We start from the raw sequence: 57,671 nt of genomic DNA, 5'->3' as shown, positions 1-57,671 counted from the left end.
ACTGATTACAGGTGCCACTGATGGCATTGGTCTAGAGACGGTAAAGATGTTGGGCAAAGAAGGGCACAACGTAATTCTACACGGTAGAAATAACTCAAAACTTGAGAATATCAAAAGTGCGCTAGAGGCTCAATTTCCAGGAAGTAAGTTTGATACTGTTCAAGCCGACTTAGCTTCGTTCGATGATGTAAGGAAACTCGCATTTGCAGTGAAAGCCAAAAACAAGCATCTAGATGTATTAATAAACAATGCCGGTGTATTTACAATGGACAACCCCGTCACACACGCAGGCCTAGATGCAAGGTTTATGGTGAATACCATCGCACCTTATATGCTCACTCTAGGGTTAATCGATGTAATGGATGCACAAAGTAGAGTGATAAATGTGTCATCGGCAGCACAGGCGCCTGTTAATTGGAGCGCGTTACGTGGTGAAATTCAGCTGTCAGATGGTGCTGCTTACGCGCAAAGCAAGCTAGCGATCACCATGTGGACCATGAACTTGGGCAGTAAATACAAAAATAATGGCCCTAAAATGGTATCGGTAAATCCGAAGTCGCTTTTGGGTAGCAAAATGGTGAAAAGCGCGTACGGTATTGCTGGGGGCGACCTAAAGCTTGGCGCAAAAATTTTTATGGATGCCGCTTTCTCTGACCGTTTTGCCGATGTAGCAGGAGATTATTTTGATAATGATCACAATACCTTTGCAGCGCCACATTCGTTTGCTAATGAACCTTCTCATATTAAGATGCTAATTACCGAATTAGATGCCATCATCGCTGCGCATTAACTTTTTGATGCGCTGAAAAATTAGCTTCTCTATTTCACGCTCTGATTAAATAGGCAAAAACCTCAAACATCTTGTTGGTGAAAAGTAGGCCTACAAATTGCTTTAATACTTGTAAGTAATCCCTCACAATGTGTGAGGGATTATAAAATGTTGAGATACGTTAGATGAATGATGTAGTTCTTAACATGGAAATAAAGTGAGGAAAGCATGCAGTACGATAGCCACAACAAATTTGCTACGACAACCGTATTTTTACACTGGCTGGTGGGACTAACCATTATCGGGTTACTCGCTACCGGCATTTACATGTCAGAAAATGGCGTTTATGCGCTTTATCCATGGCACAAGGCCATTGGCTTTATTATCTTATTTGTCGCGTTAGCCCGTGTAATATGGCGTATGAAGAACGGCTGGCCCATCGCAGCTGCTAACTACAAACCGATAGAACACAAGCTCGCATCTATCGTTCACTGGGTTTTGATCATCGCAACATTAATGATGCCTATATCAGGTCTGATGGCCTCGGTACTCGGGGGGCATGGCTTATCTGTTTTTGGATTAGAAGTTTTTGCGCCTAACTATAGTGTTGATGACCCTGAAAAAACGCTGCCTATCAATTACGAGCTGTCTAAGCTAGGTGGAGCGATTCACTTCTATTTAGGGTACACCGTAATTGTCGCTTTATCGCTACACATTGCTGGCGCACTTAAGCACCATATTATCGATAAAGACGGTACGTTAAAGCGTATGTTGGGTAAAACAATTAGTGAATAATGTGTGACGCACTTAGATACACCGTACTATTGAGCGACTAATAGCGCGAAGATGAAAAAGAAAGCCGAGTTATCTGATAACTCGGCTTTTGTATATTAGAAAGGCGCAAAACTATCCTTTGCTACGTGGGGTACTGTCCACCTAGCTTTAGCATCAGCTTTTGACGTTGGTAAAACGCCCCGTGGAATTTGCATGCTATCGCCATAAAGCCATAGCACCATGTTAGTTCTGCTGCCACCAGTAATAGGCTGCGCAGCGTGAGGTACACTGCCTCTGTGCAGCATAGCAACACCAGGTGCAAATACTGTACGTGTTACCTTGCCCGTTTCCTGATTAAAGAAGTCAACTTCCGACCCTTTAAAGGTTTTCCCTGGCACATTGAGGTTGATATTCATTGTCGCAGCAGACGCGTCAGTGTGCGGTCTAAGTGATGTGTCCATGCCTTCCTGATATTGAATTGAAAACCCGAATGTCTGGCTATCGAACCCCATTACTTCAGGAAATAGCAAACGTGAAATAGGCCGCATGTACTTGTCCATGATTAGGTTATAAAACGTTTGGAACGTAGGTGCGGCCAAGTACCCTTCAGAACGTGCATCCAACATACCGCCGTTGCGATTTAGCGCAATACCGTAGGGTGGGCGAAGGGGAATGCCGGCATCGGCTACACCGTCTAAATAAGCGCGCAGTAGATGAAGTTTTTCAACATCAAATAGCTGTGCTTGATACACACCAGGCAGAACCTCTTCCCATAAATTTGCTACAGCTTGTTCTTTAGCTGGGTCTTCCCACGCTAGGGTAACTGCATTACGAAGCGGTTCGCTTATCAAGTTTTCTGTTACCCATTCAGCTAATTGCTCGTTTTGCTCATCCCATTCGTACCACGCGTTCTCTAGTAATAAGCGGTTGCTGTCCCAAAAGCGTTGAACAGATGGTGCTCGTTTTAACATTTCATCGCGACTAGGAAGGACTAACGATCGAGCTTGTTGCAAGGCTCCGTTTGTTGCGTCAACGTTATCTATAGTTGCTGTTTGCGTTTTTGAAAGGGTCATAAATATTCTCCGTTTAACTGCACTGTATCGGCGCAGGTTACTCGTTTGCATTGATGACAGTGCGTCGATGGCAAAAGAATATTGCACTTTTTAAAATTTAAAAATGCGTTATTTATAGAGTCAGAATATAGATTTTGTTGAAAATTGAAGTGTGCCAATAAATTATCAATAAAAACTAAATACTGCTTCAGTACTACAGGGGTTTTTCATTCTAATTGCTGTAGGTATAGTTCTCGACCTATTAAACGCTTCGTCTTAAAAAACGAATAGTGTGCAACTTTTTAATGGGGGTAGATAAGATGAATGCTTCAGTTAATTACCACATAAGAAAGCCTTTTACACAGGCATTTGAGTTTGATGTAGATGGAATTGATGGCAACTTGATATCACCTGAACTTCTAACGACCAATGTTAATGTCTTCGACATACGAAATAGCGACGTGAATATTGGTTTCAAAACCCATGGAATTACTTTTTTAGAAGGGCTTAAGGCGGTTCCTTTCCCATTCAATGAAGATGAAGAAGCACTATATAATCGTAAAATAGTGGAAATGATTGAAACACAAATCGGTGCGAAAGAAGTTTTGGTATTTGATCATACTGTACGTATAGATGATGAAAATGCGTCGCGCAGACCTGCGAGAAACGTGCACAATGATTACAGTGAAAAAGGCATTCGAAAGCGTCTTATTGATTTAGTTGGAGAAGAAAAAGCGGCTGAATATCACAAAGGGCACTTTGGTTTTGTAAACCTGTGGAGACCCGTTGAAAACACCATCATGTCTTCTCCCTTAGGTTTTATCTGCCCTGACTCTATGGATGTCGAAGACTGGATAAACATTGAGCTTTGGTATCCAGACCGCAAAGGGGAGATTTTAGGTGTAGCACCTAACCCTCAACATCGCTGGTTCTATAAATCTAAAATGCGCGTGGATGAAGGTATCATTTTTAATATTTACGATAACAGTGGGATCCCCCACTTAGCGCACAGTGCATTAGACTTGAGCGAAGAAGGCGCTAAAAGTACAACGCGTAAGAGTATTGAAAGTAGGATGCTGGTAAAATATTAGGGTGGCGTGAAGAGCGCTAACTCATATCTTCATCATCTAGCCGGCATTGGTTAGCAAAGATAAGATAGTCGTCAGGTGAGGCTATCTTATTTTGTTTTGCTTTATACATGGCGATATCAGCTAGCTTTATCAGGGCATGCAAATTGCTACTTGTTTGAGGATAAAAAGCCACGCCGACACTCATTGAAACCACAGTAGGTTTACTATCGTCATTAAAATAAAAAGGCTGTTTAACGCCAGCATTCACTTTTTCTATAACCCTTTTAACAGACTCTTCATCATCCGCCTGCAGTAACAACATAAATTCATCGCCGCCCCAACGTATCGCGACATCGTTTTTGCGTATTTTTTCTTTCAATTGCTCAGCAACAAAAATGAGAACCTCGTCACCCGCATCGTGACCGTAAATATCATTTACCGCTTTAAAACCGTTCAGGTCGATCAGTGCCAACGCAAACTGGTGTTCCTTTCTCATAAGTTTGGCTATGAGCTTTTCACCGCCATTTCGATTGTAGATTCCCGTTAAAGTGTCAAAATCTGCTTGTAGCGCAAGCTTTTGTAACTCTTGTCTACGACTCGAAATGTCATTTAACGTAAGCTGGTAGTAACGTTCACCTTCTTCTGTCAATAATGGACTAGCAATAAGTTGAACCCAAATGGCATTGTCATTTGCGCTACTTTTTAGCTTGTACTCTCCCGTCGCAAACTCGTTTCGCGCAAAGGCTTCTTTAAGTGCAGCTTTCATTGCTTCTGGTGTTTCGAATAGTTCGTCTAACAGTTCGCCATAGCCTTGCTTTATTCCAAGCTCCGTCTTCTCTACCAAATCATTAAATGCGTCGTTTCGAAGCGCTATAGCACCATTCTCGGCCATTAATACTGTGGCAGTTTTGGCATTCTCGAACAGCATTCTAAATCGCTTTTCGAGAAACTCTATTTCTTCTCTTAACTGTCGCTCTTGTGTGAACTGTTCTTCAACCTTGGACAACAATTGATTGGTGTCATAAACAAGTTTACCTATTTCACTGCGTGAGTGATATTTCGGGATAGGGATCCTTTGCGATGTTCCAGGCGTGATTTGGTGTAAAGAGTGGCCTACTCGTAACATAGGGGAAATAATAATGTAGTAGGTGATTATCAACGCCACTATGCCAACTACCAAGGCTTCAGCGTACAGTGAGTAGCTGTTGTCGGTACTGGTTTTTTCTGCTTGGTTAATGATGTATTCGAAATTAGGGTAGACATTAACCTCAGCAAGTGATTCTTCTGGCATAAAAGGGTGCCTAACCACAAACACCCGCGGTTCCGTACTTTTATTAATAGCTTCAGTTACATTCGTTTGGTAGTAAAGGGCCTCGCTTTTTATAGAGGCTGCTAGAATTTTGTCAGTTTTAACTAAACCATTAATGGCTTCTTTGGCTAAGTCCTCATCTTCTAAAAAAGCCGCGATCGATGCGGTTGAACCTACGGTTTGATAAAGCTCTTCGATATCCCTGTTAGCTTCTTTTATCTCGTTTTCGTAAGTCACGCGATAAAAGAATTCAGCGGTAGTAAACACTACCAACATTGCAGCTGCGACTAAAAATAGCGAGAAACGAAAACCTAGACCTTGTATGTTAATCAAAACGATACACTACCTTCATACTGTCGGTCACAGTCGACTCATATACATAAGCTAGCGCCGACTCGTCTTCCTCAAGCCTTAGCTTGATATCGTCAAGAGTTTGCTCTATCGCAGGAGGTTTTACGCGGCCGGAGAATTTAAGTCGCGACCAGTAGGCATTGACCCTTGCTAAGGGAAGTCCTACCAAAGCTTTATAAAATTGACTTTTCAGTTCGAAATCTAATTCTACATCAATCGGCGTGGCTTTTTTTCCATTTGGGAACGCCGAGTATTTACCCATAAATAAATCGATTAAACCTTTTTTATCCAATACCTGTACATCGTTATTAAAGTTAGTGACAACGACAATTTTTTCTTGAGCTTGCGTCATAAATGCAATGCTTTGCGTTAGAAATGCTAAGGCAATAATTACGGGGAAGCGTTTAAACAGTTTCATGTTCCTCCCCCTAAAAGCTAAAGCTTAACGCGAGAAAAAGAGTGTGTGCGACACCGTCTTCATCGTCAACAATCAATCCATCACGTGCACGAAGCCCAGTACCTCTTGCTTTAACGTCAGTGCGTTCAACTTGTGCTTTAAAGGCTAAGTTTTCTCGTAAATCCCATCGCCAGCCCAATGAGAATGATTGTTGATGATGAGCCAGCGAACTAGCCACTTCTTCTACAAAAAGAACTATCTCCGCAGTATTCTGGTTGATGGGGAAACCGGGTTGTTCTTCATTTAGAAAGTAAGTGTCAGTATTAGCAAAGGAGTAGAGTGCATAGAATGTGTGAGGCCCATAAAGGTAGCTTAAGTTCAAAAAACCATTAGTTGAATGTCTTAGCGCAATCGAGTCTGAATTTATATGGGATAGCTCGCCTGATAGTTCCCAATCGCCCAAGAAGCGATTAAAATACACAGAAGTATAATGAATGGAAGCATCCCGAAGGCTTACTTCATCTGAAAATTTAAGTGCGCCCGCCCAAAAAGGTTGTAACTGAGCGACTGCCGCTGCCACTACCGCAACGTCATCGTTGTCGTTTTTAGCTTCGGTTCGAGTGTGCTTTAGCGCTACGCTCCAGTCAAAAGCAACAAATTCAATGCCTAGTGAGCGTAAATCGTTAAATGTTATTGGGTTATAGTCGTTACTAGTAAAGTCACTTTTGCCGCTACCCCAAAAGCCCTTCACTGATAAATTGAAGTCACTAAAGGGTGTGGTGTAACTTATGTCGGCCCCATCGAAACTCCTAGCGGGTACAATACCGTAAACTTCAGTAGGCACTTTTACCCAAGGATAAGCGATAGAAACATCCCGGGTATCGCTAAAGTGGAAAATGTCCGCAGCTAATCTGCCCGCTCTTACTTGCCAAACCGGCGAGATGTCGTACCGCAAAAAGGCCATTTGAGTGATGGAATCGAGATTCTGCCTATCTTGTTCTCGATAAACAAACTGCCCTACAAAGTCGAGGTTGCCTGATAGCGTGTAATCAAGTTGTACGCCAATCAAGCTCAAAGGCTTAAACGCAAAGCCGTCTTTCTTCGCAAACTCGGCTTGCGATCTATCGGTACGAAATTGATATTTGTTGGTATCAGCGGTGGCAGTGGCAAGCGTACCAAAGCCGCTAACTTCTAATTTATTTTGTTCTGCTGAGGTGTTGTTAGCCAGAAGCAAGCTGAAGATGGCCGTGAAGAACAAGTACGGCTTTTTCATCATTTTTTACCCAATTTAAAGTCTGTGATAAATGTTGCCTAAAACGATGTGTAATGACTATTTTACTTTAGTACAAGCATAGTAGAGAAACTAAGAAGTGAATGAAAAATTGTGTTTTTTATTAAATAATAAACACGAAGATAAGGCCTGTTTAATTAATACCGCTTTAGACTACAACATTGCTTAGTTTTTCATCCCAATAAGGTGCGCCGCTAAAGCGGTCGGCTAAGAAATCAATAAACGCGCGAACCTTAGGGGCTAATAAACGGTTACTAGGATACACTGCCCATAGTGCACAGTCGGTAGCAAGAGGATAATCCTGCAGTATTTGAACTAACTCGCCACTTTTTAAATAAGGATAGCTGCACCATGTAGCAGTAAGGGTAATACCACAGCCTTGAATACAGACGTCTCGTACCGCTTCACCATTGTCCATACGCAGGTAATTAGGCGTTTTAATTGAGGTGATACTTTGGCCGGCTTTAAAGTCCCACACTTCTAAGCCAGTAAGATTGACTATTTTGTGATTTTTGAGATCTGCTGGCGTTTCTGGCTTACCGTATTTTTCAATATAGTTTTTTGACGCCACAATTATGCGTTTATCATCAGCTAGCTTTTTGGCATGTAAATTAGAGTCTTTTAATTCCGCATCGCGAATGGCGACATCAAAGCCACCTTCTACCACATCTAAAATACTGTCGCTGAACCGGAAGTCGATATTTAGCTTTGGGTATTGCTCTAAAAACTCAGGGATTGCAGGAATTAAATGCATTCGCCCAAATGAAGCTGGAGCGGTCACTCGTAATGTGCCCTGCGGCGTTTGCGCACCGCTGCCAACAGCAGCTTGTGCCGTTTCGATGCTGTCCAATACTTCTTGAGCATGGGGAAGGAAAAGTTTTCCATCATCGGTAAGCGATACTTTTCTGGTAGTTCTGTGAATTAAGCGAACACCAAGTGTCTCTTCAAGTTTTCCTATATGTGCGCTGGCAACGGCGGGTGAGATGTTGAGTTCACGCCCAGCTAAGCTGATGTTCGCTGTGCTCGCAATTCGCACAAAAAGCTTTAGGTGTTCTATGTTCATTTGGATTATCAATAAAATCTAAAAACTGTTTGCCTTTATACACTAATTATCATCGGGAGTTCTAGTGCTTATGATTAGTTCCGTACCCAAACAACAGGCTTTAAAGGAGCTTAATCATGAAAGCGATGGTAATAAACGAATTTGGCGGTTCTGAACAATTTACACAAAACGATATTGCAGAGCCAATTGTAAAGGCTGGGCATGTAGTTGTGCGTATTGCAGGAAGCAGCGTTAACACAATCGACATGATGATTCGTCAGTCGGGTGCGGATTTACCATTTGCTCCACAATTGCCTGGCGTTTTAGGTATGGACTTTGCTGGCACCATTGAAGCTGTTGGTGAGGGCGTAACAGAATATAAAGTTGGCGATGAGGTATACGGCTGTGCGGGTGGGCTTGGCGATTTACAAGGTTCACTTGCAGAAAAAATGCTGGCCGATGTTCGCCTTATCGCTCACAAACCATCGTCTCTTTCTATGAACGAAGCGGCAGCCATTCCTCTTGTGGGTATTACAGCGTTTGAAGGGTTAACTCGTGCATTAACCAGTGAAGGTCAAAGCGTATTAATTCACGGCGGCGCCGGTGGAGTAGGGCATATAGCAGTACAACTTGCCAAACATATGAAGGCAAACGTATTCGCCACAGGTGGCTCTGATGAGCAAAAAGACATTATCGAGTCTTTAGGTGCAACTTACATCGATTATCGTAGTGAATCAGTTGAAGATTACGTAAATAAATACACAGATGGTAATGGCTTTGATGTGATTTTCGATACCGTAGGTGGTAATAATCTTCAAAACTCATTCGCAGCGGCCAAGCTTAATGGGCAGGTGTCTACCACGTTATCTTTATTAGAGACCGATTTGTCACCCGTCCACTTTAGCGGTTTAAGCTTAAACGTTGTGTTTATGTTACTTCCTATGATCCACAATGTGGGTCGAGAAGCGCATGGTGAAATACTCAAACAGCTGGCGAGAATTGTAGATGCTGGCGCGCTCAAACCTATTATAGATGCAGAAAATTTCACTCTTGAGCAGATAGCACAGGCACATGACCGTCTGGCAAGTGGTAACGCTGTGGGTAAAGTCGTCGTTACTGTAGAATAGCTTTAACCTCTGGAGTTTAGGTAAACAAACTTCCCGTAGTGTTTCCCTTAGCACACCCTTCGCCGCAGTAATCTTTACTGCGGCTTTTTTGTTTTTTGTTCTGTTTTTTTAACAAAAGAGGTGCCAGAGAAATGCGAGTCCTATCCACTACGTTCAAATGCTTTATAATTCTTCCCTCAAAGGAGAAATAAACGTGAATGAATATGCTCGGTATTTTAACGGCTACCCTTCAACTATTGTGGAGCAAGCCTTACAGCTCATTTCCAGCAATCGGCTACAGCGTTATTTACTAAAAAAATACCCAGAGGCCCATGATATAACCACCGACAAATTGCTGTATCAGTACGCGACGGAATTAAAAAAGCGATACTTAAAAAATGCGCCACCGTTTGGGCGCGCCGCGTTTAAAAAGCAAGGTGATATGATAACTAACGCGCTAGGTACGCATACTTACCGTATGCAGGGTAAAACGCGCAAACACGACTTGGCCATTAACAATGATTTACTCTATGCCCCAGAGGCCTTGTTAAAAGCCCTTGTAGTGCATGAACTGGCGCACTTTAAAGAAAAGGATCACAACAAAGCCTTCTATAAACTTTGCTGCTATATAGAGCCAGATTATCATCAGCTAGAGCTGGATTTACGCTTGTTCTGTGTGGCCGTATCAATGGGAGAAAACCCGTACACGTAACATGTGAACGCCTAATTAGGTGTCGCTATGTTTAAACCCATGTTGAGTGCAATTGTCGTGTGCTTGCTATAACTAAATTAAAGCCGAAGCGCTGAAATTAACGAGGAGTATTAATGAGCATTGCTAAAATTATGTCTACGCGGGTGGTTAGCGTGCACATGGATGACAGTTTACAGTCATTGCGCGAGCTCTTTGCTGCTACGGGGTTTCATCATTTGGTCGTGGTGCATGACAATAAGCTGCAGGGGATTATATCTGACAGAGACTTGATGAAATCGATTAGTCCTTTTGTAGATACCCTAAGCGAACGAAAGCTTGACCGCGCTACATTGGATAAAAAAGCGCACCAAATCATGACTCGTGAAGTCATTACACTTAACCCAAGTGACTCTGTTTATTCGGCTATTGAGCTTTTTAATACCCATAAAATTTCCTGCATTCCTATTATCGACACGAAAAGGCATCCAGTAGGAATGGTGTCGTGGCGCGATGTGATGAAGTTTATGCAAAGTAGGGTAGAGGCAAAGCGTTAGGTCGGTACTCGTATGTTATTAATAGTGAACATCGCTTGAAAGGGGAGTGGTCTCTCTACCTGCGTTTATAAATTGCGGTAAAGAGACCCCTAGTATTGAAGCGTTAGCTATTGCGGTAGCTGACTTTAAACAGCAAACTGTAGAGTACGGGCACAGCGATAAGTGTAAGTACCGTCGCAAAGGCCAGGCCACCCATAATGGTCACTGCCATATCGGCAAAGAAGGCGTCGAACAGCAGTGGCGCCATACCTAAAATGGTCGTTACCGCCGCCAGTGAAACAGGGCGTACACGGCTGATCGTAGCGTCAACAATAGCTTGGCGAATGGCTAAGCCTTCTTCTATCTGAAGGTCAATTTCTTCAATAAGTACAATAGCGTTCTTAATAAGCATGCCAAACAAGCTTAAGAAGCCGAGTAGCGACATAAAGCCAAACGGCATATCGGTACCTAATAGACCAGAGACTACACCAACAATAGCCATAGGTACTACAAGCCAGATAATCAGCGGCTGACGAGCATGACCGAATAGCAATACTGAGATAATAAACATGACTAGGAAGCCAGCAGGCAAGCCAGCGCCCAGCGCTTTTTGTGCATCGCTAGAGCTTTCAAATTCGCCGCCCCATTCTAATGAATATCCAGCTGGAAGTTCTATGTCTTCAATAAGTGGGCGGATTCTCGCTAACGCTTTGGCTGCAGTTTCATCGTCACCCGGCTCAGCTTCTACCGTAATGGTGCGAACGCGGTCGCGACGGTGAATACGCATTTCTTCGGTCATTAACTCCAAGCCCTGAGATACCTGTGTGAAAGGCACATATTGGCGCTGTTGCGTAGACCATACTTGTGATTCACGTATTGATTGAAGCTCGGTATCTTCAGCCTTACCCATCTTTGCAATAATGTTGTAAGCATAATCACCGTCTTGCACCGTGCCTAGCTGAACGCCGCTACTTGCATACTGTATGGTCTGGCTAAAGTCACTATGCGAAACGCCAGCAATCCCTGCGTTGTAGTTGTCAAACTGCGTATTAATGGCAAAGCCTTTTTCACGCCAGTTATGTCGAACGTCTTTCACCTGTCCGTCAGCAAAAAGCAGTGCTTTGGCTTCATCCGCCAGTTCTCGAAGTACTTCAGTATCTGGGCCTGAAAAACGGGCCTCAAGTTTTGCACCAGAGCCAGGGCCAAACTGCATGCGTTCCATATAAAAGCTAGCGTCGAAGTCCAGGTCGGTAAGCTTACTCGCAAGCGCGCTTTGAATAGCCGGAATATTATCAAGTTCATTCGCGCGAACCATGAAAAAGGCATAGTTTTCGTTAGCACTTTTAGGCGCATAAGTGAGGGTGAAACGATCGGCACCTTGCCCTATAAAGGTGGTTACAGCCGTGACGTTTTCCATTCCCAAAATACGAGCTTCCGCTTCTTTTGCTATCACTTCGGTGGCACGAATGTCCCTGTCTTGCGGTCCCCAATAATGTACAAAGAATAGCGGCGCATTTGATGGTGGGAAGAAGCCTTGTTTTACCATGCCAAAACTTCCATAAGCCACGATAGTAATAACAAACAGTGCACCAATGGTTACCCAGCGAAGTTTAAGTGCGCCTAAAAGTGCACCCTTAAACCAGCGCTGCGATGCAGAGAGTTCGTTACCTGTGGTTTGCCCAATACCTTTGCGGTAAAAATATGCGCCAAGCACGGGCACCAAGGTTACCGCTAATACCCAACTTATCATGAGGGAAACCAACACTACGGCAAACAATGAATATAGAAACTCGCCTGTAGCATCGTTTGAAAGGCCTATGCCTGAAAAAGCCGCAATACCGATAACGGTTGCGCCAAGTAAAGGCCACTGCGTACGCTTAACAATAAAGCTGGCTGATTCTTTGGCTGTAGAGCCGGTGGCCATGCGCAGCATCATCCCCTCAGCAACTACGATAGCGTTATCTACCAGCATACCCATGGCGATAACCATGGCACCAAGTGATATCCTTTGAAGTTGAATATCCATAAGCCACATGATTAGAATAGTACCTAGTACGGTGACAAGTAGCACAGAGCCAACTACCACGCCTGAGCGCCATCCCATGAACAAGCATAGCGTTAAGGTAACAACCGCCACCGACATAACGAGGTTATTAATAAAGCCAGTAACCGATTCGTCGACGACTGAGGCCTGATCGTAAATAGGCGTAAGCGTAATACCGACAGGCAGTTCTTGAAGCAGCTTTTCTACTTTAGCGTTAACGCGCTCGCCCACATCAACAATGTTAACGTCGGTCAACGCTGATACTGAAAGCGTGAGTGCTTCTTCGCCGTTGTAGCGTACATGAACGGGCTGTATGTCGGCAGGCTCTAACTTTAGCGTGGCAATATCAGCAACCCGAAGGGAACGGTTTGTGCCAGGCACTACCACTGACAGATTAGATATTTCTTCTAGTCTGTCTGGTGCGCGCTCTACAATTAGGCGCACATTTTTTTCGTCAACTTTAATACGGCCGCCGTTGAACGGGCGCAGGTTGTCTTCGAAAAGAGAGGCGAGATCAGGAAATGAAATGCCTAAGCCCGCGAGTTGATAAGGGTTGATATAGGCCACTATCTGTTCTTTTTGAACGCCAGTTACATTTACCTTGGCAACGCCTTCTGTAGTAAGCAGGTCACGTCGAATAATTCGGGCGAATTCTCGAAGCTCCCGAGTATCGAAATCAGGTGCACTTAACGCGTAATAAAGCCCGTAAACGTCACCGAAATCATCAAATACCACTGGGTTTTGTGCCCCCGTTGGCAACGAGCTTGCGGTGTCGCGAAGTCGCTTTCTCAACTCATCCCAAATCTGTGGCAAGAGGTTACTGTCGTAGGTACTCTTAACTTCAACGGTAATTTCGGAAAGGCCCGGCGATGAAACTGACGTCACTTCCTTTAACTGCGGCATTTGCTGAATGGCAATTTCCAAGCGTTCAGTGACTTCACGTTCTACCTTTTCGGCACTGGCTCCAGGATAGTTGGTGTATACCTTTACCTGTTTGATGGTAAACGCAGGATCTTCTAAGCGACCAATTTTGCTCATAGCCAAAATGCCGCCTAAAAGCAGGATGACTACCATTAGCCAAATGTTGACGGGCTTATCAATTGAATAGCGTGCGATATCCATAAATTACTTCTCTCCTTGGTAAGGAAGCACTTTCATGTCTGCACGCATTTGTGTTGCTCCAGCAGCAACCACTTGCTGGCCAAGGGTGATTTCGCCTTGGCTCTTAGCCTCAATAATCGCTAGCTCATTTTCAATATGCTTAACGTTTACAGCTTGCTTGGCCACTGAACTTGTTTCATCGTTATATACCCACACTGCAAAGCCTGAGTCCTTGTCACCTACAAGTGCTCTTACTGGCACAACAAAGCCTTCTGGATAAAGGCTACCTTGTAGGCTGACTTTTACCACTGCGCGCGCGCCCGGTGTTAGGGGGAGTTCTTCGCGAGGCTCCATGGCAAACACCACTTCATAAGTTTGCGATACAGGATCAGGTTGAGTAGAGTGCTCTACATAGTTCACCGGATACCACTGACTGCGATTGGTGGCTAATGTGGCACTGGCTTGTTTTATCCCACGGCCAATATTGGCAGTAAGTAAGCGCTCAGGAACATTAATGTTGAAGTATATTTTAGACACATCTTGCAGGCGAGCAATCGGCGTACCTGCGGCAACAAAACTGTTATTTTCAACAAGTCGTTGAGATACCTTTGCATCAAAAGGAGCATATAGCTGTGTGTAGCTCAAATCTTGCTCTGCATTTTTTAAGTCGATAACCGCTAGTTCGTAAGATGTTTTTGCAGTATCCAGAGAGCTCCGTGCAACTAGTTTTTGAGCGAACATTTTCTCAATTCTATCAAGCTCTCGTTTAGCCTGATCAAGTCGTGTCGTAGACTCGTCCACGCGTCTTTCGAATGGTTTACGATCAATAGTGGCCAGTAACTTGCCTTTATTGATATCACTGCCTGTCACCAAGTCGGTCTGGATAAGGCGGCCTGAAACTTCAAAGCTTAAATCGACGGTTTTCACTGCCGATACAACGGCAGGGAAGGTGAATTCGTCAAAATCTGGAATGTTGCTAACCGTAGCGAGTTTGACATAACGAGGTGTAACGTTTGCTTGTTGCTCGGCAGGCTCTTCGGAAGAACATGCACTTAAAGTGGAAACCGATAAAACGCTTAAAAATAAAATGTGAGAGAATCGCATCATGGACATAGGTGTATGTAATCCATAGTCAGGGTAATTAAAGTATAGATGTGTAAACTCAGGTAGTGATGCTATGCACAACGGCAGCAAAGATAGTCATTACCTAAAGTAAACTGGTGAGTGCATTTTAGTGCGGTCGCATTGAAAAGTAAACTGTTCGGTGTAAAATGATCGGGTTAATGTAGCGGATAACTAATTTTGAGAATTTCCATATGGTAGGCAACACACGTACGCGTAGCGACATCAAACGCGAAGCCATTATTCAGGCGGCAACACAGGCATTCCAAGAGTTTGGCGTTAACGGCACAAGCATGGATAAGCTGGCTGAACTGGCAAATGTGTCAAAGCGCACTGTGTACAATCACTTTTCTACAAAAGAAGAGCTGGTGATGCATTTGGTTACGCAGCAGTGGCAAACGGCTATTTTAAATATTAATAAAAAGTACGATGCTACGCTTCCGCTAGACGAGCAGCTAGAAGACCTTATTTTGCAAGACATTGAGTTTATGGTGAGTGAATCCCACCTCGATTTAGCTCGGGTTGCGATTGGCCACTTCTTCTACGAGCCGGAAAAGCTAAAAGATGAAGTTGCGCAATTAAAAGCCCAAGAGACGGCTATGCACCGCTGGTTAAAGGATGCCAAAGCCGACAATAAACTCGCGTTTGACGACTTGGATCGGGTTGTCGATGAAATTGATAGCTTAGTAAAAGGGCAGTGCTTTTGGCCTCAGCTGTTCAAAATTGAAGATTCCCTCAGCGATAACGATAAGAAGAGCTTAGCAAAACACACAGTGGCTTTGATTTTAAGCCGCTATGCTGTTGTGTAGTTGGCAGGCTATATCGATGAGTTTGTTCAAGGCTCTTTCAGTATTGAAGGGCCATTGAACTTTTACTTCCCAAACATTTTTTCCGCTTATCCGTCTTCGCGCTAACTTCACAGATCCCTCTTGATTCAAACGGACTACACTTCAGATGATGTAGCCAGTAAATACCTTTTCACTTAGCTGTTTGTTCTCCCTGTCGCTCGTCCTCCGACACCTGCAATATGCGCCTCTACAATCGTACGCAATATATTCACCTGCTTATTCTTTAGTCTATTTGGGCGCGATTTGAGTCTTATCCATCTAATAAATTAAGAAAATTTATAAAGAGTTTTTAAATTTTGTCGCTTTTGCTCTCGTCATTTGTTCTAAATTTTTATAATATCCCGACCAAAAATAACAACTATTATTATTTGCAATTGCAAAATTCGGCAGAAAGCCGGGTCGTGATAATAGGGTTTTACAGATTTTTAAAAGTAAACACACAACACTTACAGAACACTTGGAGAGCAATTTTGAAATTCAAACTTACGAGTATTGCTGCTGCGATAATTCTAAGCCCAGCAACTTTTGCTGCTGATATGGAAGATATTGAGAGACTTACGGTGAAAGGGAAGTACCTTTCGGTTAACCAGTCCAACTCAATTAAAAGCCCTACACCAATTATCGACGTGCCACAGAGCTTGTCGATTATTACGGCTGAAGAAATAACGGCTCGCGGTATTACTAGCATTGGACAAATTATTGACTACGCACCAGGTGTTAATACATCGCAAGGTGAAGGTCACCGCGACTCGGTAGTATTCCGTGGTGTGCGCTCTACTGCAGATTTCTACTTAGATGGTAACCGTGATGACGTTCAATACTACCGTGCACTTTATAATGTTGAGCAGGTAGAAATTCTTCGTGGTCCAAATGCGTTGCTATTCGGTCGAGGTGGTACGGGCGGTATCTTAAATCGTGTATCTAAGAAAGCGAAAACGAGCGATAAGTTTGTAAACTACAACGTATCTGCTAATACGTTTGGTGCATACAACTTACAGTTAGACACCAATGTTGACACGGGCGATAAGTCAGCGCTGCGCATTAACGCCATGTACGAAAGCCTAGACAATCATCGCGACTTCTTTTACGGAGATCGTTACGGCTTCAACCCAACGGCACGCTTTGAGTTAAGCGATGACACAATTGTTGATGTGTCATATGAATATATCGACCACGAGCGCTTTATTGACCGCGGTGTGCCAACTGCCAACGGTGAACCAGTAGAAGCGTTTGAAGAAGTCGTGTTTGGCGATCCAGATAACAACTACCAAACATTGGGCGCTGACGTGTTCCGTGCAAACGTTGAGCATACTTTCTCTGATAACCTGAAAGGTAACTTTAACGCTTTTTACGGTGACTACGACAAAGTTTACTCGAACTTCTATGCGGCAGGTTATAACGCTGAGACAGAGCAAGTAACGCTAGACGGGTACGTTGATACTACGCAGCGTGAAAACATGATCTTGTCTTCTAACCTAGTAGGCGAATTTGAAACGGGAAGCATTGGGCACACGGTTATCTTCGGTGGTGAGGTTATTAATACCAAGTCAAACCAAGATCGTTACAACCCTGTGTTTGATTCCACTGACGGTGATAGAGAAACGTTTAATATTTCACGTCCGTTAAGCTTCCGTGGTTTAACTGGTACAAATGCTGAAGGCGTAACAGTTACAGCAGACTTCTCTGACTTGAACGACGATACGCATGTAGACTTAGATGTATACTCTTTCTATGTTCAAGATGAAATTGCACTATCAGACAACTTCGACCTTGTACTAGGTGCACGTTTTGACAGCTTCGATATTGAAGTATTCAACGCGGACCCTGAAGTTTTAGAGACACGCAGCAGAAAAGACGAAGAAGTGTCACCGCGTGCAGGCCTAGTGTATAAGCCACAGAAAAATATCTCTATATACGCTAGCTACAGTGAGTCATTCTTGCCACGCAGCGGCGAGCAATATGCGAATATTAATGGCGACGCAAACGCGCTAGATCCAGACACGTTCACGAACCAAGAAATTGGTATTAAGTGGGACTTCAACGACAGCATGAGCTTTACAGCAGCTATCTTTGAGAACGAGCAGACGTCTCTGGACAACGATCCGAATGACCCTGAAAGCTTTGTTGAAGTTGATTCAGATGTATCTGGTTTTGAGCTACAGCTGCAAGGTTATATCACAGACAAGTGGTATATTACTGCAAACTACAGCAACCTTGATGGCGAAAACGCAAGTGGCGTAGAGCTTCGTGAGCTGCCTGAAAATACGATGTCTGTGTTGACAACCTACGAAGTGAATGAAGTATTTGGCTTCGGCATTGGTGCTACATATCAGGACGAAAGTAAGGTATCGACAAGTGCTTCATCGCCTGTGCTACCTAGCTATACGCGTGTTGATGCGTCTGCTTACTACACGCTTAGCGACAAAATGCGCCTTCAGTTAAACGTTGAAAACTTGACTGATACGCTTTACTTCCCGAATGCACACTCTACGCATCAGGTAACAGTAGGTGCGCCAATTAATGCGCGTCTATCATTGATTGGTTCTTTCTAAACTAACCATCAACCACTAATTAAAAGCCATTCGTAAAAGCGAATGGCTTTTTTGTATCTCAGCTAACGGTATTCAGGGCTTTGTAATTTATTCGCCTTGCTTTGCAAAGTCGATAAGTGTCTGTCCATCCATTCGATAGCCTAGCCATTCACTCTTTGGTTTAGCGCCAAGTGACTCGTAAAAATCGATAGCTGGTTTGTTCCAATCTAAAACGCTCCATTCAAAACGCCCGCAGTCGTTTTCTACCGCTGTTTTAGCTAAGTGTTGCAATAACGCTTTCCCTGCACCCTGGCCACGTGATTTTGGTGAAACATACAAATCTTCAAGGTAGAGACCATTGCGTCCTTGCCACGTAGAGTAATTAAAGAAATACACAGCGAAACCAATAGGTGCGTCATTGCTTTCACACATTACACAATGCGCGGTTGCGCCTTCTCCGAATAATGTTTTTAATAGCGCTTCTTCATCTGCTTCTACTTCATGCTCTGCTTTTTCATAAATAGCAAGTTCCAGAATGAACTGGCGAATTTGTGAAATATCCTCAGGCGTGGCGGGTCTTATTGAAATGGCGTTGCTCATGGTGACTCCCATCATAAATAACCAAAAAAAATGAGCCAATAAAGGCTCATTTTAAAACAGTTAGGTGTTTGTAGCTTTTCTCAGCGATAAAAGCTAGTCCATCGATGCACTTGGCTGAGGTACATGTGTGTGAGAAGTACTATTGCCGTCGTCACCTTTAGTAGGCTTTTTGCGTACAATCTTGCGCTTAATAAACGTAAACGGACCACGTAAATCAAGCAGAATTAAGTACAAGCACGGCACCAGTATAAGCGTTACAAGCGTAGCGTAAAGTACTGCAAAGCCGAGTGCTGCAGCCATTGGTACAACAAACGCTGCCTGTAGGCTTGTTTCAAACATAATGGGCAGTACGCCCACAAACGTAGTGATTGAGGTTAACGTAATCGCTCGGAAGCGCGCGGTACCAGCTTCGGTCACCGCTTCTTTAATGCTGTAGCCTTGTGCACGGCGCTGGTTCACAAAGTCAGTCATAACTAGTGAGTCATTGATAACAACCCCTGCCGCGGCGATTAGGCCAAAGTTAGACATCATAGATAAGTCTAAGCCCAGCACAAAGTGGCCGAAGACTGCGCCTGTAAAGCTAAATGGGATAACCGACATGATAATAAGTGGTTGCCCATAACTTTTAAGTGGTACAGCAAGAAGAATATACACCATGATCATGGCAGCTAAGAAAAACAGTATCTGCTCATTCTGTTGCGCTTGCTGCTCCTCAATGTCACCACCAAGTTCAGTCATAACCGATGGGAACGACTCTTTCAGTTGAGGAAGTAGCTTCTCTCTAATTTCAGTGACCACTTCGTTTGGCTCAATCTTTTCTTCATCGATATTGCCCCAAATGTAAACGCTACGGTATCCACCTTCACGGCGGATGTAGCTTATACCTGGTTTCTCCTCTAAGGCCACAACGTCACCCAGCATAACTTCCTGACCATTAGGCGTGGTGATCAAAGAGTACTTCAAGTCGGCGAAGCGTTCGCGGGTAAGTTCTGGGTAGCGCACCATTACTTTCACTTCTTCACCGTTTCGAATAACACGTTGTGCCTCGCCGCCGTAGAAGCCTGCACCTACTTGAGAAGCGATGTTAGACAGAGTAAGACCTAAATCGTACGCAACTGGAAGCAATGTCATTTGTACTTCTTTGCTTGGAGGGTCGATAGTTGAGCTAACGTCAAACAAGCCCTCTTGCTGCTGCAGCATTTCAATAAATTTAAGACCTGCTGCGTTTAGGGTGTCGATATCAGGGCCAAAGAGTAAATAGCCAAATTCGCCGTCATCACCATCACCGTTTACGTCATCAACTACGGTAAATGATTTCATGCCGGTAATTTCAGGAATGGCTTCGCGCCAGCGACGAGCAAGCTCAAACGTGTCGATAGGGCGGTCTTCTTCATTAACTAACGGCGTTAAAATACGGCCTTCAGTTCTGTCATCGTTAAACGCAAGGCGGTCTCTTATCATGCCTTGACCAAACTCATCGATGATTTGTTCTTCAACGTCTAAGATTGTTTGCTCAACAATTTTTAATGCGTTAATGGTTGCTAAATCTGAGACGTTTTCATTCATCTCTATTTTAACGCTTGGGAAGTCATGAGGTACTTTCGGATTGGGGACCATTCTTACGTAATTAGCACCAATAAGCCCCATACTTAGCATTAGCATTGCGACGAACATCATGAGCACAGCCCAGCGCCATTCAATCGCTTTCGCTAGAGAACGCTTGTAAGGACCGTTAACAAAAGCAAAGAATCGCTTGTTAAAACGCGACCGCCAGCTATTTTGTTTAACTGGGGAAAATTTAGTGTGGGCTAAGTGGGCCGGCAGAATGAGCTTAGATTCAACTAGACTGAATGCTAAACACAAGATTACGACAACAGCGATATTATAGAAGAACGCGCCTTCAGGCCCGCTGCTTAGCGTAAACGGAGCAAACACGGCGATAGTGGTTAAAACACCGAATGTGGCGGGCGTAGCTACGCGCTTGGCACCGCGGATTACATTGTCAACACCGCCACCTTTGCTTTCAATTTCGGTGTAAGCACTCTCGCCAATAACGATCGCATCATCAACCACAATACCCAGTACCATGATAAATGCGAACAGCGAAAGGATGTTTATGCTTACACCAAACAAAGGCATTAGCATCATGGCACCAAGGAAACATACCGGTAAACCAACCATAACCCACACGGCAAGCCTAAAGCGCAAGAACAGGGTTAACATTAGCGCCACTAGAATTGAGCCTTGAACCAGGTTCGACAACATCATGTCTAAACGAGCGTTAAGGTAATAGGTCATATCAACCAGAATTTCTAGACTTACTCCTTGAGGAAGGCTTTCGTTTTTCTGATCAATATAGGCTTTTACGGTTTCGGCTACAGGAATGGTGTTTTGGGTTTTAGTGGCTTTAACGGCAATGTATATAGCGTTCATGCCGTTGTATTTAAAGTAGCGTTCACCTTCAACAAATCCATCGTTGATATAAGCGACATCGCCCAAGGTTACCTTAGCGCCGCCCGCACCGATTTTAATGGGAATTTGCTTAAACTCATCGCCGCTGTAGTACTGGTTTTCAACACGTACCGATACGATACCTGAGTTAGTTCTAAGCTGACCTGCGGAAATGTTGGCAGAGTAACTATTAATTGCCTGTGTGACATCGGCAATAGTTAAGCCGTACTTCCTAAGCGTATCAGGTTTAATTTCAATGGCAATTTCATCGTCCGGCGTATTGGCTTCAACCAAAGAGATAGAGCCAAGTTGTAGAAGCTCATCTTCCACCTCTTTTGCCAGCACTTTGAGTTCTGATAAAGGCAAGTCACCGACAATAGGCATTTCAATAACTTGCTGCTGGAACTCTACTTGGGAAACATTAACCGGCTCCATGCCAGCGGGGAAGGTGGCAATACTGTCAACGCGAAGCTTCACCTTATCAAGTACATCTGTTAATTCAGCTTTAGTGTCAATTTCCAGTGTAACTGCACCGCCACCGCGAAATGCACGTGAAATCGTACGCTTAATCTCAGTAATGTCTTTTACTGCTTCCTCAACTTTAATGAAAATACTCTCTTCAATCTCTTGAGGTGAAGCACCAGGGTAGTTGGCTTCAACGGTGATGTAGTTTATTTCGATGTTTGGAAACATCTGACGCTGAATAGTGAAATAGCTCGCTATCCCCATGATGATGATAAAAATCATCAGCAGGTTGGCGGCCACGGAGTTTCTGGCGAACCAAGAAATAATGCCGGTTTGTGTATCGTTGTGGTTTTCCATGACAGCTCCTTAGTTCGCTTTTGCTGTCACAATTTCGGTCGTGGTCTCAATGACCTTAACAGGCATACCGTTTTGAGGATATTCGGGCAAACTCATCACGACTTTTTTGGCATTGAAATCGCCTTGAATAAGGAAATCGCCATTTTCTTCGCGAACAACTTTAACCTTTTGCGATTTTAATCTGTCTTCGTCATCTAACGTCCATAACAATCGATTGGTTACCAACTCTTGAGGTACGCGGTATACGTCGCTAAGGGTTTTTCCTTCAAATGCGATTGTGCTATATGAACCAAACTTCACGATAGGCTTCGACGAATTGATGGCGTAAGGATCTTCAATACGGGCAACGAAATAGCTCATACGCGTGGTGTTATCTACCACACCCGTATCACGGTGAATGGTACCTTTTACAGTAGCGCCCTGCACATCATCTACTTCGATGGCGATTTCACTACCAATGGTGTTGTCTGCTAGAAAAACACGGTCAAAGCCTGCTACAGGGAAGGTTACTTCAGCGTATTCGATGTTGTTAATGACAGCGACTGGCGTGCCTTGAGTTACATAGTCACCAGTGCTGATATCTCTCGATACTATAAGTGCATCGTAAGGTGCTTTTACCTTACAGTTGTCTAAGTCACGCTTGGCGATTTTAAGCTGCGCCTCTGCTGATTTTACGCCAGCTTGCGCACTCATCACTTGAGGTTTGCGAAGGTAAAGGTCAGTAACCCGTGCGTTAGGCATCGTTTTCGCTTCTTTGGCAGCGACATCAGCTTGGGCTTGTTCTTGGATAAGCTGTGCTTGCGCGCTAGCGAGGTTAGCTTCAGCCAGCAACAATGCCGCTTCATATGCGTCAGCTTCTATTTCAAATAAGGTTTCGCCACGTCGAACCAGACCGCCGCTCACAAACTTAGGGTTCCAGCGCTCAACTTCTCCCGATACCTGAGCTGCAAGGTTTGTGGTTTCAAGGGGCGTTATTTCGCCATACGAGGTAAGTTGAACGCGCACGTCTTCTGGCGATAAAGCTTCAATAGTCACCGTTGGGCGGGTATCAACTTCTTCTGTAATAGTATTATCAGAGGCAGAGGCTTCGATTCCTTTCATACCTAAGTAGCCTACTAATAAAACACCAATAGGCAGTGCAACTTTCATCCATTTCATGGCTAAATCTACTTTTATAGCGAATACTTTACATAGTGTAGCGCTAAAGTGTTTCAGGAATACAGCGCAAATGTAACTAAACATGAGTCAATTTTTTGTAAAGTCAGTTATCCGTGCTGATTTAAACAGGGAAATTGGTTTAGTTTTCTGAAAAAGAGGGGGAGCTCAACGACGAAAATTCACACACGCAATCTCGACCATTATCTTTGGCATAGTAAAGTGCTTGGTCTGCTCGACGAACGGCGCAGGAAATATCTATGTCGGGATTCACTTCGCTCACCCCGAAACTACTCGTTACATGGATCTCGCTACCGTTAATATTAAGCGGTGCGTTGTTCAAAATATCTCGAATATTTTCCAAAGCATTTACAGCACCCGCTTCATCAGTGTCGGTAAAGATGAACATGAATTCTTCGCCACCCCACCGTGCGAGAATATCTTGTCCTCGCAGACGAGAACTAAACACTTTTGAAATCTGACGAAGGACCTCGTCACCTTGTTCATGGCCTAAGGTGTCATTAATACTTTTAAAGCGGTCAATATCTGCAATGGCGACCGAAAATTTACGTTTGCTTCTCAGCATTCTTGCGTATTCGCGCTCTAGACACTGCTGCGCGCCTCGCCGGTTTAACAACTGAGTTAAGTGGTCATGCTTGGCCTGGCGCTCAAACTGCTCACTTAAATAGAGTGCGGTGTCGTAACTCTTTTGTCTACTGTACTCATAAAACGCCGACAGAAATGAAACGGTTAAAAAAGAATACAGTAAACGAGTTTTAAACGCGTAGGTGTAGTTTGCTACAAATGAAGCGTCATTGAAGCCGAACAGCACGATGGCGCTAACTAGCGTATAGGCAATAAGTGCGATGAGGCCTCTGACAAAGCCTGCAAAAAACATAGTGACTGGCGGCACCAAGTAAATCCAAAGGGGACCGGTATTGTCTTTACCACCGGTAATCAGCAGCAGGAGAGTCAGTACCATTAAACAGATAATGAGAAGTGTTATAGACCATGTACGAGCTTTGGCTGACGCAAACCGAACTTGTAAGCGCTGTGAAATAGCAAATACTACACTGGCAGTATAGAGCGTAGTTGAAAGGGAATATTCACCGTCAATAAAAGCCCTAGAGCCAAGCAAGAACGTGATAGACATACCCACTGCCGCAAAAAGGTTCACCACCATAATGCGTCTGTTGGTTTCATCTTTGTAGTGACGGCTTACGCCACTAAATACGTATTGCTTGAGAGAGCCGAACATGATTAAGCAGATTTTGTCACAGTTTTTCTAATATCTTCTGCGAGTTGTTGGATAGTATTTCTCATTGCTTTGATACTTGGAGAAAATCCATCATCTTCCAGGGGCGTTTTGAATAAAAATGGGTAGCTTTGCGTTTGGCCTTTCACGTGAGTAATCACATATTGTCCAGATAGAATAACTTCCCCTTCATAGGTGCTGACAAAATCATTGAGGTGCAACGCCATATGAATGGCTTCTTCACTTGCGTAGTGATCGGGGCGAAGCAATGACACTCGCTTTGATGATAACGCGCTGGTTAGCGCCTTAGTAAGCCCTTCGTCTACAGGTTCGGCCCATAAGTGACTGGTTGAGATATGCAAGTTGGTGTCACTGGTTTGGTACACCAGCCCACGGTGTTTGAGATATTCCGGCAGGGTTATCTTATCTATTACAACAGTCGTTGATGCTTTGTTTACGGTATATGCACTGTCACCCGTGGTGTGAAGTAAGTAGTATGTCAGCGAACGAGGCGCGCTACTACACGCCGATAATACGCAGGTGAAAAGCGCAAATACACCGATAAACAGTGCTTTACCTGTAGGTTGAGATGGGAAAACCTTAAACTGCTGTATCATTCTATTTATTCCTTCCATCCTTGTTTTTGGATGTTTCGCTATGGCAATACTGTCAATTGACATTCACTGTAGCGTATTACTTTCTTAATATCGGCTAATTATCAAGGATAAAGAGCATTCATTTTTTACGCCATTGTTGCTCGAAAATTAACCGCGCATTTGTTTGACTCTACTGCGCTAATTCTTCGCTTTAGGTTGAATGTCCGCTTCATCATCCTTTGAAAATATTAAACTATTCGGAGACTGGTTTAGCTTTAACAATAAAGGCTGAATGTTGCGCATGGTTTCTTGCAGCGCATCAACGGTCTCTTTTATCTCAGACTGGTTAAAACCACCCTCGCTGTAATTTTTAAGCAGGCCATCAAGGCTAACAAGAACCTGATTAAGATTACTATTTAATGCTTTCGCATCAATATCAGCGATAAGTACATCAAAGTCGCTGCTTGCCGTTTCCACAGACTCAGCAGCTAAACGCATGTCTTCAACGGCTAACTGCACATTTTCCACCATTTCCTTAAGCGGAAGCTGATTGATTTTGTCTAAAATTGCGTCGGCCTTTTGCGTCAATTGTGTGAACTCGTTACTAACAGTAGGAATTACTTCGTAGCCGTTAATCACTTCAATGCCGCTGTTACTGTCAGCGTCGGGTACGTGCTGTAAATCTACATACAAGCCACCTGTTAATACATTACCCATGCGTAGCGATGCGCGGAGATCTCTTTCTAGCCAGTTTCGAATAGTTTGCTTTATTGCACTAAGGCCTTCTTTAGTATCTGGCTGCCTTGCTTTACCGGGGTAAATATTAATAAGCACTGGGATGGGATAATCTCGCTCCAAAATGTTGCCATCTAAAGCAGGGAAGGAGTTGATAGCAGTCACGTTGCCAATTTCAATACCACGGTATTCAACTGGGGCGCCAACGGTTAAACCTCGCACACTCTCATCGATAAGTAGCAAGTATTCAGCGGCGACTTTATAACGTGCATCTGAGGCGGATGTGCTATCTCCATAAATTGTGAAAAAGGCGTTATCTAGCACTTGTTCACCTTTTGGCACGCCGTCAGGGATCCCAAAGGTAATACCGTTTGCTAAAAGGGTTTCCAAGCTGCCTGTTTCAACGCTTACACCGTTCGATTCAAGCAACAATTTAACGCCGCTGACATCCCAGAAACGTGTCGTGTTGGTTATGAGTTTATGGTAAGGCGCTTCAATAAATGCGTCGTAATACACCACACGTTCTTCAATATTAAAGGTAGCGTCTTCAAACTCGCCAACTTTAAACCCTTTATAAATAATAGGATCGCCAGGTTTGTAGGCAAATTCGTCGTCACTTTTTAACATAACATGCAGCCCTGGAGTGCCAGGAGGCGTAACCGGTGGGCGTTCAAGTGCCGTAAAATGGAGTTGCTCTTTGCCTTTATCATGGGCTGACATAGCAATATAGCTGCCAGACAAGAGGGTGTTGAGCCCTGAAACTTCAGAAAAACTTATACGGGGGGCGACAACCCAAAATTTTGCATTTTCATTGAGTAGATGGGCCGCGCTTGCATCAATTCTGGCCGTGACAAGTACGCCGTTTAAGTCAGGTTTTAGCGTTATCTTTTTGACCTGTCCAATATCTAAGTCGCGCACTTTTATTGGTGTTTTGTTTACCTCAATACCTGTTGCCGAATGCAGCTCTATCGTAATAAGAGGGCCCTGATTCTTCCATTGGTAGTACACCATCCAGCCACCAATAACGATAACAAGAATTGGGATAATCCAAATGCGAGAAATGGACGAGGTCGGTTTGACCTTAGCTTCATTAATGTTCGGATCGTTTGTGGTCATGGTAATTGCTTCCACTGCTGCCAAATTAGCCTCGAATCAAACGTCATCGCGGCTATCATCGTTACAAATACAACGGCACAAAAGGCGAGTGCCGCTTGGCCAGGATAAATAGACATGGTGTTCCCCATCTGAATAAGGGATACCAGCACTGCTACAACAAAAACGTCTATCATCGACCAGCGGCCTATCGCCTCAGTGATGCGGTAGTAACGTATACGTAATTGTTTTGAAGTGGTTTTCTCTCGCTGTACGGAAAAATTGAGCCAAGCAAGAATGATAATTTTTGCCACTGGCACTACCACGCTGGCAACTAAAATAATTATCGCCACTGGGTATGAACCCGATTCCCACAACGATATGACACCACCAATAATGGTATTGGGCGTCTCTTGGCCAAAAAATTCAGTATACATAATTGGCAGTACATTAGCAGGAATATATAAGATACAAGCGGTGATCAACAACGCCCACGTACGCTGAATACTCTCTTGCGCTTGTGCTTCACACAGTGGTTTAGGTTGTGGTGGTTGTCCTTGAGACATCCACATGGCGTAGCGTGTGGGATCAAATTGAGATATACAAAGAGCCGTGAACGCTGAAAAGCCAACGAATGCGTAAAATGATAGGCCTATGGAAACGTCGGCCAATTCGGTAATTTTGATAAGGCTAACCAAGGTACCAACAAGAAAAATTTCTGCCATGCTCCACGGTAAGAGGGCTTTCACAAGTTTGTAAAGCCGCGGCAAGTAAAAGGGGCGTCGGTTTTGTATTTGAGCTAACGATAACAATAGCAGGCCGCCGAGTACCATTCCGGGCAGCAGTAGCGTCGCTAAGCTGGTTATTATCGCTAGTGATAAATAATCGTTTTCAATGAGTACGGTAATGCCGGTGGGCAAGTCAATACTGTGCTTCTGACCGCTAGCTTTAAATGTCAGAAAGTTAAAAGGTAACGAAAGTAATAAAAATATCAGAGCACTGAAAGTATAAGCGAGCAACTTTTCGCTTGCGCCATCGCGATGAGATATTAGTGTGTGGTTACATACTGGGCACACGGCCCGTTGCCTGTGTGCTAGGGCGGGAATGTGTACCTGAGTATGGCATTGCTCACAAACTATAGATAACGTATTTGATTCAGCCATATGCTTTTGCACGCCACTTTTTGTATGCTCGTTGTATGATAGATAGCAGCCTAGAGGTATAACCCGTTGATTTTTAGAATCAACAGCATAGCTTATTGCAGGCATGTCGGGAAGTATAGCCAGTCGTATTTAGCAGTATAACAACAATAATTGACGATTAAGTGATGGAAATAGCAAACGAAATTCGTAGTGTATATGGAAAAATTAAGAAGCAGGTAAGTCGTTTATTCCTGAAAAGGCGTGTTGGTTTTTTACGTTTTTGGATGAGTATTACCTTTGCTCAGCGGTGTTATTTTTTAGCAACCAGCATGCTTTTGTTGCAAATATTTCTGAACATAGAAAGTAGACTGTTTGAAGCAATAATGTTTGGTTTTGCTCTTACGGGCATTGTTAGCGAGACATGGCCCAGGTTCATGACACTTTGGAACAGCTTACCAGGTAAAGCTGTGATTCTGTTTGTATACGCAATCATCGCAAACTTTGCACTCGCCTCTGCAAGTGGGTTAGTGAATAGCATAACTGGCGTATCAGCAAACGCCTTGCCCTACAGTCACAATTTTGCGCTTATTCTTATGGTGCCAAGCTGGTTCTTTGTTACCACCATGTTAGGGCTCGTGGGTGGTATGCTTCTTATTATTTTCTATCTGTTTTTCTTACTGCTATTGAAGCCGTTTGGCGTTGCGCGGTTTTGGCATCCAAAACACTATCGGTTTGCTACCTCTACCACATTGGCAAGGCTAGCATGGACACTGGGCGTGGCGCTGCAGCTGGGAGTTTTGGCTGGGCAAGTTGGGCTACTCTCTGAATTTAGTAGTGAAAGTGCTAACCCTTTAATAAGCATAGAAAACGTAACGGAAAATGAGCTTGAAAATGGTGAAGCGCAACTTACTAAGGAACAAGCGGAAGATATTTCTGAGTTAGAAAAGGATTTAACCACGCTACTGACTAACGCAAAACAAAAGAGTGTTGATTACAAAAAGTCACAACGACGCGCCTTAGCCTATTTCATTTATGAGTTTGAAGCTGACTCACTCTCACGCTGTTCTCATCCTGAGGGAACCCGCGTTATAGAGCTTAACGATTACGAAATTTTGCAGATTGAAAAGACAGATGAAGTGGAAGAGGGATTTATTTACACGGTTGAACCTTGTCGCTCAGCTGCAATTGGAATTTCAGTAAGTCCGTAAACTAGCGTTTCCCGGTGTACGTGGGAAGGGGATCACATCACGTACGTTTTGCATGCCGGTCATCTTGTATCCCTAACACACCTAACGCTAAACATATAGTCTTTGTTTAACTTAGCCCTTCTAATTTCGCCTTTATGTGAGTTCCACCAGGAATAGGCGAGGGTACGGGCGTACGCTTCTTTATCAGTGGCGCTCGTACTTGTCCAAAACTCAGTGTACATTCCCTGCGTTATGTACCAGTTGCCTATCTTTACGCCCGCTGCCGTTGCGCCAAATTGAAATTGATTAACTTTAGCCTGAACGAATTTTTTAAACAGGGTGTTAGGCTGCTCCGCTTTTAGCGTAATAGCAATGTCGTTGCTTCCGCGCCAGCCTTCTTTTGCCAGCTCGCTTTGTGCTATACCAATAGTGCGCTCCATTTCCTGCCAATCGGCGTCGGTCGCAATGCGCCATCCAGCAGGACACAGCTTTCGCTCGTCATCTACGTCTTGCCAGTGATAAAGCCGTCCGTATTTAAGTAGGTTCTTCTCGTCGTCTTTTGGAATAAACCCAGAATCAACAGGGCTTCCATCTTGAAACTGAGTAGCGCGTAGGTTTTCTGCAAACCACTCAAGTTTCCCTATTTTTACGGTTTTATAGCGATTACCTTGCACGTCTTGAAAAGTATTCTGGCTGCAATCAAACTCTAGATTTGAAGTGTTCATAGAAGCTGGAGCTGAGGGCGAAGAGGTCATCATAAAAAATCCTAAAATAAAAACGGCTTTTCTCATTTCATCAACATTCAATTTAGCAATTAAAACGACCAGGTAAAGTCTGTCGCTTCTTCTGATACGGCCCAAAGTTTTGTTAGCACTTTTTTGTCTACCGCAAACTCCTCTAATTTACACTCTCCAACGGGGCCGCCAAAATTCATTAACCCTGTCGGTCCATAATAGGCACGTTGTTTAAGGTTATCTTCGGTGGCACACATCACTTCAGGGTAGGCGCCTTTCTCGGCAGACTGCGCCAGCCCTATTTTCACCATAAAGGACCAAGAAATACGGGTTACCCAGTTAGCACTTTCTCGTATAAGGGTGGTGTTCGACGCTCCGGGGTGACACACAAACACCTGCACGTGTTTGTTATGTGCTTTTACTTTGTCTTGGAGGTCGTACGCAAACATCATTTGCGCCAGTTTACTCTGGCTGTATACCTTATTGGGGTTGTAATTTTTGTCCCAGTTCATGTCATTAAACTGCATGGTTCTTAGGCCCATTTTGTGCCCTTCACTAGCAACGACTACAATGCGTCCTTTCGACTCATTGATACGATCGAATAACAAACCACACAGTAAAAAGTGACCGTAATGGTTAACGCCTAATTGGCTTTCAAAACCATCCTCGGTTAATTCTTGCGTTGATATTTGTGCAATAGCAGCATTACAAATTAGCGCGTCGATAGTAGGAACTTGAGCTAAGATTTCTTTTGCTGACTGTCTCACAGCATTAAGGCTGCTTAGGTCAAGGCGTATATAGCTGACATTGGCATCGTTACCAAACTCTTGCTTTAACGTAGCGATAGCGTCATGGGATTTGCTCGGGCTTCGGTTCAACATAACGACTTTCGCACCTTTGGAAAGTAGAATACGTGTAGCCTCAAACCCAGCGCCCGTATTTGCGCCTGTTATTAAAAATGTCTTACCGTTTGCGTTTTCAATACGAGATGGCGTCCAACCGCCTTTTCCAAATAGATTACTCTTTGTCATCTGCTTCACACCTTTTGCCACTAAATTTGTATACTTGCAATATAATGACTAACGGTTGGGTAAAGTAGGCGAAAAACTCTTGAAAACTTGCCTAATCGTATCACCTTGTTGTTAAGGGTGAAGTTTGCTGCTAGATTGCAAAACGCAAAAAATCAACAAACACGACGTAAACAAAAGATGAGGTAGTGGTTTAAAACGCTATGAGCAAAGCACTAATAAAGCAGTTAATTGAAGAGAAAATGGAAAACAGCGGCTTATACGATACCGGGATCGATGGTGTTCAACTTTTTAAAATAACACAGCCCATCGAATGTGCTCCTGTAGTATACGAACCGTCACTAACTGCCATTGTTCACGGTGGTAAAGAAGCCATTTTGAATGGGGATAAGCATACCTTTAACACCAGCAAATATACTTGCTGCACCATGTCTATGCCTGTAGAGGCGGGCATTCCCGATGCTTCTGAGGAAAGCCCACTGCTGGGGGTTTATATTTCTTTAAATAGCAGATTGATGACCGATTTAGCTATTGAGTTTGAAAGTGTAGGCGGTAATTTCAGTCAATCGTCAGCTTCATCTGCACCCTCGGGCATTGCTTCAGCCCGGTGGGATGCTGATTTTACCGATGCCCTATATCGCTTACTTCTTCTCACTGATAATGCTACCGATATTGCTATGTTAGCCAGTACGCGTTTGCGCGAGCTGTATTACTCGGTATTAAAAGGGGAAGCGGGTAGCACAGTAAGAGGTAGTTTTGGCGTAGGCAATGCCATAGGGCGTGCTATTGAATACCTGGCCTCCCATGTAAATGAAAACGTCACTATCGACAATATGGCCAGTAAGATAGGTATGAGTAAGGCCGTATTTCATCGTAAATTTAAACAAGCCACTACGATGTCGCCTATTCAGTTTGTTAAATCGATGCGGTTGAATAACGCAGCCAAACGTATAGCTGAAGGCACAAACGTAAGTGTTGCAGCAATGGATGTTGGCTATATAAGTTCGTCGCAATTTAGCCGAGATTTTAAGCGAATGTATGGCTTATCGCCGAAACAATGGGAAAAAGAAAATAAAGCAAAAGCCGCGACTATGCTGCAATAGTTTGGTCAACATGAGGCTATGACTTAAAAAATATTAGCGATAGAGATATTAAAAAAGCTCGCGACAGCAAACTGTGGCGAGCTTTTTATTTATTGATACAGCAACTGCTTAGAAGCTAGCGTTGCCCGGTGTACGTGGGAATGGGATCACGTCACGTACGTTTTGCATGCCAGTTACATATGCTACAAGGCGCTCGAAACCAAGACCGAAACCTGAGTGAGGTACGGTGCCGTAGCGGCGAAGGTCGCGATACCACGCGTAGTCTTCTTTCGATAGGCCCATTTCGTCAAGGCGTGCATCGAAAACGTCTAGGCGTTCTTCACGCTGTGAACCACCGATGATTTCACCGATGCCTGGCGCAAGTACATCCATTGCTGCAACAGTCTTACCGTCATCGTTAATGCGCATGTAGAAGGCTTTAATGTCTTTCGGGTAGTTCTGCATGATAATTGGCGCACCAACGTGCTCTTCTGCAAGATAGCGCTCGTGCTCAGAAGATAAATCGATACCCCATTCAACAGGGAATTCGAATTCTTTGCCGCAGTTTTGCAGTATTTCGATAGCGTCAGTGTAGTCCATGCGAACAAAGTCAGAGCTTACTAACTTTTCTAAACGCTCAATGGCATCTTTCTTAATACGCTGAGCAAAGAACGCCATGTCGTCAGGCAGTTCTTCAAGCACAGCCTTACATACATACTTCAACATGTCTTCAGCAAGCTGTGCTACATCTTTCAATTCAGCAAACGCCACTTCAGGCTCAATCATCCAAAACTCGGCAAGGTGGCGAGACGTGTTTGAGTTCTCTGCACGGAACGTAGGGCCGAAGGTGTACACCTTAGACATAGCTGTACAGTAAGTTTCAACGTTAAGCTGACCTGATACCGTAAGGTAGGTTTCTTTTCCGAAGAAATCTTCTGAATAGTCAACATTACCTTTGTCGTCGCGTGGAAGGTTCATCATATCAAGGGTTGATACGCGGAACATTTCACCTGCACCTTCTGTATCGCTTGCCGTTAGAATAGGTGTAGAGATCCAGAAGTAACCTTTCTCGTGGAAAAAGCGGTGAATAGCCTGAGACAAACAGTTGCGAACGCGGGTTACCGCGCCGATAACGTTGGTGCGTGGGCGAAGGTGTGCATATTCGCGAAGGTACTCAATGCTGTGGCGTTTAGCGGCCATTGGGTAGGTATCAGGGTTTTCTACCCAACCTAAAACTTCAACGTCAGTCGCGTCAATTTCAACGGCTTGGCCTTGGCCCTGAGACTCTTTCACTGTACCGGTAACCGATAATGAGCAGCCTGCTGTTAAGCGCTGGATATCGGCATAATTTGACAGAGAATTTAGCGCAATAACTTGTACAGGATCGAAGCAACTACCGTCGTGTAGTGCAATAAATGATAACCCCGCTTTAGAGTCGCGGCGTGTTCTTACCCAACCCTTTACGGTTACCGATTCGCCAACGGCGTACTTACCTTTAAGTACGTCAACTACGGGCGCATGCGTCATGTTAATTTCTCCGTCTTACTAATTTTATGTTGTTGCTTACTATTGAGTCATTTTCAACAACACAGTGCATTAAACTGTGAATGAAAAAATGCACTAAAATTTGCTTTATGGTCAATGTTTTTGGATTGCCATGCCGATAACTTACTAGAATCTGTATTAGCTTTTCGCTTTTCAAAAAGGCATTTCGCAATTCGCTTGGTGCCAAGTATAAGCAAAATACAGATCGAAACATGACTTGGTGATGTAAAAATAACCAATGAAATACAATCCAATAGCACGCTAGTATACCCAACATAAAGCGGGATGCCAGAGAACAGAGTGACAAATGGGAAATAAAAATGATTCGAACACGCCAGTGTCTCAGCAAGCACAAGAACCGAGTGCTACGCAAAGTGACGCTGACCGTTCTAGCGATGCCGAAAATGAGAGAAGTTCTATGACTTACGAGCAACTTGCAGAGCGACGCTCAACGCCCCGTTCCAAAACGCCTTTTTATAAGGTGATGCTTGGGTTAAACATCGTTGGCTGGGTTGGCATGGTTGTCGTACTCATACTGTTTCACTATGCGCGCCCTGACTTTATCAGTGGCGTGCAGCAGTACTGGGGAATAAAAGGCGATACCAGTTGGTCTGAAAGTCACTTATCGGCCATGACCATCATGCTGCAGGTATGTTTGATAGTGAGTTTGGTTAGCATAATTATGCGTGCCAGAAGAAATCGTCGTCAAAGCGATAGCTTTGGCATAAACCTATTCATTTTATTTGCTATTGCGGCGATAAGCCTAATCACACTGGCTACCACACTGGGCCTGTAAATAGTGAAAGCGCTCTACATGTGGTGCACGACAAAAACATAACTCAAGGGCAAAATGACAAAGCTTTGTGAGTAGCGCTTTCGACAAACGGCGTTTATGTCACTTGATGGGGTTGCTGTGAGCTTCCCATCAAGTGAGCGATGCATAATAAGCGTTATTGTTTACAAGGCTTGCGGCAATAACTTAAATAAAAGCTGCTTGGATAAGCCAGTACGTATAGGCCGCGTAGGCCAGCACAAATGCTCCGCCTTCCAGACGGTTTAAACGTCCTTGGCGCTTAATGCCAATACAGAAAATGAATAGGGCAATGGTTGATGCGAACATCACCATAACGTCTCGGTATAAAAACTCTGAACCTACGGTCATTGGCTGAATGGTGCCTGCAATGCCCACTACTGCCAAGGTGTTGAACATGTTAGATCCGATCACGTTACCAATGGCTAAATCGTGTTCGCCTTTCTTCACCGCCATTAGCGATGATGCAAGTTCTGGTAACGATGTACCAATTGCGATAACCGTCAACCCGATAATAGTATCGCTAACACCGAAGAAGGTGGCGACTTCTACCGCGCCCCATACCAGCATACGCGAGCTTGCAACTAGCAATAAAAGCCCCGCAATCAACCACATTACGTGGGTTTTTACAGTACCTTCGTTGCTATTAATCTCTTCATCGTATTCGTCGGCGAGGGCGTCTTTGTCGCCTTTCATGCCGTGATAAATACTCCAAGAAAGCAGAAGCACAAACAGTCCTAACAAAGAGAATGCGTCGTCTTTCGAGATATTTAAGTCCCACACCTGCCATGCGGCAAAGAAGGTGATGCCAAGTAAAACAGGCAGCTCTTTCTTAATGATTTCAGATTTAACCGCAATAGGACTAATGATTGCGGTAAGGCCAAGGATTAACAGGATATTGGCGATATTTGAGCCATAGGCGTTGCCCAACGCTATGCCAGAGTTGCCTTGAATAGCTGCAAACACTGAAACGATGATTTCAGGAGCCGATGTACCAAACCCAATAATGAGCATACCGATGAGCAAGGGGGAAACACCGAAATGATTGGCTACCGATGCGGCACCACCTACAAACTTCCCTGCGCTCCAAAGCAAAACCGGTAATCCGATTAAAATAGCCAAGCTGGCTAATAACATACGTACTCCTTAAACCATTCGTATCTTGTTTGCTTACTTCAATGTATAGGCAAACTCAATAAACAAAAGTCGTTTCAATCTATTCAAATGCACATTAGTTTTTGTTGTCTTAACGATGAAAAAAAGCCGTGCTGATAATGCTATGCAAATGATGAGTAAAGCGTAAACTCAGCGCTACTTTAATCGTGTTTGTAAATTGAACAAACACAGTAATAATTGTAACTGACAACACACTATTTAGAAGCGAATTACATGCACAATACACTGATTGTTACTGATGATGTTACTCCTTTTTGTAACACAGCTTTAACCGTGCTGACTTTTCAAGATTATCTTGCTGAGTTTCCAAAGTTGAACGAGCCCAAAACACGCGTTATCAACATTTGTGATACTACGCGTTACTTAAGCGAAGGGTACTATTGTTCACTTTTGGCTCAGGCACGTAATCACTCTGTATTGCCTTCTGTAAATACCATTAACGATTTACGCATGGCGGAAGAGAAAAGTATCGATCGCATCGTCTTCTCTTTGTCGGTATCTCAAGACAATACGGAAATTACTGATGAGCCTATATTAGTACTTTTCGGCGAAGTGAAAGATCAGCGCTTTAAGCGTTTGGCGCGCCAAGCGTTTGAAAAATACCCGTACCCTGTTTTGGTGTTAAGCCCAACAGTTACCGATACGAAAGTGTCGCCTAAAGCCACGGGTAAAGTACAAATTGAAGGCTTTGCAAGCGTACAGGCAAAAGCGTTTAAGGACTTAAACGCCAAGCAACAAGCGCGTTTCATTGAGCAATTAGAAGCACATACCAAAATACAGTGGAAAGCCGGTAAAACGAGCAAACGTACTCGTTGGGATATGGCCATTTTGGTTAACCCAGAAGAGAGCACGCCGCCTAGTGACGAACGCGCCATTAAAAACTTTGTTAAAGCAGCTGAAAAAGTGGGCTTTCGCGCAGATGTGGTGAGTCGCCTGTCGCAAGAAGAATTGGGTCACTATGATGCATTGTTCATTCGTGAAACGACGGCGATTGACCATCATACTTACCGTTTAGCGCGTGCCGCAGAGCGAGAAGGCATTGTGGTTATGGACGATACGCAGTCAATTCTGCGCTGCTGTAACAAAGTGTACTTGCAAGATGCGTTTGCTTATCAGAAAGTGCCAGCGCCGAAAGCGACGTTTGTATCGAGCGCTACTGATGAAGTATGCGAAAAACTCATAACTGACTTTGGTTTGCCGCTTGTTTTAAAACTGCCAGAAAGCTCGTTTTCCCGCGGCGTGCATAAAGCTGAAAATAAAGAAGCGTTAAAAACGCGCTTAGAACAAATGCTGGCTGAATCGGCACTTGTTTTGGTTCAGGAATATATATTCACTGAATTCGACTGGCGAATTGGTGTATTAGGTGGCAAACCTATTTACGCTTGCCAATACTTTATGGTCCGCAACCATTGGCAGATATACAACCATCAGGGAGACCGATTCTCTTCGGGTGGATTTGCCACAATGCCAACATTTGAAGTGCCTAAGCCGGTGTTACAAGCTGCTATCAAGGCCGCTAAAGCGGTGGGTGACGGCTTGTATGGTGTAGACATCAAGCAAACCGGCAATGCAGTTTATGTTATTGAAGTGAACGACAACCCAAGTATCGACTCGGGTGTTGAAGACAAATATTTAGGCAAAGAACTGTACGAATTAATTATGCAGGAATTTGCTGACAGGTTGGAGCAAAGAGGGCGATGATTACATCGGCTGAGCGAGTAATTGAAGTGAATAATGCAAGTCCACAGGAAAGCGCAAATCGTGCATATGGCCTAGCTGAGGGCGCATCTAATACTAAATCGACAAATAGTGTTGGTGTGCCTTCTACGCAGTCGAGTGTAGTGCTGCGCATTGCGACATTACACGATCTTGCTTCGCTTCAGCACATTGAGCAAACTTGTTTCACCACCGACAGGCTAAGTAAAAGTCGTTTCAAATTTTACATTGATGCCCAGCACGCAGAGCTTATTGTGGCCGAGCGCGAGCCGTCGACTTCAAGTTCTAACCTCGACAAAAATAAGCCGAGTTTAAATAGTATTGTTGGCTATGGACTGTTGCTGCTGCGTCGTGGAACGCAGCTCACTCGACTGTATTCTATCGCAGTCTTGCCTGAGGCGAGAGGGCTTGGCGTTGCTGAAAAGCTCATAAATAGCTTGGGGGAGCGGGCGCTTTTGCGGGGAAAGCGATTTATGCGCCTGGAAGTGGCAGTAGGTAATGCTGGCGCCATTGCTCTGTATAAAAAGTTAGGGTTTAGTCAGTTTGGTATGTATACCGATTACTACGACGATCACACTGACGCATTACGTATGCAAAAAGTGTTGGTGCCGAGTAAGTCAGTTAAGCCAGAGGTTTATCCGTGGTACCAACAGACGACTGATTTTACCTGCGGTCCATCAGCATTAATGATGGCAATGTGTGCATTGAACAATCGCTATGAAATGACCCAAGAAAAAGAACTATCGTTGTGGCGTACTGCTACCACGATATTTATGATGTCAGGTCATGGCGGTTGCCACCCGGTTGGATTAGCGCTCGCCGCGGTAAACGAAGGTTATGCAGCGAAAGTGGTCATCAATCAGGATGTCCCGCTTTTTGTTGATGGCGTCAGAGATACTAACAAGAAAGCGATAGTCGAAAATGTTGAGTCGCAGTTTATGGCAGAGGCACGTAGGAAGGGCATTTCTGTTGAAATCTCTGACTGGCGAGTTGATGTTATCGACCAAACCCTTAAAGCTGGCGGGGCAGTATTGTGCTTAATTAGCACATACGCGTTCGATAAGAAAAAGGTTCCCCATTGGGTTGCGGTGACTAGCTGCGATTCTCATTGCTATTACCTGCACGATCCAGATGCGAGTGAGGGGCAGCCTGTCGAGTATCAACACATTCCGGTTGCCCGCGAAGACTTTCTAAGGCTTGCCAGCTATGGCACGCGTAAAGTAAGAACATTAGTACTCCTTAAAAAGAAAAGTAACACGAATTTTTGCTTAGGCCTGAGGCACGGAGAATGCTTGAGGCCTCATACCATTAGTCCGCAAAGATAAATACCCACTCAGCGAAACTTAAAATAGCCATAACCGTGGCGTGTCATCGCAGGTATTAGTGATGAACTCGTGTAACGTTAACTTTTTTATTTAGCGTTTTAAGTTGTTTTACTAATTGAGAAAGCTCTTTCACCGAACCTGAATAATCAATGTGCTTATTCATTTCTTGGCCTTTCACAGCACTTCTATAAAGCGCCTCACTTTCAAAACACGCAGTTTGCTCATTAAGCGTGTTCCATTCCGCTTTTAGGTCGCTTGGAATACAGTGGCGTTTTGCAATAATTTTGTCTTTTATTTGCAACACTTTCCCGATTAATAATTGTGCATCTGTTGGCATAATAATATCTCCTGTATAGCTTTTTGTGTTTAAGTTGCTGTTTATAAAAGGTATTAATTGTTCACTTTGATAGACGTAGTGTAAATTCAGCAACATCTCAACACACACTCTTAATACAGTGTTGCAGCAAAGATGCCAACTCTTACTAGATGATGATTTAGAGCACGCCATATGTACCTAAATGCGGATCGCGACTGTTGAGGCTCACTAAAGCGAGAAAAAGAGAGCGTGGAAAAGAGATGAAAAGAAAACGAGGAAAAGCTATACGAAAAAAATAGCTAAGCCGGCTGACGGATAGAGAAAGGTCCGAGCGATTTTAGTGCATGGCTTGCATGATGCCTTGAAATCTCAGGCCATGAAATACCAAAGCCATGCAGCTCATTAAGATCTAATGTGTTGGTTCAGTGGGACTGGTAGAAGTGGCTTTTTAAAAAAATAATAAACCACGTATCAACAAGATAAACCCAAGTGCTATTTATAAGCGTAGCGTTTGGGTTTATTTTTAATTTTCTTAACCTGACAATAGCAGAAGTGTGGCGTCCAAATTAACAGATTAAGTAAGATAGCGGTAACAAGGCTGAACACAATTGACGAAGGCGTTAGTGGGACAGAGGGGCTGAAATTATCTAACACGCGCTTCAGCGTACCATATTGAGAAGGCGAGGCCATAAACACAAGCTTTTCGAAATAATGACCGTGCTCTAACTTCCTCATGCCTTGCTCTAAAGTGGTGATCTGGGCGAAGCGTGTGGCTTTCATCGAGGCATTCTCTCGCACAACTGGCTCACTGTTTTTCTGTAAGCTTTCAAGCATGGCTTCAACCGAAGAAAAACCATGCTGCTTGGCGAGCGCTGACGAACTAGAAACTTCATCTCTCAGTGCATCATAATAACCATTGAGGTATTGACGATAATGATCCGCCAAGATGGGGACTTGAAGTGTAATGATAAACAAGACTGCAAATACAACTTTATCTAAAACACGTACTATCATTCAAATCTCGCTATAAACACTCTGCATTAATGATCTAATTAGTGACCCGCTTTAAAGTTGAATGTTCACTCTATAACAAAACTAACATCAACCCTCGGGCCAATTGACGTCAACTGGTGGTTCAAAACTCATATTTCACCCAAGAAGATAGTTAGCGTAACAATCTCACACACTATTTCAAGGCGGTGTAAATCGCATGGGTCAGCTTACTTAACTGCTCGGAAGATATAATGTACGGAGGCATAATGTATACCAGTTTCCCAAATGGCCGTATCCACACGCCTTGTTCTACAAAATGGCGCTGAATTTCGGCTACATTGACGGGATTTACCGTCTCGACTACCCCTATAGCACCTAACACCCTTACGTCAGCGACTCGCGGCAAGTCTGCACATTTTGCCAATTCGGTTTGTAATTGTTTCTCAATGACAGGAACTTGTTGCTGCCAATGATTTTCGTTAATGAGCGACAGACTGGCATTGGCCACCGCGCAGGCTAACGGGTTGCCCATGTAGGTTGGGCCGTGCATAAATACGCCAGGCTCCCCTTGGCAAACCCCTAAAGCCACGTCTTCGGTACACAAGGTCGCGGCCAGTGTCATATAACCACCCGTAATCGCTTTACCCAAACACATGATGTCAGGCGAAATACCTGCATGCTCGCAAGCGAAGAGCTTACCTGTACGGCCGAAGCCAGTAGCAATTTCATCGCAAATTAAAAGTACGTCGTAGGTATCGCAAAGCTGGCGGCAGCGCTTTAAGTATTCGGGGTGGTAAATACGCATGCCTCCCGCGCCTTGAACAACAGGTTCTAGGATAAGGGCTGCCATCGTGTGGTGATGCTTTTCAAAAATCTCTTCAAGTGGAAGAATGTCATCTTCGCTAAACGTTTGGCCAAAGCGAGTTTGAGGAGCGGGCGCAAAAATCTGCTTGCTTAGTACACCCTCAAATAAACTATGCATGCCGTTAACGGGATCGCACACGCTCATTGCAGCGAACGTGTCGCCATGGTAGCCATTGCGCGGCGCGACAATGCGTGACTTCTCTGAGCGCCCTTGACACGCCCAATACTGGATCGCCATCTTTATCGCAACTTCAACAGACACTGAGCCAGAGTCTGCTAAAAATACACGCTCTAAACCTGCCGGCACCATGTTCAGTAACGATTTACACAAATCTACCGCCGGCTGGTGAGTAATACCGCCAAACATAACGTGAGAAAATGCGTCAATTTGCTTGTGCGCAGCATCGTTGAGTACGGGATGGTTGTAGCCGTGAATAGCAGCCCACCAGCTAGACATTCCGTCTACTAATACTTCACCGGTGGCCAAGGTAAGCTCAGCGCCTTTTGCACCAACTACTTCATAGCAGGGAAGGGGATTAACCGCCGAGGTATAGGGGTGCCAAATGTGTTGTTTATCAAATTCTATATTGTTCACAAAATAACCATTGGTAAAGTTTCTAAATTGGTCAGAGTTGACAACTCGATATTGGGGCATAGACTAAGCCAGCGATAATAATTAGTAAAGGACAGTCAATGACGCTGGCTAGTGCGCCTTCTGCGCAAACGACAACTATTCGAAACGATTGGACCAAAGCCGAAGTCGAAGCTTTGTTTGCCATGCCATTTAACGATTTACTGTTTAATGCCCAAGTAGTGCATAGACAGCATTTTAATCCGAATGAAGTGCAGGTCAGCACGCTTTTGTCGATTAAAACCGGTGCTTGCCCTGAAGACTGTAAGTACTGCCCGCAAAGTGCTCGGTATGATACGGGCCTTGAAAAAGAACGATTACTGGAAATTGAAAAAGTCATCCAGCGTGCGAAAGAAGCAAAGCAAGTAGGCTCAACCCGTTTTTGTATGGGGGCTGCTTGGCGAAATCCACGCGACAGAGACATGCCTTACATTTTAAAAATGGTTGAAGAGGTCAAAAGCTTAGGCTTAGAAACCTGCATGACGCTGGGTATGTTAACCCGCGATCAAGCTGTGGCCTTAAAGCAAGCGGGCCTTGATTATTATAATCACAACCTTGATACCTCTCCGGAATACTACGGCGATATTATCACGACCCGTACTTACCAGGACCGATTGAATACGTTAGAGAACGTGCGTGCTGCAGGTATGAATGTTTGCTCTGGGGGAATTGTTGGCATGGGAGAAACGGTGAGCGATCGGGCTAGTATGTTAGTGCAATTAGCAAACCTTCCTGAGCAGCCTCAAAGTGTACCTATTAATATGTTGGTTAAAGTAAAAGGTACGCCACTCGATAGTGTAGAAGACTTGGACTATTTTGAGTTTATCCGCACTATTGCCGTTGCTCGTATCATGATGCCTAAGTCACATGTGCGCTTGTCGGCAGGCCGCGAAGCCATGAACGAACAAATGCAGGCCCTTTGTTTTATGGCAGGCGCGAATTCTATTTTCTATGGCTGCAAGCTGTTAACCACGTCAAATCCAGATACCCATGAAGATGTAATGCTGTTCAAAAAGCTTGGTATTAATACTGAGCGTACAAGGGATTACTCAGACGAAGCACATCAACAAGTGTTAGAAGAAGAAATTGCCCAGCAACAAGAACAAGCCGACGACAGTAACGACTTGTTTATTGATGCAACCAAGCCTAAGGTAGCGCCAAAGAAACAGCATTTAACGGAGGCGTAATGGCCTTTCACTGGTTAGACGATTCGCTGAGCGCGCGTGCCGAGCAAGGCTTGCTGCGCCAGCGCCACTGCCAACAATACGAAAAAGACAGCATTATTTGTATTAACGGTGAGCACTACCTTAATTTTTCAAGCAATGACTACCTAGGCATGCGCCAGCATGAGGGTGTATTGCAAAGTTGGGTTGAGGGGCTAGCGCAATTTGGTGGTGGCAGTGGTGCATCGCCTTTGGTAACTGGGCACACACAGGCTCATTTGGCGCTAGAAGCCTACATTGCCGATGGGTTAAACCGAGAAGCTGCGCTGTTGTTTAACTCTGGCTTTGCCGCCAATCAGGCACTGTGCATGGCACTTTTTCCTCACATGTCTCACCCTAATAAAAGCGCGAGTGCGGGTCATATTATTGCCGACAAGCTCATGCACGCTTCGTTTTTAGAGGGGGCGCAATGTGTATCTGACAGCGCTAAGCTTCGCCGTTTCAAGCATAACGATCTAAGTCATTTAGAGAGCCTGCTATCGAGCGTTTGTCAAAGCCAGGTGCCCGATGCGGTTGGTAATTCTGGTGCAAACCAGCAAGACACTCTGATTGCCAGTGAAGGTGTGTTTAGTATGGACGGTGACGTAGCGCCTTGTGAAGATATCGCTGAACTGGCCGCTAAATATAATGCATGGTTCATGTTAGACGATGCACACGGTATGGGTGTATTGGGTGAAAACGGCTTCGGCACAGCAGAAGCACTAAACTTAAGCCAGCAACAAGCGCCTATTGTTATGGGAACATTTGGCAAAGCAGTGGGCACGGCCGGCGCCTTTATTGCGGGAAGCCAAACCCTAATTGATTATCTGGTGAATTTTTCTAAACATTATGTGTATTCCACTGCCATGCCACCAGCACAAGCGGTCGCGACGTTGTACTCTCTTACACATATCGCCAGTGATACTGCCCGCCGCGAAACGCTGCATAACAATATCGCCTATTTCAGAGACTCGTTTCAAAAACGTTTTGGACAGACACTCAATTCAAGCGAGAAAGACAAAGCACCAATTGAAATCACTTTGGGGCAATCACAAAGTGCGATTCAGCCTATTATCGTTGGTAGCCCAGAACGTGCAATTGCACTAAGTGACGGGCTAAAACAGCGCGGCATTTGGGCAACGGCTATCAGGCAGCCTACTGTACCGAAAAACCAAGACAGGCTGCGTATTACGCTTACGTCAAATCATTCATCACAGGATATTGACGTATTGCTTGATGCCCTAGAGCTTTCACTTAATAACTTTCTGTTAAGTGAGACTGCAGTAGAAAAAGAATCAGACAGCGCTGTGAATACTCCTGACTCTGTAAGTAAAAAAGAGATGTAACGATGTCACTAAGTCCCGCTATAAAAGCTGCTATGTCGGCAGAATCGAGAAGTCTCTTCGACGGTAAGCTGTCGCGTGACGCGGCGCAGGCGGCTTTTAAGGCAAACGGGGTTTTTTCGTCCGAGGCACCTCTCGATTTTAAAAGTGCGACCAACGCTGAAGGGGCTCTCACAGTTAAAAGTGCTTACCCTTCTGATTGCTCCTCCGAAGCTTCGGCCAATATGCATGCCGAGGAGAAGGCAAAAACTGAGGGCTATATTACAGCTGAAGGCTCTATAACAATTAAAGGCGCTGCAAAAGCTGAGCGTAATGGTACTGCTTCAACAATTAATGAGCAGGACGTGGCACATCGTTTTTCAAAAGCGGCTGTGCAGTACAACAGTATTGCGGGTGTTCAGCGCATTATTGCTAAGCAGGCATTAGCGAACTTACCGATAGACTTACAGGGTACGGTTCTTGATATCGGCTGTGGTACTGGCATTCATACCCAAACCCTTGCAAATAAAGGTGCAGCCGCAACTGGCGTAGACATTGCCGAGGGCATGTTGGCGCAGGCCAGAAAAATGTACTCTGACCCCATTTTTGTAGAAGGTAGTGCTGTTGATTTGCCTTTCTGTGATAGCCAATTTTCAACCGTATTTTCATCTATGGCGCTTCAGTGGGTTAGCGATACTCGTCTTGTCGCTAATGAGATAGCGCGAGTGCTTAAAAAAAGTGGTATTGCCGAGCTGGCAATTATGGTGGCGGGTTCATTTAATGAACTTAAAACGGCGCGCAAAGTAGCGCAGCTTCCGCAAGCCGAAACCTATATGCCGACAACCTCACAATGGGTAAACGGCTTTAAGCAGTCGGGCCTTTCTTTGCAACGGGTGATTACTAAGGACTATGTCGATACTCACTGCGATATTATGTCGCTATTGCGCTCTGTGAAAGGGGTGGGGGCAGGTGAGACCGGCCGAAAACAACCGCCGCTCACCCGTCGAGATATTAAAAAATTAGCTATGGCTTACAGCAATATGAGCGGTGTAGAAAGTAAGTTACCGCTTACCTACCGCGTGAGTCATTTTAGATTGGAAAAACGATGAAGCAGTATTTCATTACCGGTACCGACACCGAAGTAGGTAAAACCTATGTTACCTGCCAACTACTACAAGCTGCGCAAAAATCCTCGTTAAGCGCCATCGGCTACAAGCCTATTGCAGCCGGATGCGAACAGATAAACGGCGAGTGGGTTAACGAAGATGCGCTAAATATTCAGAAAGCGTGCTCCAAAATACGCGCAAATAAAGCCATTAAAATTACAGACAATAACGAGCTAAAAAGCGTAAATGAAAACAACGAAGAAAGTGGGCAGACACTTCCTTTGCATCAAATAAACCCAATTGCACTAAAGCCGGCTATTGCACCACATATTGCTGCCCTTGAAGAAGGTGTTGCGTTAACGTTTGACGAGATTGCAAAAGGGCTTGACGAACTGCACGCCTATCAACCAGATCTTTTGTTAATGGAAGGTGCAGGTGGGTGGCGTTTACCGCTAACGGTAGGTGATGAGTATACGCCCACTTACTATCTTTCTGATGTTGTGAAAACACTCAAAATGGATGTGATTTTAGTTGTAGGCATGCGCCTAGGTTGCTTGAATCATGCGTTATTAACCGCAGAAGCAATTCGCGCTGATGGACTTACCATTAAAGGGTGGGTTGCGAACGACATCACAGGTAACATGACGCGATACCAAGAAAATCTGCACTCTCTTAAAGCCATGTTACCCGAACCGCTACTGGCAGAAATTCCTTACCAGGTAGCGCCCAACGATGAGGCGTTATTCGTCGCTATCAAGCAAATAAGTTAAATCATCACCTGAATGAATTGGCGTTTTTTCTTCACCTAGAAAGATAAAGCCGTCTTTTTCACCCACTAGGGTAAGTTGATTATGAGTAAGGCGCAGCGCTGTACCTTCGCGAATAGCAACTACTGGCGTGGTTGGATTAAGCGTGGTGAACTCTGCCAAACGTTGGTCGCGGGTTTCGCCATTGTGACCCGGCGGCTGATAATCGGTGTAATGCGGGTTTAACTGAAACGGCACGATATCTAGTGCATCAAAACTCGGCGGCTCGATAATGGGCATGTCGTTAGTGGTTCTAATTGATTGACCACAAATATTCGAACCTGCACTCCAGCCAATATAAGGAGTGCAATCGGCGATGGCGTGCTTTATTGGCACAATAAGCGCGTTTGCATAAAGGGTAGAAAGCAGGTGAAAGGTGTTTCCACCGCCTACAACAATGGCTTGGCCGTTTTTCTTCGCGTTATTGACTGCGGCAACAGGATCTTCAACGGTATGTAGGCCCGTAACCTTGCACTCTGGCAGGGCGGTAGCAACGGCGTCCACGTAGCTATCGTACGTTTGAGTTACGGCGGCGTAAGGAACAAATAGAAGGTCGCGAATTTCGCCTAAGTGTGCAAAAATAAGCGCTCTAGCGTGCTCTAAGTAAGCCTCGTCGCCTTGACGTGAGCTACTTAGCATAAGTACATGTGCGGTCATACTAACTCCACAATTTTTCTGACGGCGTATCATACGTGAAACTAGGCATAAAGTTTAGTCGCGCTCCGTCACTGCGTTGAAATAGGATTTTGAATGAAACAATCTACATCGGTGTTGTTCGTGTGTTTGGGTAATATTTGTCGTTCTCCAACCGCAGAAGCCGTGTTCAAACACAAGGCTGCACAAGCCGGATTAAATATTGAAATTGACTCAGCGGGAACCCACGGCTATCACATTGGTAACCCGCCCGATAAGCGTTCGCAAGCCGCAGGCGTAGAACGAGGCTACAGTTTCAAAGGGCTAAAGTGCCGACGTGTGGATGAAAGCGACTTTGAGCGATTTGATTTCATTCTTGCCATGGATAACAGCAACCTTGCTAATTTGCACGGTATGTCGCCTAGCCAGTACCACGATAAAATTAAGCTGTTTCTTGATTTTGCAAATGTAGACGATAAGGAAGTACCTGACCCATATTATGGCGGCAAGCGCGGCTTTGAGTTGGTGTTAGATCTTATCGAAGAAGCGTCGGACGGTTTGATTACGCATATTAAGCAAACCCAACAACAATAAACGTAAGTCATATTGATACACCATTTCGAGAGCCTACGTTGAGACCCCATATTAACAATGATAGGAACTAAACGCACCGCCGTCACTTTGGTTGTAATAACAGTACTTTTGTCACTCGTCATAGGTGTGGTAGGTATTGTTAGCGTGACAGGGCTGTCTGATACAGCGGCTGAACTAAAACAGCATATTATTGTTCAGCTTCAAATACCGCTTATTCTCACTGCGTGTTTAGTAGGGGCGGCACTGTCTACAAGTGGCGCTACCTTGCAAGTAGTGTTGCGAAATCCCCTGGCAGATCCGGGAATTATTGGCATTACGAGTGGCGCAAGCTTGGTTGCTGCGCTTTTGCTATTGCTAACCCCACAATGGGCTACAGCGTACCTACACTATTTGCTGCCTTTGGGATGTTTTATTGGTGCGTTGTTATCTACATTTATTATCTACCGCTTAGCCAGAAAACTGCTGGGCTCCTCTACGGCTGTTATTCTAGCTGGTATTGCCATCTCTACTCTTAGCGGCGCCGTTATAGCGTGGCTTTACATGTTCAGCGACGCTAATGCCCTGCGCAATCTTACTTTCTGGTTAATGGGTAGTTTGTACCAAACTAACTGGTTAATTTTGTCAGTGGGCGGCCCGTTAATCGCTGTTGCTGTCGCATTACAGCTTTATTTCGCCGGCGATTTAAACAAGCTCTATGCTGGTGAACTTGCAGCAAAAAGCAGTGGTGTGGATGTGGAGAAACTCACTGAGCGCGCACTCATTGTCTGCGCTATTGCTGTAGGCACTGCGGTGTCTATGGCAGGCTCTATTGCTTTTGTTGGCTTATTAGTACCGCATATCTTACGTTTGATCATCGGGCATAATAATCGCTATTTGTTGCCGTTAAGTGCATTAAGTGGTGCAAGTCTGCTGATGCTGGTTGCGTTAAGCTCTGAAATGACCCGTGCCATTACGCTTCCGGTGTCTATGGTAACAGCTACGTTAGGCGGTCCATTATTAATTTGGGCATTAGCTAATGGTCAAATAAAAGGGTAGTGGAGGGGAAATGAAATGACGACAAACAATTTTAGACCCCAGCAACGCCCTGATTCTGGCAGCAATGAACGAATAAATGCTAGTGAGCAAGACACCATAATTACTAACCCTAAGCAAAACGTTAGCGTTAAAGATGACGTTGCTGATTGCAATAGCCCAGCGAATAGCCATAACCTAGCAGATAGTCGTACCGTTTTAACCTTACAGAATGTAAAAGTGGCATCGCGACTTTCGGTGGAAGGTTTACGTGCAAAAAAAGGCGAGTGCGTTCACATTATAGGGCCAAATGGGGCAGGGAAATCAACACTGTTGCTTACCCTTGCGGGCCTTATTGACGCTGATGAGGGCACCGTCATGCTGCTAGGTAAACCAATGAACGATTGGTCGCTGGCAACACTTGCGAGTGTGCGCACCTTATTAGCGCAACAAAGCGAAAGTGGTTTTCACTTGTCGGTAAAAGAGTACCTAAGCTTTTATGCAACAGCACAGCAAGATGAACTAATTCCTCCGGTTTTAGAAAAAGCACTCGAAATATCGGGTTTCTTGAACCAAATTGTCACCCAGCTTTCTGGCGGTGAGCGTCAGCGAGTAGAAATTTGCCGTTCGCTTTTGCAAATATGGCCGCAGTTAGAGCGCGGAGAGGGGGTTGTGCTTTTAGACGAGCCATTGCAAGGACTTGATATAAGACATCAATATGCACTGGCTAGTTTGGTAAAATTCCTTTGCGATAAAGGGAATACCCTACTTATGACGTCTCACGATATCGCGCTTAGTGCCAACTATTGCGATAGTTTATGGCTTTTGCAAAAAGGTCGCATGGTAGCGTTCGGTAAGCCACAAGAGGTGGCCACGCAAACAAACTTAGAAAGTGTGTTTGAATGCCATTTTGCTATAAGCAAGCACGATAACTTTCTAGAAATTCAAGTTTGCGCACCTATTTCCCTAGAATAAATGTGGTAAAGTGCCCCCAGCATTTTTTTAGATTCACATTTTCACATTAGGCTGATTAGAAAAAAGCGCTACAGACGCACTGTTAAGCGCGTTACAGTCTTTTTATTCGAAGCATCTAGCTTCAATAAATATTTTCAGTAAAACGTTTGCCCTACGTTTTTTATTCAGGAGAACACCGTTGAGTAATTGGCAAGTAGACAGTTGGAGAAATAAACCTATTCTTCAGCAACCAGAGTACGACGACAAAGTACGTTTAAAAGAAGTAGAGCAAACATTAAGTTCTTATCCACCGCTTGTATTTGCTGCTGAAGCCCGTGAGCTTAGACGCCAGCTAGGTGAAGTCAGCTTGGGTAAAGGCTTTCTTTTACAAGGCGGCGACTGTGCTGAGTCGTTTGACGAATTTAATGCGCCTAAAATTCGCGATACCTTTAAAGTTATTCTTCAAATGGCCATTGTGCTTACCTTTGCTGGTCGTTGCCCGGTAACCAAGGTTGCCCGTATGGCAGGCCAGTACGCCAAGCCGCGCTCATCAGATTTCGAAACCCGCGATGGCGTGACCTTGCCAAGCTATCGTGGTGATATCATCAACAACTTCGAATTTACCGAAGCGGCCCGTCGACCAGATCCTGACCGTTTGTTGGAAGCCTACCATCGCAGTGCGTCAACACTGAATTTACTTCGCGCGTTCGCGCAAGGTGGTTTGGCCGACCTTCATGAAGTTAACCGCTGGAACATGGCGTTCGTTGAAAACAATCCGCTTAAAGAGCGTTATTCTGATATGGCCAACCGTATTCAAGATACCCTTGAGTTTATGGATGTTATTGGTATTAACGCACAAACCAGTTCTACGCTGCACGAGACCTCACTTTTCACGTCGCATGAAGCATTGCTGTTGAACTATGAGCAGGCGCTAACACGCATCGATACCCTTACCGGTAAGCCTTACGATTGTTCGGCTCACATGGTGTGGATTGGCGAGCGTACCCGACAACTTGACCATGCGCACGTTGAGTTTTTCCGAGGCATTCACAACCCAATTGGTGTGAAAGTGGGTCCAAGCATGCAGGAAGACGAGCTTATTCGTTTAATTGATGCACTTAACCCGCTAAACGACCCGGGTCGCTTGACGCTTATTACGCGTATGGGCGCCGATAATTTAGCTGACAACTTGCCACGCTTATTGCGTAAAGTGAAAGCTGAAGGCAGACATGTAGTGTGGAGCTCTGACCCGATGCACGGCAACACATTCTCGGCATCTAGCGGTTATAAAACCCGTAATTTCGATGCAATTTTGAAAGAAATTAAGCAGTTCTTCCAAGCTCACGAAGCAGAAGGTACTCACGCTGGTGGTATTCACCTTGAAATGACTGGCCAGCACGTGACTGAGTGTACGGGCGGTGCTTATGAAATTAGCGATGATGATTTAGCGCAGGCTTACAAGACCCAGTGCGATCCGCGCTTGAATGCAGATCAAGTGCTTGAAATGGCATTCTTGGTGGCTGATCATTTGCGTAATGCGTAATGCGTAATGCGTAATGCGTAATGCGTAATGCGCAAAGTAGCCATTATCGCATTGGCAATTTAGAAAAACGGCATCATTGAGATGCCGTTTTTTCGTTTTATACAAAAGCCAGTTGTTAGAGCTTACACTCTTCAAAATATTTACTTTTTAAGCTCTTGATGTGATTTTTCTCTCAACAGTAATGGCTAACAGCATAAACTGATAGCCGAACACCGAAAACAAAACATCAAAGCTATCAAACGTTCGCTCTTCCATCCCAAGCTGCATAAGCTCATATCCTATAACGCCTAATGCGCAAAAGAGCGCGGTAAGTTTTTTATTGCCATTCGTTACAGCAAAAGCAAAAGAACAGGTTATGGGAACCGCCAAAAAGTTGGGTGCAGCGTTGAGTATCAAACTACCATTACCAGTTCTTAGCCCTATCATATGTAGATAGGTAAAATAGCAACATAGTGCGAGACCGCCATAGTAAACGACAGTAAAATGCCATTTACCAATCGCTTTGGACTTCACATACTGGCCAAGCATGGAAACGAGCACGTTTATCAAAACTTACTAAGAAAACGTCTGCTCCAATATTTTATGCTCGACCTGGCTGAGGCAACACTATTTTCAACATAGTTGTCGACTCCTTGCTTCCCACCAATGCTGTCATACACGTACGAACCTAATATTCCAAACCCCACACCAATTAGGTAGTTCCCACCGCTTACGTGCTTTACTTCATGGTTAGTTAGTTCTTTCATTGTTACATTCCTTATATATCGCTCTATTCGGTTAAATTTCCAAGCAACGTTATATATCGTCGCAAGTGAAACTTATCAGTGGGGAAGGGAGAAATCTCCTGTATCCAAGGCTAGTTTTTATTTTATTGCCAGCCCTCGAATAAGCCGCATTAAATACCCAGAAGCTAAGCTAGCAATCGGTTAACCTGCAAAAATGGCGGCTCGTTCATCTTCACTTAAAATACCGACGAAGATGGTTTCTCTTCTTAAGTTGGCTGTACGCTCATCGTCAGCCAAAAGAAGCGCCTTAAATACGTCTGGTTGATGGCGAGCCTCAATTATTCCTTCCCAAAGAAGGTAGCTTCCATAGCGCATCATTTTGTTGTGATAACGGTTTTCTAATGTTTTTTCGACTTCTTCGAATAGTTCTGGTTGCAACATCAGTTTGTCGGCAATGGCATTATGTATTTTTTTGATGCGTTCGTTTACGTCACTTCGACGTTGCTTTCTGGGTCTTGCTAACATAAATCATCGTATGGTTAGAGTTTACTCATTTTGCCATTAGGGGGCGCTGAGTCCCCGTGTGATTGCTAGTCGTCATTTAATAGCGGTTCTACAACAGACTCTAAGCCGTTTAGCTTAATTTCATACATTAAAGCGAGCTGCTCACCAAGCTTGTTTTCTGGAAAGCCTTGCTTGTGAAACCAGACCAAATAGGGTTCAGGTAAATGAAATAGGCGTCTTCCAGCGTATTTGCCAAAGGGCATCACTTGGTTAATAGCGGCTTTAATAAGCGTTGGGTCCATTTACTGATTACCTTTTGTCTTGGAATTTTCGATGAGGTCTTCATCTTCACGCTGCTGTGCTTGCCATAGTGCTGCGTATTCACCATCTTGCTCTAGTAAATAAGTGTGTGTCCCTTCCTCTACAATGGTACCGTTTTTAAGTACAAGGATCTTGTCGGCATCAACAATTGTGGACAGTCTATGGGCGATGACTAGGCTGGTGTGTCCTTTAGCAGCGTCGCGAAGGGCCGCTAATATCGCACGTTCTGACGTGCTGTCTAACGAGCTGGTGGCTTCATCAAAAATCATGATTGGCGCGCCTTTAAGTAAGGCCCTTGCGATAGATACGCGCTGCTTTTCGCCACCAGAAAGTTTTAGGCCTCGCTCACCTACCGTTGTGTCTAGCTTTTCAGGTAGGCCTTCTACAAATGCTTCAAGATGCGCGAGTTTGATAACTTGTTTAATGTCTTCATCGCTGGCGTCAGGGTTACCGTAGCGAATATTCTCTAGCAAGGTAGTGTTAAACAGCACCGTATCCTGAGGGACAATGCCGATATGTGAACGCAGACTTTGTTGCGTAACCGATGCGATGTCTTTTCCATTTATCGTGATGTCGCCCTGTTGAGGCTCATAAAACCGAAAGAGTAGTTTCATCAGCGTTGATTTTCCTGCGCCGCTTTCACCCACTACCGCTACTTTTGAGCCTGGCGGTACATCAAAGCTTAAGCCGTTAAGTATTTGTCGATTCTCAGTGTATGCAAAATGCACATTGTTAAATCGCAGTGCAGGGTTCGCACAGGTTAATTCTGTAGCGTCGTGGGCATCTTTTATGGCCGGAGATTGGGCGAGAAGGTCAAACAACTTATCGATATTTGCAAGGCTCCCTCGAATTTCACGGTACACAAAACCCAAGAAATTTAAGGGCATGAAAATCTGCATGGTGAACGCGTTTATTAATACAAAGTCACCTATTGTCATCTCGCCATTCATGACGCCAAAGGCGGCGTTTGCCATCATAGATGTCATGGCGATAGCGATAATGGCAGCTTGGCCGCCATTCAATGCAAATAGCGACAAGCGGTTTTTTCTTCGTGCTTTTTCCCATGTGGCTAAATCTTTATCGTAGCGATTGGCTTCAAAGGATTCGTTGTTAAAGTATTTAACGGTTTCAAAATTTAGCAGGCTGTCTACCGCCCGGGAATTGGTGGTCGAGTCAGCTTCATTCATCTGAGTAACAAAGCGAGTGCGCCAATCCGTGGCTTTCATCGAAAAGCCAATGTAAGCCACCACGCTAACTACAATAATTAACGCGAAAGATACGCCAAACTGAAACAAGAGTAAGCCTACAACAAGAGTGATCTCTAACAGGGTAGGAACAATATTAAACACCATAAAACGCATGAGGAAGCTTACGCCGTTGGTACCGCGCTCTATATCTCGTGACAATCCGCCTGTACGTCGATTTAAATGAAAGCCCAAGTCTAAGTTGTGCAAATGTTTAAAGACTTTTAGGCCAAGGCGGCGCATGGCACGCTCTGTAACCCGACCAAATAGCGTGTCGCGTACTTCGCCGAGCAAAACATTCAGTAAACGCAGTGTTCCGTAGGCAACGATAAGGCTGATAGGTACCGCTAATGCAATCGTGGTTAGGTCGCCATTTAAGCTATCGACAGTGTATTTCAATACATAGGGTAGGCCGATGCTGGCAAGCTTTGCTGCTACTAGGCAGAGTAGAGCAAGAAATACACGGTGCTTGAACTCTAGGAGATAAGGCCAAAGCTGTGAGAGAACGTGCCATTTAACAGGTTCGTCGACATTGGTGGGAAAACGGTTTTTTCTCATTTTATAGTGTGCTTTATTATTGTGTTTACAGTGTTAGGAACGCGCTGATTCAAAAAATCGCTTTTCGTAAACGTTGTAATAGATATTGAGCTAACCTGCTCGTGTAGGGCGATTTTCGCTTTTTGAAGTACGTTTTGAAATAGGCTAGAGATTAAAATGGTCTTATTTATAGCGATGAATGTGTTTAATTTTGGTTTCACCGCGCGTACACTAGAGGTAGTTTAATTTAGTTACCTTGTTATTCACTCAATGTTTTACTGGCTTTTGTTAGATTGAGAAAGCCGTGAATTGAATGACTAAGCAGCACAGGATTAAGGAGTTAGTTTGTTAGAAGATAGTTTCGGTAGACAGTTTCATTATTTACGTTTGTCAGTGACCGAAGCGTGCAACTTTCGTTGTCAGTACTGTTTGCCAGACGGATATGAAGGCCCGACAAGCGATCAGTTTATGACGCTAAACGAAATTGATACCTTGCTCAAAGCGTTCGCTAAGCTAGGTACGTCGAAAGTGCGCCTAACAGGCGGCGAACCAACGCTGCGAAGAGACTTTCTTGATATTTTACAGCTAACAAGTAATACGCCTGGTATCGAACGTGTAGCGATGACAACACACGGAGCGCGAATGGAAAAGTTTGCGCATCAGTGGAAAGAAGCAGGGTTACACCAAGTAAATGTAAGTATTGACAGTTTAGATCCCCGTCAGTTTGCCGCTATAACAGGACAAGACAAGCTTAAAGCTGTACTTCGAGGGTTAGACGCAGCGATTGATGCCGGCTTAGACGTGAAAGTGAACTCTGTCTTACTCAACGATTTTTCCGACAGCCGTCTACATAGGTTTCTTGCTTGGGTAAAAGATATGCCAGTAACGCTCCGGTTTATAGAGCTAATGGAGACAGGCGACTTAAACCAGTTTTTCAATAAGCAACATCAAAGTGGTACGCCGCTAAAAAGTACGTTGTTAGACATGGGCTGGCAGCCCTTGTTGCGTAGAAAAGATGCGGGGCCAGCGCAGGAGTTTTACCACCCTGACTATGCCGGTAAAATTGGCTTAATCATGCCTTACAGCAAAGATTTTTGTAAAACTTGTAATCGACTACGTGTTTCTGCCCCAGGAAAGCTTCACCTATGCTTGTTCAGTGAAAATGGGATAGACATGAGACATCTTCTTGCCACTGGAAATGTGGATGAAGTGGTCGCTTTTTTACAAGATGTGCTGGGTCAAAAACACGAAACACACTATTTGCATGAAGGTAAAACAGGGGCAACCAAGCACCTTGCCATGCTGGGAGGCTAGTTAATTAGCTCTACGTTAAAGGAAAATGTAGGGCAAAATAAATACATCGAATAAGTTTGGTTTGTTGTAAAAATGAGCTATATTCAGCGGTGTAAGTATATTAAAAATAATAACGATAAAGGAAGTATATGCATATCAAGGACAGTGCGCGTCTTTCCTACCATTATATCACCGAACAAGACGCAGACTTTTTATGGGAGCTCGACCAAGATGAGCTTGTCATGAAATATATCAACGGTGGCAAGAAGTCTTCTAAGGAAGATATTCGGGAAATCTTTGTTCCTCGTTTCCAAGCCTATTCCAATCCAGCTCTAGGGTGGGGACTGTGGCGCGTGGAAACGCTAGTCGAAAAGGAAAGCATTGGTTGGATTTTAGTTCGCCCCTTTGGCTTTTTTACTCAACACCCCGAAACTGACAATATGGAACTAGGGTGGCGTTTTAAGCGCCATACGTGGGGCAAGGGCTACGCAACAGAGGCTGCGGAGTCTGTTAAAGAAGCGCTGTATGATATAGGTGTTGAAAAATTCTCTGCTATTGCTAACCCGCAAAATAGTGCGTCTATCAATATTATGAAAAAGCTAGGAATGACGTTTAGTCACGAGCTTGAGTATAAAGACAAACTCTATCACGAGACAGTAGTCGTCTACTCTAATTAAGTAAGCGTATTGGTATAAGAAGGGCGAGGGGAATGACTGACGTTATCATTCGCTCTTTAGAATGCTTTTTACGTTCTCGTAGCGAGAATACTGATCTTCTGACAAAGCTGCCGACTCGAGTGTTTCTCTACATTTTTTGATGGCCGAAAGGGTGTCGGGAAGCATAGGCGCGTTAGCTTTTCGGGCCCTTACTATTGCTTGAAGGTAGTTAAGCGCAATAGAGGGATTTTTAGGCATGACGCGGAACGCTTGAGCAAATGTTGTGTAAGACTGCTCTAAATTACCCCGTTTATACTGTGCAACGGCGGTGTTGTTAAGTATTTTAGGGCTTAGCGTAATCGCTTCTTTTTCTTCTTTCTCTTGTTTTAAATAGGTGGCCATGAGGTTTAATTCATCGTTATCCTCATCCTGCCTTGAGGAAATGGCGTCTAAAATCGCAAGGGACTCTTTCTTCATTCCTACTTCATGAAGGGCTTTGGCTCTATCAAGCAAGGCTTCTGTGGAGTGGTGTTGGGCATGATCAGTGTGAAAATCTGACAACAGCATTTGTGCTTTCACTGTGTCGTCTTTCAAATAATGAAGACGCGCGTCAATCACCGTCAGCTCATCGTTTAAGGCTGCTTTCGGGTGAGCCTTTTTCAGCTGTCGCAAATACTCATTAGTTTGTTTAACTATGCTGTTTACGTGTTCGGGCTCAGATGTCATAGCAAAATCAACACCCGCTCTTGCGGCAGTTAAATAAATATCTGGTTTGTCATGGATAGAGTCTTTCGCGTAGCGGACCACCTTTTTAGCGCTGTTAAACTGACTTTCGTAATCATGGGTGATCCGCGCCAAATTTATCGCTAACTTATGTCTAGCAATGTTTTGAGGTGAGATATTGCACGCCAGCGATGTACACTCCAGCGCGTCGTCAAAAGCTGACTGCTTAATTTGTAGTTTGGCGAGTAAGTCATAGGCCTCAAGCGCAGAGTCAGGTCGCATCGCTAACTGGATAACTTCTCTTTCGGCATCGTCTAATTCATTGAGTGCCAACAGACTCTTCGCGATCCCCATTTTTGCCCAGCTAAAATCTTGAACGTTAATTATCGATTCAAAGAAGGCTACGGCTTCTTGAAACCTTTCTGTGATAATCAACAAATCGCCTTTAATCTTCATCGCTAGCGGAAAGTGTTCGGCTTGCTCAGGCTGCAATAGAAAGAACTCAACCTCGGCCAGGGCTTTTTCGTAGTCCTTTTTATCCATGAATGAATAGATATTCTTTAGCGCTTTTTTCCTTGATAAAACCCTGGAAAGTCGCCTGTCTAACTCGTTAACCGAAAAGGGCTTAGCGATAAACTCATCCGGCTGTAACTCTATGATGGCGTGGACGACTTCTGCTGAGGTATCTGCACTGGTGAAGATGAATGCGCTGGTGAGGGGTAGTGATTGAGTTTCGTTTAGTTGCTCAAGTAAAAAATAACCGCCTTGTTCAGAGCGCAAATTATAAGAGCAGATAATGGCGTCATAATCATGTTCTTGCAGTGCCGAAAGGGCATGAGAGGGCCTATCAACATAGTTCATGTTCTTGAAACCTAACTGCTCAAGTGCGTAGTGCATATGGCTTTTCGCCAGCACCTGGTCTTCAGCAATTAACAACTTAGTATTTCTAGCTAAGTGTAGTTTCATCAATTAGTAGCCTCTGAAACATGAGAACCCTTACTTTTCTTACCATATCACGGTAAGTGCACCTTAAGTATAGTTCTTTATAGAGACTATCGCATAATGGATGCTGCTCGTAGCTGATTTTCAGTACTGGTTATTGATAATGATTGCTGGGTTTGGTGTAGGAGTAGCCAAAATGCTTTAACGTGACAACGACTAAGACAGAGTTAGATTGTTATGTTTCTAAAGATTGATATATTGAGAGGGA

Annotated in this window: 51 protein-coding genes (1 of these 51 running past the window's edge); 23 read left to right on the top strand and 28 right to left on the bottom strand. The window is 44.4% G+C overall.

The annotated features are described in order from the left end of the window. On the top strand, positions 1-790 hold the 3' portion of the coding sequence (locus KUL49_RS08325) for an SDR family NAD(P)-dependent oxidoreductase (RefSeq protein ID WP_131137004.1). It extends 14 nt beyond the left edge of the window; only the last 790 of its 804 coding nucleotides appear in the window; its start codon lies beyond the left edge, outside the window; its stop codon occupies positions 788-790. 207 nt (positions 791-997) lie between these two features. Then, positions 998-1,564, top strand: a complete 567-nt coding sequence (locus KUL49_RS08320; protein WP_131137003.1) for a cytochrome b — start codon at positions 998-1,000, stop codon at positions 1,562-1,564. A 95-nt stretch (positions 1,565-1,659) separates the two neighbouring features. Here the strand turns inward: KUL49_RS08320 and KUL49_RS08315 are convergent, their stop codons facing one another. Beyond that, the gene (locus KUL49_RS08315) at positions 1,660-2,616 is read right to left on the bottom strand and encodes a 2OG-Fe(II) oxygenase family protein (protein ID WP_131137002.1); all 957 of its coding nucleotides are present in this window, start codon (positions 2,614-2,616) and stop codon (positions 1,660-1,662) included. Positions 2,617-2,915: 299 nt separating this feature from the next. Here KUL49_RS08315 and KUL49_RS08310 point away from each other — a divergent pair, with 299 nt between their 5' ends. Continuing rightward, positions 2,916-3,686, top strand: a complete 771-nt coding sequence (locus tag KUL49_RS08310; RefSeq protein WP_131137001.1) for a CmcJ/NvfI family oxidoreductase — start codon at positions 2,916-2,918, stop codon at positions 3,684-3,686. A 16-nt stretch (positions 3,687-3,702) separates the two neighbouring features. On the opposite strand, the gene KUL49_RS08305 is transcribed toward KUL49_RS08310, so the two are convergent. From KUL49_RS08305 to KUL49_RS08290, 4 genes are all read right to left on the bottom strand, one after another. After that, complete coding sequence (locus KUL49_RS08305) at positions 3,703-5,307, bottom strand: sensor domain-containing diguanylate cyclase (RefSeq protein WP_131137000.1); 1,605 nt, start codon at positions 5,305-5,307, stop codon at positions 3,703-3,705. Further along, complete coding sequence (locus tag KUL49_RS08300; RefSeq protein ID WP_131136999.1) at positions 5,300-5,743, bottom strand: hypothetical protein; 444 nt, start codon at positions 5,741-5,743, stop codon at positions 5,300-5,302. Before KUL49_RS08300 ends, KUL49_RS08305 begins: the two co-directional genes overlap by 8 nt. 10 nt (positions 5,744-5,753) lie before the next feature. After that, positions 5,754-6,998 (bottom strand): porin, encoded by a 1,245-nt coding sequence (locus tag KUL49_RS08295; protein ID WP_131136998.1) that lies wholly within the window; start codon positions 6,996-6,998, stop codon positions 5,754-5,756. A 163-nt stretch (positions 6,999-7,161) separates the two neighbouring features. Continuing rightward, positions 7,162-8,076 carry a LysR family transcriptional regulator gene (locus KUL49_RS08290; protein WP_131136997.1) on the bottom strand — a complete coding sequence of 305 codons (915 nt, stop codon included), beginning with the start codon at positions 8,074-8,076 and terminating at the stop codon, positions 7,162-7,164. Positions 8,077-8,192: 116 nt separating this feature from the next. On the opposite strand from KUL49_RS08290, the gene KUL49_RS08285 reads away from it, so the two are divergent. From KUL49_RS08285 to KUL49_RS08275, 3 genes are all read left to right on the top strand, one after another. Next, on the top strand, positions 8,193-9,182 hold the full coding sequence (locus KUL49_RS08285) for a zinc-dependent alcohol dehydrogenase family protein (protein ID WP_131136996.1): 990 nt from the start codon (positions 8,193-8,195) through the stop codon (positions 9,180-9,182). 193 nt (positions 9,183-9,375) lie between these two features. Then, entirely contained in the window at positions 9,376-9,873 is a 498-nt protein-coding gene (locus KUL49_RS08280; RefSeq protein ID WP_131136995.1) for a M48 family metallopeptidase, read from the top strand. Positions 9,874-9,986: 113 nt separating this feature from the next. Further along, positions 9,987-10,406, top strand: a complete 420-nt coding sequence (locus KUL49_RS08275; RefSeq protein WP_014948884.1) for a CBS domain-containing protein — start codon at positions 9,987-9,989, stop codon at positions 10,404-10,406. Positions 10,407-10,509: 103 nt separating this feature from the next. Here the strand turns inward: KUL49_RS08275 and KUL49_RS08270 are convergent, their stop codons facing one another. Together KUL49_RS08270 and KUL49_RS08265 are read right to left on the bottom strand one after the other, a co-directional pair. Beyond that, the gene (locus KUL49_RS08270) at positions 10,510-13,551 is read right to left on the bottom strand and encodes an efflux RND transporter permease subunit (RefSeq protein WP_131136994.1); all 3,042 of its coding nucleotides are present in this window, start codon (positions 13,549-13,551) and stop codon (positions 10,510-10,512) included. A gap of 3 nt (positions 13,552-13,554) precedes the next feature. Further along, positions 13,555-14,637, bottom strand: coding sequence for an efflux RND transporter periplasmic adaptor subunit (locus KUL49_RS08265; protein ID WP_131137054.1), 1,083 nt, complete (start codon positions 14,635-14,637; stop codon positions 13,555-13,557). A gap of 209 nt (positions 14,638-14,846) precedes the next feature. On the opposite strand from KUL49_RS08265, the gene KUL49_RS08260 reads away from it, so the two are divergent. Beyond that, positions 14,847-15,461 carry a TetR/AcrR family transcriptional regulator gene (locus tag KUL49_RS08260; RefSeq protein WP_014976048.1) on the top strand — a complete coding sequence of 205 codons (615 nt, stop codon included), beginning with the start codon at positions 14,847-14,849 and terminating at the stop codon, positions 15,459-15,461. Between the two features lie 509 nt (positions 15,462-15,970). Further along, complete coding sequence (locus KUL49_RS08255) at positions 15,971-18,052, top strand: TonB-dependent siderophore receptor (RefSeq protein ID WP_131136993.1); 2,082 nt, start codon at positions 15,971-15,973, stop codon at positions 18,050-18,052. Between the two features lie 87 nt (positions 18,053-18,139). On the opposite strand, the gene KUL49_RS08250 is transcribed toward KUL49_RS08255, so the two are convergent. From KUL49_RS08250 to KUL49_RS08220, 7 genes are all read right to left on the bottom strand, one after another. Continuing rightward, entirely contained in the window at positions 18,140-18,631 is a 492-nt protein-coding gene (locus KUL49_RS08250) for a GNAT family N-acetyltransferase (RefSeq protein WP_131136992.1), read from the bottom strand. A 93-nt stretch (positions 18,632-18,724) separates the two neighbouring features. Continuing rightward, positions 18,725-21,904 (bottom strand): efflux RND transporter permease subunit, encoded by a 3,180-nt coding sequence (locus KUL49_RS08245; protein WP_131136991.1) that lies wholly within the window; start codon positions 21,902-21,904, stop codon positions 18,725-18,727. 9 nt (positions 21,905-21,913) lie between these two features. Further along, positions 21,914-23,062 carry an efflux RND transporter periplasmic adaptor subunit gene (locus tag KUL49_RS08240; protein WP_014948891.1) on the bottom strand — a complete coding sequence of 383 codons (1,149 nt, stop codon included), beginning with the start codon at positions 23,060-23,062 and terminating at the stop codon, positions 21,914-21,916. Positions 23,063-23,201: 139 nt separating this feature from the next. Then, entirely contained in the window at positions 23,202-24,317 is a 1,116-nt protein-coding gene (locus KUL49_RS08235) for a GGDEF domain-containing protein (RefSeq protein WP_110287825.1), read from the bottom strand. A gap of 2 nt (positions 24,318-24,319) precedes the next feature. Next, positions 24,320-24,931: a membrane integrity-associated transporter subunit PqiC gene (locus KUL49_RS08230; RefSeq protein ID WP_131136990.1), complete on the bottom strand. Its 612-nt coding sequence runs from the start codon at positions 24,929-24,931 to the stop codon at positions 24,320-24,322. 177 nt (positions 24,932-25,108) lie between these two features. Continuing rightward, entirely contained in the window at positions 25,109-26,761 is a 1,653-nt protein-coding gene (pqiB, locus tag KUL49_RS08225; protein ID WP_014948894.1) for an intermembrane transport protein PqiB, read from the bottom strand. After that, a complete protein-coding gene (locus tag KUL49_RS08220; protein WP_110288075.1) occupies positions 26,758-27,900 on the bottom strand; it encodes a paraquat-inducible protein A in 1,143 nt (380 codons plus the stop codon). The genes pqiB and KUL49_RS08220 overlap by 4 nt, the downstream gene beginning before the upstream one ends. Positions 27,901-28,313: 413 nt before the next feature. On the opposite strand from KUL49_RS08220, the gene KUL49_RS08215 reads away from it, so the two are divergent. Then, positions 28,314-29,087 carry a hypothetical protein gene (locus KUL49_RS08215; RefSeq protein ID WP_242633775.1) on the top strand — a complete coding sequence of 258 codons (774 nt, stop codon included), beginning with the start codon at positions 28,314-28,316 and terminating at the stop codon, positions 29,085-29,087. 59 nt (positions 29,088-29,146) lie between these two features. Here KUL49_RS08215 and KUL49_RS08210 read toward each other — a convergent pair whose 3' ends face one another. Together KUL49_RS08210 and KUL49_RS08205 are read right to left on the bottom strand one after the other, a co-directional pair. Continuing rightward, complete coding sequence (locus tag KUL49_RS08210) at positions 29,147-29,791, bottom strand: fibrobacter succinogenes major paralogous domain-containing protein (RefSeq protein ID WP_242633782.1); 645 nt, start codon at positions 29,789-29,791, stop codon at positions 29,147-29,149. A gap of 89 nt (positions 29,792-29,880) precedes the next feature. Next, positions 29,881-30,831, bottom strand: a complete 951-nt coding sequence (locus KUL49_RS08205) for an SDR family oxidoreductase (protein WP_131136987.1) — start codon at positions 30,829-30,831, stop codon at positions 29,881-29,883. A 200-nt stretch (positions 30,832-31,031) separates the two neighbouring features. Between KUL49_RS08205 and KUL49_RS08200 the strand changes: the two genes are divergently transcribed. Next, positions 31,032-31,931: an AraC family transcriptional regulator gene (locus KUL49_RS08200; RefSeq protein ID WP_131136986.1), complete on the top strand. Its 900-nt coding sequence runs from the start codon at positions 31,032-31,034 to the stop codon at positions 31,929-31,931. A 108-nt stretch (positions 31,932-32,039) separates the two neighbouring features. Here KUL49_RS08200 and asnS read toward each other — a convergent pair whose 3' ends face one another. Next, positions 32,040-33,437 carry an asparagine--tRNA ligase gene (gene asnS, locus KUL49_RS08195; protein WP_014948897.1) on the bottom strand — a complete coding sequence of 466 codons (1,398 nt, stop codon included), beginning with the start codon at positions 33,435-33,437 and terminating at the stop codon, positions 32,040-32,042. A gap of 325 nt (positions 33,438-33,762) precedes the next feature. Here asnS and KUL49_RS08190 point away from each other — a divergent pair, with 325 nt between their 5' ends. Continuing rightward, positions 33,763-34,251: a hypothetical protein gene (locus KUL49_RS08190; protein ID WP_014976053.1), complete on the top strand. Its 489-nt coding sequence runs from the start codon at positions 33,763-33,765 to the stop codon at positions 34,249-34,251. A 183-nt stretch (positions 34,252-34,434) separates the two neighbouring features. Here the strand turns inward: KUL49_RS08190 and KUL49_RS08185 are convergent, their stop codons facing one another. Further along, positions 34,435-35,403 carry a calcium/sodium antiporter gene (locus KUL49_RS08185; RefSeq protein WP_014976054.1) on the bottom strand — a complete coding sequence of 323 codons (969 nt, stop codon included), beginning with the start codon at positions 35,401-35,403 and terminating at the stop codon, positions 34,435-34,437. Between the two features lie 252 nt (positions 35,404-35,655). On the opposite strand from KUL49_RS08185, the gene KUL49_RS08180 reads away from it, so the two are divergent. Together KUL49_RS08180 and KUL49_RS08175 are read left to right on the top strand one after the other, a co-directional pair. Continuing rightward, positions 35,656-37,143 carry a RimK family protein gene (locus tag KUL49_RS08180; protein ID WP_131136985.1) on the top strand — a complete coding sequence of 496 codons (1,488 nt, stop codon included), beginning with the start codon at positions 35,656-35,658 and terminating at the stop codon, positions 37,141-37,143. Then, entirely contained in the window at positions 37,140-38,483 is a 1,344-nt protein-coding gene (locus KUL49_RS08175; protein ID WP_242633774.1) for a GNAT family N-acetyltransferase/peptidase C39 family protein, read from the top strand. The genes KUL49_RS08180 and KUL49_RS08175 overlap by 4 nt, the downstream gene beginning before the upstream one ends. Before the next feature lie 55 nt (positions 38,484-38,538). Here KUL49_RS08175 and KUL49_RS08170 read toward each other — a convergent pair whose 3' ends face one another. The 3 genes from KUL49_RS08170 to bioA all read right to left on the bottom strand — a co-directional run bounded on the left by KUL49_RS08170 (position 38,539) and on the right by bioA (position 41,311). Beyond that, positions 38,539-38,820, bottom strand: a complete 282-nt coding sequence (locus KUL49_RS08170) for a hypothetical protein (RefSeq protein WP_039233500.1) — start codon at positions 38,818-38,820, stop codon at positions 38,539-38,541. Positions 38,821-39,291: 471 nt separating this feature from the next. After that, complete coding sequence (locus KUL49_RS08165) at positions 39,292-39,813, bottom strand: DUF2937 family protein (RefSeq protein WP_014948903.1); 522 nt, start codon at positions 39,811-39,813, stop codon at positions 39,292-39,294. 172 nt (positions 39,814-39,985) lie between these two features. Then, positions 39,986-41,311 (bottom strand): adenosylmethionine--8-amino-7-oxononanoate transaminase, encoded by a 1,326-nt coding sequence (gene bioA / locus KUL49_RS08160; RefSeq protein ID WP_181412764.1) that lies wholly within the window; start codon positions 41,309-41,311, stop codon positions 39,986-39,988. A gap of 38 nt (positions 41,312-41,349) precedes the next feature. On the opposite strand from bioA, the gene bioB reads away from it, so the two are divergent. From bioB to bioD, 4 genes are read left to right on the top strand one after another with little or no spacing between them, the layout of a single operon-like run. Then, the gene (gene bioB, locus KUL49_RS08155; protein WP_014976059.1) at positions 41,350-42,474 is read left to right on the top strand and encodes a biotin synthase BioB; all 1,125 of its coding nucleotides are present in this window, start codon (positions 41,350-41,352) and stop codon (positions 42,472-42,474) included. Beyond that, complete coding sequence (locus KUL49_RS08150) at positions 42,474-43,835, top strand: 8-amino-7-oxononanoate synthase (protein ID WP_069944004.1); 1,362 nt, start codon at positions 42,474-42,476, stop codon at positions 43,833-43,835. The genes bioB and KUL49_RS08150 overlap by 1 nt, the downstream gene beginning before the upstream one ends. 2 nt (positions 43,836-43,837) lie before the next feature. Further along, complete coding sequence (locus KUL49_RS08145; RefSeq protein WP_131136983.1) at positions 43,838-44,920, top strand: methyltransferase domain-containing protein; 1,083 nt, start codon at positions 43,838-43,840, stop codon at positions 44,918-44,920. After that, entirely contained in the window at positions 44,917-45,687 is a 771-nt protein-coding gene (gene bioD, locus KUL49_RS08140) for a dethiobiotin synthase (protein ID WP_131136982.1), read from the top strand. The genes KUL49_RS08145 and bioD overlap by 4 nt, the downstream gene beginning before the upstream one ends. On the opposite strand, the gene pepE is transcribed toward bioD, so the two are convergent. Then, complete coding sequence (gene pepE, locus KUL49_RS08135) at positions 45,658-46,380, bottom strand: dipeptidase PepE (protein WP_131136981.1); 723 nt, start codon at positions 46,378-46,380, stop codon at positions 45,658-45,660. The genes bioD and pepE overlap by 30 nt on opposite strands. 93 nt (positions 46,381-46,473) lie before the next feature. Between pepE and KUL49_RS08130 the strand changes: the two genes are divergently transcribed. The 4 genes from KUL49_RS08130 to KUL49_RS08115 all read left to right on the top strand — a co-directional run bounded on the left by KUL49_RS08130 (position 46,474) and on the right by KUL49_RS08115 (position 50,458). Continuing rightward, a complete protein-coding gene (locus KUL49_RS08130; RefSeq protein ID WP_110287836.1) occupies positions 46,474-46,950 on the top strand; it encodes a low molecular weight protein-tyrosine-phosphatase in 477 nt (158 codons plus the stop codon). Positions 46,951-47,007: 57 nt separating this feature from the next. Beyond that, positions 47,008-47,985, top strand: a complete 978-nt coding sequence (locus KUL49_RS08125; protein WP_131136980.1) for an iron ABC transporter permease — start codon at positions 47,008-47,010, stop codon at positions 47,983-47,985. A 15-nt stretch (positions 47,986-48,000) separates the two neighbouring features. After that, the gene (locus tag KUL49_RS08120) at positions 48,001-48,936 is read left to right on the top strand and encodes an ABC transporter ATP-binding protein (protein ID WP_131136979.1); all 936 of its coding nucleotides are present in this window, start codon (positions 48,001-48,003) and stop codon (positions 48,934-48,936) included. A gap of 178 nt (positions 48,937-49,114) precedes the next feature. Next, on the top strand, positions 49,115-50,458 hold the full coding sequence (locus tag KUL49_RS08115) for a class II 3-deoxy-7-phosphoheptulonate synthase (protein ID WP_131136978.1): 1,344 nt from the start codon (positions 49,115-49,117) through the stop codon (positions 50,456-50,458). A gap of 147 nt (positions 50,459-50,605) precedes the next feature. Here the strand turns inward: KUL49_RS08115 and KUL49_RS08110 are convergent, their stop codons facing one another. The 5 genes from KUL49_RS08110 to KUL49_RS08090 all read right to left on the bottom strand — a co-directional run bounded on the left by KUL49_RS08110 (position 50,606) and on the right by KUL49_RS08090 (position 53,810). After that, positions 50,606-50,971 (bottom strand): hypothetical protein, encoded by a 366-nt coding sequence (locus KUL49_RS08110; protein ID WP_131136977.1) that lies wholly within the window; start codon positions 50,969-50,971, stop codon positions 50,606-50,608. Between the two features lie 32 nt (positions 50,972-51,003). After that, complete coding sequence (locus KUL49_RS08105) at positions 51,004-51,204, bottom strand: hypothetical protein (protein ID WP_131136976.1); 201 nt, start codon at positions 51,202-51,204, stop codon at positions 51,004-51,006. Positions 51,205-51,384: 180 nt separating this feature from the next. Further along, entirely contained in the window at positions 51,385-51,708 is a 324-nt protein-coding gene (locus tag KUL49_RS08100) for a hypothetical protein (protein ID WP_131136975.1), read from the bottom strand. A 65-nt stretch (positions 51,709-51,773) separates the two neighbouring features. Further along, positions 51,774-51,989 (bottom strand): DUF3820 family protein, encoded by a 216-nt coding sequence (locus tag KUL49_RS08095; RefSeq protein WP_014948919.1) that lies wholly within the window; start codon positions 51,987-51,989, stop codon positions 51,774-51,776. Then, on the bottom strand, positions 51,990-53,810 hold the full coding sequence (locus tag KUL49_RS08090) for an ABC transporter ATP-binding protein/permease (protein ID WP_131136974.1): 1,821 nt from the start codon (positions 53,808-53,810) through the stop codon (positions 51,990-51,992). 324 nt (positions 53,811-54,134) lie between these two features. On the opposite strand from KUL49_RS08090, the gene moaA reads away from it, so the two are divergent. Together moaA and KUL49_RS08080 are read left to right on the top strand one after the other, a co-directional pair. Next, on the top strand, positions 54,135-55,103 hold the full coding sequence (moaA, locus tag KUL49_RS08085) for a GTP 3',8-cyclase MoaA (RefSeq protein WP_131136973.1): 969 nt from the start codon (positions 54,135-54,137) through the stop codon (positions 55,101-55,103). Between the two features lie 128 nt (positions 55,104-55,231). Continuing rightward, on the top strand, positions 55,232-55,759 hold the full coding sequence (locus tag KUL49_RS08080) for a GNAT family N-acetyltransferase (RefSeq protein ID WP_131136972.1): 528 nt from the start codon (positions 55,232-55,234) through the stop codon (positions 55,757-55,759). Positions 55,760-55,804: 45 nt separating this feature from the next. Here the strand turns inward: KUL49_RS08080 and KUL49_RS08075 are convergent, their stop codons facing one another. Beyond that, complete coding sequence (locus KUL49_RS08075; RefSeq protein ID WP_131136971.1) at positions 55,805-57,427, bottom strand: response regulator; 1,623 nt, start codon at positions 57,425-57,427, stop codon at positions 55,805-55,807. Positions 57,428-57,671: the final 244 nt, after the last annotated feature.

Origin of the sequence: Alteromonas sp. KUL17 (assembly GCF_006538305.1) — a bacterium.
GTDB classification, from domain to species: Bacteria; Pseudomonadota; Gammaproteobacteria; order Enterobacterales; family Alteromonadaceae; genus Alteromonas; species Alteromonas macleodii.
The sequence above is the reverse complement of the archived record's forward strand: the minus strand, read 5'-3'. Positions and strand labels throughout refer to the sequence as shown.

What these genes read in the sequence shown, in the direction of transcription:
- KUL49_RS08320 (WP_131137003.1), top strand. Translation starts at nt 998, where the DNA reads ATGCAGTACGATAGCCACAACAAATTTGCTACGACAACCGTATTTTTA.
- KUL49_RS08315 (WP_131137002.1), bottom strand. Translation starts at nt 2,616, where the DNA reads ATGACCCTTTCAAAAACGCAAACAGCAACTATAGATAACGTTGACGCA.
- KUL49_RS08310 (WP_131137001.1), top strand. Translation starts at nt 2,916, where the DNA reads ATGAATGCTTCAGTTAATTACCACATAAGAAAGCCTTTTACACAGGCA.
- KUL49_RS08300 (WP_131136999.1), bottom strand. Translation starts at nt 5,743, where the DNA reads ATGAAACTGTTTAAACGCTTCCCCGTAATTATTGCCTTAGCATTTCTA.
- KUL49_RS08295 (WP_131136998.1), bottom strand. Translation starts at nt 6,998, where the DNA reads ATGATGAAAAAGCCGTACTTGTTCTTCACGGCCATCTTCAGCTTGCTT.
- KUL49_RS08290 (WP_131136997.1), bottom strand. Translation starts at nt 8,076, where the DNA reads ATGAACATAGAACACCTAAAGCTTTTTGTGCGAATTGCGAGCACAGCG.
- KUL49_RS08285 (WP_131136996.1), top strand. Translation starts at nt 8,193, where the DNA reads ATGAAAGCGATGGTAATAAACGAATTTGGCGGTTCTGAACAATTTACA.
- KUL49_RS08275 (WP_014948884.1), top strand. Translation starts at nt 9,987, where the DNA reads ATGAGCATTGCTAAAATTATGTCTACGCGGGTGGTTAGCGTGCACATG.
- KUL49_RS08270 (WP_131136994.1), bottom strand. Translation starts at nt 13,551, where the DNA reads ATGGATATCGCACGCTATTCAATTGATAAGCCCGTCAACATTTGGCTA.
- KUL49_RS08265 (WP_131137054.1), bottom strand. Translation starts at nt 14,637, where the DNA reads ATGATGCGATTCTCTCACATTTTATTTTTAAGCGTTTTATCGGTTTCC.
- KUL49_RS08260 (WP_014976048.1), top strand. Translation starts at nt 14,847, where the DNA reads ATGGTAGGCAACACACGTACGCGTAGCGACATCAAACGCGAAGCCATT.
- KUL49_RS08250 (WP_131136992.1), bottom strand. Translation starts at nt 18,631, where the DNA reads ATGAGCAACGCCATTTCAATAAGACCCGCCACGCCTGAGGATATTTCA.
- KUL49_RS08245 (WP_131136991.1), bottom strand. Translation starts at nt 21,904, where the DNA reads ATGGAAAACCACAACGATACACAAACCGGCATTATTTCTTGGTTCGCC.
- KUL49_RS08240 (WP_014948891.1), bottom strand. Translation starts at nt 23,062, where the DNA reads ATGAAATGGATGAAAGTTGCACTGCCTATTGGTGTTTTATTAGTAGGC.
- KUL49_RS08235 (WP_110287825.1), bottom strand. Translation starts at nt 24,317, where the DNA reads ATGTTCGGCTCTCTCAAGCAATACGTATTTAGTGGCGTAAGCCGTCAC.
- KUL49_RS08230 (WP_131136990.1), bottom strand. Translation starts at nt 24,931, where the DNA reads ATGATACAGCAGTTTAAGGTTTTCCCATCTCAACCTACAGGTAAAGCA.
- pqiB (WP_014948894.1), bottom strand. Translation starts at nt 26,761, where the DNA reads ATGACCACAAACGATCCGAACATTAATGAAGCTAAGGTCAAACCGACC.
- KUL49_RS08220 (WP_110288075.1), bottom strand. Translation starts at nt 27,900, where the DNA reads ATGGCTGAATCAAATACGTTATCTATAGTTTGTGAGCAATGCCATACT.
- KUL49_RS08215 (WP_242633775.1), top strand. Translation starts at nt 28,314, where the DNA reads ATGACACTTTGGAACAGCTTACCAGGTAAAGCTGTGATTCTGTTTGTA.
- KUL49_RS08210 (WP_242633782.1), bottom strand. Translation starts at nt 29,791, where the DNA reads ATGAACACTTCAAATCTAGAGTTTGATTGCAGCCAGAATACTTTTCAA.
- KUL49_RS08205 (WP_131136987.1), bottom strand. Translation starts at nt 30,831, where the DNA reads ATGACAAAGAGTAATCTATTTGGAAAAGGCGGTTGGACGCCATCTCGT.
- KUL49_RS08200 (WP_131136986.1), top strand. Translation starts at nt 31,032, where the DNA reads ATGAGCAAAGCACTAATAAAGCAGTTAATTGAAGAGAAAATGGAAAAC.
- asnS (WP_014948897.1), bottom strand. Translation starts at nt 33,437, where the DNA reads ATGACGCATGCGCCCGTAGTTGACGTACTTAAAGGTAAGTACGCCGTT.
- KUL49_RS08190 (WP_014976053.1), top strand. Translation starts at nt 33,763, where the DNA reads ATGGGAAATAAAAATGATTCGAACACGCCAGTGTCTCAGCAAGCACAA.
- KUL49_RS08185 (WP_014976054.1), bottom strand. Translation starts at nt 35,403, where the DNA reads ATGTTATTAGCCAGCTTGGCTATTTTAATCGGATTACCGGTTTTGCTT.
- KUL49_RS08180 (WP_131136985.1), top strand. Translation starts at nt 35,656, where the DNA reads ATGCACAATACACTGATTGTTACTGATGATGTTACTCCTTTTTGTAAC.
- KUL49_RS08175 (WP_242633774.1), top strand. Translation starts at nt 37,140, where the DNA reads ATGATTACATCGGCTGAGCGAGTAATTGAAGTGAATAATGCAAGTCCA.
- KUL49_RS08170 (WP_039233500.1), bottom strand. Translation starts at nt 38,820, where the DNA reads ATGCCAACAGATGCACAATTATTAATCGGGAAAGTGTTGCAAATAAAA.
- KUL49_RS08165 (WP_014948903.1), bottom strand. Translation starts at nt 39,813, where the DNA reads ATGATAGTACGTGTTTTAGATAAAGTTGTATTTGCAGTCTTGTTTATC.
- bioA (WP_181412764.1), bottom strand. Translation starts at nt 41,311, where the DNA reads ATGCCCCAATATCGAGTTGTCAACTCTGACCAATTTAGAAACTTTACC.
- bioB (WP_014976059.1), top strand. Translation starts at nt 41,350, where the DNA reads ATGACGCTGGCTAGTGCGCCTTCTGCGCAAACGACAACTATTCGAAAC.
- KUL49_RS08150 (WP_069944004.1), top strand. Translation starts at nt 42,474, where the DNA reads ATGGCCTTTCACTGGTTAGACGATTCGCTGAGCGCGCGTGCCGAGCAA.
- KUL49_RS08145 (WP_131136983.1), top strand. Translation starts at nt 43,838, where the DNA reads ATGTCACTAAGTCCCGCTATAAAAGCTGCTATGTCGGCAGAATCGAGA.
- bioD (WP_131136982.1), top strand. Translation starts at nt 44,917, where the DNA reads ATGAAGCAGTATTTCATTACCGGTACCGACACCGAAGTAGGTAAAACC.
- pepE (WP_131136981.1), bottom strand. Translation starts at nt 46,380, where the DNA reads ATGACCGCACATGTACTTATGCTAAGTAGCTCACGTCAAGGCGACGAG.
- KUL49_RS08130 (WP_110287836.1), top strand. Translation starts at nt 46,474, where the DNA reads ATGAAACAATCTACATCGGTGTTGTTCGTGTGTTTGGGTAATATTTGT.
- KUL49_RS08125 (WP_131136980.1), top strand. Translation starts at nt 47,008, where the DNA reads ATGATAGGAACTAAACGCACCGCCGTCACTTTGGTTGTAATAACAGTA.
- KUL49_RS08120 (WP_131136979.1), top strand. Translation starts at nt 48,001, where the DNA reads ATGACGACAAACAATTTTAGACCCCAGCAACGCCCTGATTCTGGCAGC.
- KUL49_RS08105 (WP_131136976.1), bottom strand. Translation starts at nt 51,204, where the DNA reads ATGAAAGAACTAACTAACCATGAAGTAAAGCACGTAAGCGGTGGGAAC.
- KUL49_RS08100 (WP_131136975.1), bottom strand. Translation starts at nt 51,708, where the DNA reads ATGTTAGCAAGACCCAGAAAGCAACGTCGAAGTGACGTAAACGAACGC.
- KUL49_RS08095 (WP_014948919.1), bottom strand. Translation starts at nt 51,989, where the DNA reads ATGGACCCAACGCTTATTAAAGCCGCTATTAACCAAGTGATGCCCTTT.
- KUL49_RS08090 (WP_131136974.1), bottom strand. Translation starts at nt 53,810, where the DNA reads ATGAGAAAAAACCGTTTTCCCACCAATGTCGACGAACCTGTTAAATGG.
- KUL49_RS08080 (WP_131136972.1), top strand. Translation starts at nt 55,232, where the DNA reads ATGCATATCAAGGACAGTGCGCGTCTTTCCTACCATTATATCACCGAA.
- KUL49_RS08075 (WP_131136971.1), bottom strand. Translation starts at nt 57,427, where the DNA reads ATGAAACTACACTTAGCTAGAAATACTAAGTTGTTAATTGCTGAAGAC.